This is a genomic window from Spiroplasma chrysopicola DF-1, assembly GCF_000400935.1.
In the GTDB taxonomy this organism is placed as follows: Bacteria; Bacillota_I; Bacilli_A; order Mycoplasmatales; family Mycoplasmataceae; genus Spiroplasma; species Spiroplasma chrysopicola.
This window is the reverse complement of record NC_021280.1, coordinates 1038086-1095756: the sequence shown is the minus strand read 5'-3', so window position 1 is coordinate 1095756 and position 57671 is coordinate 1038086. Positions and strand designations below refer to the sequence as shown.

Genomic DNA, 57671 nt, shown 5'->3' with positions numbered 1-57671 from the left:
AATGATGCACCAAGTTTAAGTAAAGCTGATATTGGTGTGGCGATGGGAATTACTGGGACAGATGTTTCAAAACAAGCTGCTAATATTATTTTACAAGATGATAATTTTTCAACAATTTTAAAAGGAGTTGAAGAAGGTCGGAATGTTTATCAAAAAATTAAACGCGCAATAGCTTTTGTTATTTCAGCGAACATTGCTAATGTTCTAGCTTTTTTAATTATTTCATTAACAGCTGGAATAAAACCGTTTGATTCAGTTAATATTTTATGATTTAACTTAATTATTGAAACACTTTTAGCAGTTCCAATTGGTTTTGATAGTAATGACAATCGTTTGATGCTTGATAAACCACGTAATAAGAAAGAATCATTTTTTACAAATAGTTGAATAACAATTTTATTTGTAGCTCTAACAACAACTTTAACAGTTGTTGGAACATTCTTTATTGGTCGGGAAGTCTTCCAAGATTTAGATAGTGCTAAAATGGCAACAATCTTAGTGATGACTTGTACACCAGCCATTTATGTTTTTGCTTTACAATTACCAAACTATCGAATTAAAGCTCATCATAAATGAGGGAAAGTTAACTACTATTTATTAGGAGCATCGCTAATTGCCTTAGCATTAAACTTTATGATTATTTACACTCCAGGAGTTAATCAAATTTTCTTATTATCGCCATCAGGAGAACAATATATTACTGTTCCAACAGTCTCATGACAAATGACTTTAGTGGCAATGGCAATGATGACAGGACCACTATTAATGCTTTTAGCTTATGATCAAATTCGTAAGGCAATTGGGCGATAAAAAAAACAATTATTTTTTTAATTATTTATCAACTAAATTATAATTTTAGGGTAAGATAAAACAAGTAGGTTTTGGAAATGAAAAATTTAGTTAAAGAAGCAACACGAGGTTTTACAAAAAAAATTACCCAATTAATCGGGTTAATTCTTTTTATTATCACAGCAGTAATGACATTTACGGCATTATTTTCTGCTGTTTTTCAAGTTCAAAACGGAATTAATAACTTAGCAAAACAAAGTGGAAGTTATGACTATGAAATAAACTTAACAAGTTTATATGTTGATAATAATGTTATTAAAAAAGGTGATAATGAGATTAATCTTGCCAACCGAACTTTTTTGGAATTTTTTTATGACTCAACAGCAATTGATAATTTAGAATTAAATTTTAATACCATTAAAAGTGATCTTGGAAAATTAGAATGTAGTAAAGATGATGGGCTTTGTCAATGAACAAAAGCACCAAGTTATTTAAATCCAAGCACTGGAACAGCAGCTTTTACAACTTTAGCGAAAAATTTTAATCAAAATTTAGAAAGCCTTTTATTAAGTTATCTTTTTAACAATCAAGGGAAAAGTTTTTTAGAAAGTAATAATCTTAGTGCTCAAATCGCTTTTAGTTTAAATTATCAATTTGTAATCAAAGATTTATCAGCTCAAAATCAATATTTTAATGCAACACCAATCGCTAAAAATTTTGATGAGATGTATTATGGTGATGATTGAATGAATTTAAATATGTTTACAAGTTCATTTAATCGTGTCTATGATTCATATCATCAAAAAGTTGTTAATAATACTCCGACCCGAACAGTTTATTTAACCCAACAATATGGTCAGTATAAAAATTTAGCGGTCGGAGATAGCTTTAATCTTTTAGATAGTGTAGGGTTGCAATATCAAATTAAAGGTTGGGCAAGTCGTTATAGCACAATCTATCCAAATTTGGCTAGTCTAGCAGTAATTGCTAATCAAAAAGAGAGTGTTAGTTTAAAGAATGGTTCGTTGTTATTTTTAAATGATGATGATTATAATCAAATTAAGTATAACTTTGGAACAGGGACCGAAATTATGACAGCTTTTATCAAAATGGAAGGTAGTCCTAATTTTGCCCAAAAAACAGAAGTTTTAAGTAACTTATTAAGTAAGAATTTTATTTCCCCCGATAATGCAATTTTTGATTTTAATTCAACTTATGCTGGGGATACTGTGATGTTAGCAAATACAACTTTTATTATTGATGGTTCAATTGCCTTTGCGTGTTCAATTATAATTATCTTTATTATTGCTTTTTTTATTAAAAAAGATATTCATATGCAGAAAAAACAAATTGGGGTCTTAAAAGCATTAGGATATGGTCGCCATCAATTATCGATTGTTTTTATTATTAATATTGCTTTGGCCACTTTAATTGGATGTTTAATTGGTTGAGTCCTTTCAATGCCATTTCAAATGTATTTTACAGCTTCTAATCTTTATAGTATCGGAATTTCATTAACATTATTTTACTTTAATCCGTTAATTTTTATCATCACAATTTTAGTTATTCCGCTTTGCTTTGCGATTTTAGCTTTTATTATTTCATATTCGCTTTTAAAAAATTCAGCATTAGATTTAATTTATGATTTAAAAGCCACAAATCTACATGTGCGCTATAAAAAGGTTAAAAAAGCAAAACGCTATTACCATTTAGGGTTATCTTTTAATGCTCATTTATCATTTACATTTGCCTTGAAATCCCTTGGAAAATGAATTATGGTAATGGTTGTTTTAGCTTTTGCCTCGTTCTTATTAATTTTTCAACTTGATGCTGATGTTATGGCCCAAAAATTTGTTAAAGATTCTTTCCGTTATTTTAAAGACGACATTAAATCTTATTTAATTGCTTCATATGATCAGCAAGAAATAGCAGTTCAATCTCAAAACAAAGAAAGTTATCAGTGAATAAATCAAGATCAAGTCGAACAATATTATCATCAAGCTGATATTTTAGAAGATTCAACCAAATTTAATTTCCCTAATCCCTTAACTTGTTTAATGACTTTGACAAGTACTGGTAAGGGGTGTGGAGATTTTTTAAATATTATCGGAAATATTAATAAAACAGATTATCATAGTAAAATTCGTGTTGTTGATGGAAAATACCCTTATTTATCTTCCCAAACGGTTGAAGCTCTTGTTGATTATCAAATGCTAGGCAATAATGGCCAACTAGTTAATGGTTGAAATAGGATTAAAGAAATGTTAGAAAATCCCCTTTATCAAGAAATTTTAATTAACCAGGGGAATTTAACGAAGGGAGATATTCAAGCAGCAATTGGGGTGGTTAATTTAATTCGTAATATTAAAACCTTGACTGATGGAAATTATCCGGATGTCTATTTTGGCCCTTATATGGTTTATAATCCTAAGTATGATTTTCCCTACATTTCAAGTCCAGCGCGCTGACAGGCAAGCGATGTTGCTAATGCTAAAAATCCAATTACAAGGTTAGGATTAGTTGGCCTTTCCAATAACCGTTCAGAACGTGAACAATTATTTAATTTTAAATCAAAAAAATTATCATTAGATGATTTGCAAGAACAAGTCTTTGGTTATGATATTAATCCAAACCCATTGCAAATTAGTGATTTAAATAAGGCAATAAATGAACCAATTCCAGTCATTTTATCAACAAGGTTATATCAAGCTATGCAAGCGCAGCCGGGTCAAATATTTACCTTAAAAGCCCAAATTACTAATACAATTGGTTATGTTCCGATTGCATTTAAAATTGTTGGGGATAACTTAGGTGATATTAATTCAGCTAATATTTATATGAACAAAAACTCTTTAGTTCGAGTAATGAATCAATGAGTAAAAATTACTGGCAAAGGGGAAATCTTTGATGATAACAATTACAATAATGCAATTGCTTCAAAAAAAAGTAAGAATGGGAGTGTCTTACAACCATATCGAATTATTTCTTCTTATTCATTAACAAATAATTATGATTTTACAATGTACAATGAACAGAAAAAATTAGATCCAACCCGAGTTGCTGATTTAAGGGCTAATTTAAAAGTTTTAAATAATTTTAATCGTATTTTTCCCTTTGATATGCTCCGAGAAAGTTATCAAGAGGGAATGAAGACGGTTAGTGAAATCCTAACGGTCTTAGAAGGTTTAACTATTTTAATTGTTGCCCTGATTTTGGCTGTTTTAATTGGGATGGTGTTAGATGAAAATCGCCGAACGATTCTAACAATGAAAGTATTAGGATATCCAACGCATAAAATTATTTTAATTGTTTTAGGATTTTACTTTTTTGCGATTTTAATAGGTTATGCTGCCAGCTTTGGTCTAGCTCAAATTGCCTGGTGAATTATTTTAAAAGTTTTATTTATGCAGAATGGTTTATTAATTATTCCAGAATTTTCCTTATCAGTTGTTCTATATGCTAGTTTAGCGATTGGAATTATTTTGTGTACAATTGTCAGTTTAGGAATTTGGCAAATTAAACGCAATGCTTTAACTAATATTACTATGTATTAAATCAATAATTAGGAAAAAAGTAGGCTAGATTTAAAATCTAGCCTACTTTTTTCCTCTGTAGCTCTCAATATTTTTTACCAAAATGGAATGTTAAATTACCAATTAAATAAAGAAAAATTATTGAGGTTAAAATGATTTCACAAATTGATCAATATTGAAAAATATAAATAATAGTATCAGCATATTTGGGGCTACTAATTGCCCCCAGGCTTTGACCGTAGGTAATTTTACCAATTGCTGAAATTGCTAACGGGAAAGCATAACTGGTTAATTTGGGATTAAATTGTTTAGTTAAAAAATCTTTAACAATTAGAAGGTAAAAAGCAAAACTAGCGGCAATTGCAAAAACGCCAATTATTAAGATCATTCAATAGTTTTCATTATAACCACTTTTAATAAAAGTATAGTCATAAGTAATATACATTAAAACATCTAACCCAATTAATAAAATAAAAAGTGATCTTAACATCTCATGGTCTTTTGTTTTAAAATAACTAATTAACATTAAGATTGTTAACCCAAGGAATATTACAAAATTAAGGTATCACAAAACTTGTAAAAATACTAAATATCCTGGACCAAGGTATTTTAACTCAAAAGTGCTACAAATTATAATTCCAATTGTTGGAATGTATCAACTACCGGTTGCGTTAACTAGTTTAAAATTTTTAAAATGTAAGAATAATCAAACAATAAAAAAACTAAAAGCTAAGATTAATCCAATTCATCAAATCGTAATACCAAAATAATATATTCAACCGGTATTTAGATTATTTAAATCTTGTTTTGTTAAAATAAATTTACTGATTGCTAAAACTGTGATTGGTAAAAAACCAATTATTGCAGCATCATTTAAATTATTTTGAAATTCTTGTTGAACTGATTTAAAATTAACAATTCATTTTGTTGTTATTAGTAAGAAAATAAAAAGAGACAAAGCAAAAGTTAAATAGGTAATTCATTTTGTTGAAAGACTAAAAAAATTACCAAAAGCATTTCAACCGTTTCCTAGAGTTAATAAGCCTAATGAAATTGATAATAATGAAAAAGGGATGTAGTTTAAAAATGCTTTATGTTTTTCCATGGTGCTAGCTCCTAGCTTATAAAAATTATATTAATAAATTATAACATAATTATTGAATTTAAAGTTAAGAATAATTAATGCAAATAGGATTTATAAAATGGTAAAAAAGAATTTACCAAATTTTACCGTTTTTTTTTTTTTTTTTAAATAGTTTTTAGTTTTTAGTTTTTAATTATCTATCAAAAGATATAATTATATTACTTATATTTTAATATTTGGAGGTAAACATGAAAAATAGAATGCAGATTTTTTACAATAGCATGTGTCATATTTGCCAAAATAAGTTTAAAAAAGTTGTTAACTATTTAAAAGAAAATAAGGTAAATGATTTAAAAAATTTAGATTTATTAATTTGTGAAATTGATAAAAATCGAACACTAGAGGAAGACAATGGGATAGTTCCTTTTGCCCTAATTTTTTGTAAAAATTCATCGTATGTTTTTGTATGAAAAAAAGACTTATATCATGAAGAAGGAACAACTAAAATTAAAATAGTAAATGATAAAATAATCTTATCCCAAGCAACAATTGATTTAATTAAGCAAAAAAAAATAAAAAATGATTACTTACCAATTACAAATAAGATAAATGAGGATGCCTATAAATTGGCAAAACACCATTTTAATCAACAAATAATAATTTTAAACCGTCATCATTTAATTCAAATGTCTAAACTACGACAAATTATTTTAATTTTTGGTTTAGTTTTTTTGTTGCTTTTTGCTGTGGTTGGCGGGACATTGGGGTGATATTTTAGTACAAACCATAACCCGAATTATTTTAAGGAGCCAAATAATAATAGAATAAGTTTAAGTGCTGACTTGGTTAATGTTGATCTAGGAACAATTAAAGATAATTCTCTAGCGACAATTTTAGATACTTTGCAAGCAAAAAATACAACTTTAAAAATTGCTGAAATTGAAGTTGTTAAAGATTCAAACATTGAAGATAAAGCAAATATTAAAGTTAAAGAAACAAGTGAATATTATATAGTTAATAATACTTCAATTGAAGTGCGCTATTATGTTTTTAATCCTAATATTGGAACTGTTAATAGAAAAGTAAATGAAAAATTTGCTAAACCAATTACCGCTTTTCTTGAGTTAGATAATGGATTAATTTTAGCTGGATCTGATAATCAAATCTATCAATTAAAAAATGATGGTATAGTTAAAAGTCCAGTTGCACAAGACAAATTTAAAAATTTTACTAAAGTTTCGTCGATTATTCAATTAAAAAATAAAACTATTTTAGCAACTATTGATTCAACAATTTATCGATTAAATGAATTAGGGGTAATTACTGAAGAAGTTACCCAACCTGTGGGAAGAATGTTTGAAAATACAATTGAAAAAATAGTAGAGTTATCAAATGGTGAGTTCCTTGCGATTACCAAAAATGGCGTTTATTCGTTAGATAGTAATGCTATGATAAAAAATAAAGTTCAACAACCTAATGGTAAACATTTTGATTCTTTATTATATACTTTATTATTAACAAGTAAGGGTGATATTTTTACGATAAGTTTCAGAGGAACGATTTATTATTTAAACTCTGATGGAATAATTCAGGATGAAAAGGGTCAACCTAATGGTGAAAAATTTGATGGTGGGGTTCAATCAATTGTTCAATTAGCTGATAATACAATTCTTGTTGGGACTAGTAATAAATTTGTTTATCAATTAAATAGTGATGGAACAATCAAAGCAAAAGTTAAACAGAGCAATGAAAAACCGCTTAGTGGTAATATTAGTGCATTTATCCAATTAAATTTTAATAAAAATATCTTAGCTGGAACTAGTGATAATGTAATTTATGAATTAAATTCTAAATAAACTAATGATTTATCATAATTAACCATCATACAATCTATTTTTTAATAATGCCATTTAAATATTTTTAATTTAGTAAATATTTAAAATATAATTTACCTAAGAGTTTAAGAGAATTCCTTGAATTTATCCGGAAAATTTTATAAGGATAAAAATTTAAACCGCTTAGCAGTTTAAGAAATTTTGCATAATTAAAATTTTAAAAATTAATATATTTTTTATCTTGAATATTTAGATTTTAAAGCGGTTTGCTGCATACAAGTTAAGTTCTTAACTCTTGCCGATTTTATCTAGGGAATATTAAGTTATTGAAGATATAAAGATCTTTATAATTGAAGAAAGGAATTTATCATGAAAAATTTATTAATAATTATAAGCACAATTAGTTTAACAGGTTCAGGAATTTTAACGACTAACCTATTAAACGAAAATAATCAAAATAATAATTTTGCCGTAGCTAACTTTAATACAAAAACAAGAACATTAAATAATATTTGAGACAAAGTAGGAATAAATCATTCAGTTGTAACAGCTTCTAGTGGCACCGATGAGAAACCTGATACAAAAACAGTAACTAAAGCAATGGCTAAAATTAGTTGATATGATATAATTAATAAATCAAAATATGCGAATGCTCATGGCTATTTTGCTTTTCATCCATATAAAAACCCATGATTTAAAGATACTTTACAATTAACATTTAAAAGTGAAAAGAGCACAATTAATTCTAGAATTTGGGAATTTAGTGATACTAATGACCAATGAAGTGGTTGGGGACATCAGACAAGTAAAATTTCTTTAACTTTAAAAGCTGTTTATAATGATGAAGAAGGAATTACAGCTCTTGAATTAATTTCCTATATATATGCTCGAACTGCGGGTTCAGTACATGAATGTTCTACAGCATCAAAAGTTGATTCAATTCAATTTCTTTTAGGATAATATGAATATAATAAATAAAAAGATGCATACTACTGCATCTTTTTAATCATATTTTATTATAGTTATAGATTTAAATTTTTATTTTTAAATAGTAGAATATTTATTCAAACCAAACCTACTGTCATAATTGGTGTCATAACTGTACAAACTGATATTGCAATATTATTAAAGCTCAAGTGTTTATTAATTACTAATGTTAATGTATTTCCATCTGGTAATTGTTTTACAATTTTTTCTGCAATATCATTTTGTGAAAACTTAATAGGAATAACAATTAGCGATTGTAATGAGACATATTGAAAATATTTTAATGTTTTAAATGTTTCTGGATTCATATCATAAATTAATGAAATTATTCATGTTACTAAAATTCAAAATATTATTAGAGAATTAATGATATTAGATACCATTGTTTTATCAGATAAACAATTAGAGATTAAAAAGTAGAGTGTTATTAATAGAAAAATAAATATAATGAACTGAAGTCCATAAAGGGCAACATAACCAAATCAACTATTAGCATCATAACTAATTCCTGCAAAAATTAGAACTATTAAATAAGAAGGAATAAAAATAATTAAGTTAGATATCAAGATATAAGATATTTTTCCATGTAAAACTTGTTTTTTTGATAGTGGCAGTGTTAATCAAAAACTAATTTGACTATTATTAAGCTCTTTTAAAAAACTTTTATTAATTAATACAAGACTAAAAATAGCAAAAAAAGATATTCCTGGGCCACCAAATAAACCTCAATTTAACATATTTGAAATTGAAGTTAGGTTATCGCCAGATGAGGAACTTTGGGTTCTAATTTCTGCTGAAATATTAGCAATAACAGGAACTTTTACACCATTAACGTGTGATATTAAAGTCATAGAAAGTAATATTATTGTTATAAGCAATCAAAATAATCCAAAAAATAAGATTAGTTTTCAATTAAGTCGTAAATGATTACGAATAATGTTTAAATTTTCACCAAAAACTTTTTTCTTCATTTTATAAAACACGCTCTCTTTCGTATAGTTTTTTAAAATGTTTTTGAATTTCATACATATTTTTATTATCAATCTTCATTTCTTCAATTAATTTTCCGTGTTTAATAAAGCCAACACGATCACATAATTTTGCAATTTCATCAAAGATATGTGAACAAATGATAATAGTTGTTTTATCTTTTTCGCGCATTTTTAAAATTAATTCATTAAATTGATCTTGCATGACAGGATCAAGGCCACTTGTTGGTTCATCAAGAATTAAAAATTTTGGTTTATGCATAACAGCAGCAATAATAGCTAATTTTTGCTTCATTCCTTTTGACATTTTTTTAATTTTTGTATTAACATTTAATTCAAAATGTAAAATAAGTTTTTCGACATATTTTCAATTCACTTTCGGACGAAAGTTTTTAATTAATTTTAAATATTCTGTCCCTTTTAAATTCTCATATAAACTAATTTCCCCTGATAAATAACCGGTGTCTTTCATGATTTCTTTTGAATTTAATCAGGGATTTAAATTATTAAAAGAAATTATACCAGCATCAGATTTGATAAAACCCATGATTTGGCGGATTAAAGTTGATTTCCCTGCCCCATTTGGCCCTAAAATCCCATAGATTTCACCGTCATTAATATTTATACTAATATTAAAATTACCAATGTCTTTACCATATATTTTTGTTACTTTTTTAATTTGGATCATACTAGTAACTCCTTATTTATAGATTTCTTATGTAATAATTATAAGGCAAAAAAACAAAGTAAAGTCTAAAATATTTTTTTATTTATTATGGAAACTAATAATGCAATTAATTATAGTAAAATTTTATTTTCCCCTTGGATTATTAATTTTTATCAAATATACATTTAAACCAGTGGAGGTAAATTTATGGTAAAAATGAATTGAGATAAAGTTAGACAGTAAAATAAAATAGTCTATGGTAATTATGACCATGTTGGTAATGAGATGTCTGAAACAGCTTGCTATACAGAAAAATAATACATAGAATAATTGTTAAATTATAGAACTCATATATCCCTGTGCCATATTTTTCTCGGTATGTTTTCATCATCTTAGCAATTTTGCTTTTATATATTTTACTATAACGATAATGAATAGTTTTTGGCCGTGTTGAAGTCTTTTTAAATCATTCAAAATCATAAGAATTTACTAAAAATTTTTTAATTTTATTTGATCATGTATAAAATGTTTGTTTGCCTTTATAAAATAATTTAATTGACTTGTTTATTGACTGGCTTTTTAAATAGTATTTATGGCATAAATTAAAATAATTTGACAAATGAGGATAGATATAATTTGTTTCTTTAATTGATTCAACACGCCCATATCACTTTTTAAAACCACGATGTAATTTATATAATTCATTTCCAGTAATAATATTTGTTACCATTTTAATTCCTCCTAAATTTATCTTAAAGAATTTAGTGGTCTTAAATGTGTATGTTTTTTACAAATACAAATATTTTAAACATTGTGTTTTATCAATAAAGATGATTTAATTAAACTAAGCAAATAATTTAATTTACATTCTGAATATTTATAAATTGAAAGGATTTTAATATATGAAAAAAATATTAAACTTATTAGCTATTGCTAGCCTTGTATCGACGAGTCCTACAGTAGTAATGAACTTATCAAATAATATTAATCAAGAAATTAATCAAGAAATTAGTAATGAAAATTATGAAGCGTTATTAGCTCCAAAAGCAGCAAGTTATATATGAGAAAATGTTAAAATTGAACACTCAGTATCTGTCTCACCAAGTGGAACGCATCAAGATGATTCTTATAGAGAAGATTTTAAAGCAACGGCAAAACTTTCTTTTGAAGAGTTTAGAACAATTGACTATGTAGTTGCCGAAGGATCTTTTGTATGACATACACATAAAGAACCACGGGAAGGTGATTCAATATTATTGCGAAAAACTATTGATAATGAAGGAACAATTAAATGAGAATCAACTCTTGATGAAAATACCCACGATAAGTGAAGTGGCTGAGGGCATCAAACTTGTAAAATTCATTTAACAATCACTGCAATTGAAAATGATGAAGGAATTATTGAATTAACAGCATCATCATGAATTTTTGTTAGAACTGCTGGTTCAATTAATTCTCCATATACAAATTCAGTAATTACGAAATTTAAATTTGAGTAAATTAAAAATAGATATTAATTTATCTATTTTTATAAAAAGGAGAAAAAATGAAGCTAAAAGTTGATAATATTTCAAAAACAATTGGGAATAAACAAATTTTAAAAAATGTTACATTTATAGCCCAAGAAAAAGATATTATTGGTTTAATCGGGGATAATGGTTCAGGGAAAACAACAACAATAAAATGTATTTTTCAAGAGTACCTGGTTCAAAATGGTAATATTTTAATTGATGATAAAGAAATAACAGCCCAAGATTTAATTCAGATGGCTTTTTTTCCAGATCAAAATAATTTCCCCAAAAATTATAGTGTTTATGATTATTGTAAATATAATTATGATTTATCAGGATTAAAAGGAAATTTTAATGAACAATTAGAATTAATTTTAGATGCTCTTGATTTGAAAGACTACAAAAAGGCAAAATTTAAATTACTATCATCTGGAATGCAAAAACGAGCTTTATTAGCAGCAATTCTTATTACAAGACCTAAAATTTTATTTTTAGATGAACCAACTGCTAATTTGGATGTTCAGTCTCGTAAAGAGTTTATTGAATTATTAAAAATGTTAGCAGTTAAAAAAGATATTATTATAGTAATTACAAGTCATGAAATTGAAGAATTAGATCGTCTTATTAATAAAATAGTAATTCTTAACCATGGGCAAGTAATTTATGAAAATAACTTTGATAATTCAAAAGATAATTTACAGCAAATATATGATAATGCTGTTAAAAATAGAAAAACTAAAATAGATAAAAATAAAATTGAAAGGATTTTTTAATTAATGAAAAGTAATCTTTTTTTTGACAAAGTAATTGCTAAAACAGCATTTTTAAAATCAGTTACAAGTAAATTTAATATAGTTTGATTTACAATTATGTTTACAACAACAGTTCTTTTAATGATTGTTTTAACTATTTTAGGAGTAGGGTCTATAGATAAATTAGGGAACCAAATTATTATGATAACGGTAATGGTTTTAACTACCGTTTGTATTTTTAATATTTTAAATTTAAATCTTCTTTTTTCTTCAAATAAAGAATTAGGAATAATGAATTTAGAATTACGAAAAGGAAGAAAACCAAGTGCAATTTTCTTAACAAGATTATTAATTAATAAGAGTCTAACTTTTAGTTATATTATTTTAATGATGGTTGTCTTTTTAATTATTACTACTATTTTTGATGAAAGAAATATTAAGTTATTCTGACTATTTTTAACTTTCATTCCTTTAGATTTAATTTTGACGGGTATTTTTCTATTTTGTTTTGCTTTCTGAAAATACAAATTAGCAATTTCAATAGCAAGTATTATTTTTATTTTTATTGTTGGAACACCAGTATTACAGATAATTGGTTCATTAGCTGCCCAAAATATTTCAAAAGGCGACTTTTCAGAAATAGAAGCACTTAAACGCTACTCAGCTGATCAGGTTTTTGAAATATATCAAAAAGATGAAACAAATTTTGCTTATAAAATGTTAAAAGATGGTAAAAATTTAAATAATTTAATTGATGAAGTAAATTTTGATTCAGAACAAAAATATGCAGTAAAATCCTATTATGGTTATGCTATTGATGCGGGAATATTAACTGATTTAGATTTGATTTTAGATAAATGTTGGGAAGAATTAGCATCATATCCTGGCGCATCAGAGAAACCAAATGAAATTAAGCTTGATACAAATGCGTCAAATACTTTAATTTTTAAAATTAATCAGCAATATTCTCAGCAAGTAGGCTCTTTTTTTAATGATTATAATGATTCGTTATATTTAGATAATAAAATAACTAATATTAAGTTCAATAATATTATTATGGATTTAGAACAATTGATTCAGACAATGAATCAAGATTATAATAACTTAGTTGGGATTACTGAATTTAACAAGATAGTATTAAATTATGCAAATAGTATGTTATTTAATAAATATAGTAATTATGTTGATGGAAGAGGTTATAAATATATTAGTTATTTAGAAAAAATTTGAGAGATAGTATCAACAAATAAAATTGATAAAATTAACAAAAGTGAAATTTTTAATTTATTATCAATATCACCAGCAATGCGATTATGAAATCAAATTACTTTACAGTTAGTTGGTAATGCATTAAATCTTTCTAAAGATAATTATAGTACAGTTAAAAGTAATGATTTAATGGGAACTTTAGCAATTCCATGAGTTCCACAGTATCAAACTTGATTATTTGCTGATCCAACTTTAACAATGTTTGAATATTATCGTCTAAATAAAGCAAATTTACAACAATTTTCAATTTATTGAATTTATAATTATGCTAGTTATTATAATGATGTTGAAAAAACATTCGGGCAATTATTTAAGCCCTTAGGAGATGTTAAAAAAAATAATTTAAATGTAAAGAAAGAATTTAAGTCATTTTCAATTGTTGGATATAATCTAGTATTAACAAGTTTAGCAATTATTTTCATTGGTGGGGCTTTTTTCTTCTTCGTGAAGAGAATTAAAAGTTAAAAATAAGAATTATTTGTAAGGGTCTAGTATAGATGTATAATGAAACTAAAGGAGGTTTTAAAATGAAAAAAGATTGCACTCTAGATTGCGCAGCTTGTACTTGTGCTTGTACAGGTAAATCAGGGCATAAATGTGAAACATGTAATAACTGTTCATCAACAGATAAACATAGTAAACAAGGGATGTAATAATATATCAATTATTTAAAAACCTTAAAAACAAAATTAATATTAAAACATTAAAAAAAATGCCAGATAGTATAATGGTATTTTTTTAACTGATGTAATTAGAGAATTTAATTCACAAGCAATTATAGATTTTCATATGTCAAATGAAATGACATATGAAAATCTAGTATTACCAAGTCTAAAAATGCCAGTAAATTTGTATAAAAAATTAGGTATATCTTTAGAAAAGATAATTATCTATACTGATAATGGTAAACAATATTATGCTAAAGCTTTTTTAGATTATTTAAAACAATATAATATGATACTAAGTAAGAAACAACCAAATAAGTTTGACGGGAAGGCTTTATCAAAAAATTGGTTTTATCATATTGTAATGAATAGATTAGAGAAAGAGTATATAAAATATTTGAAAAAGTTGAACAAGATATTAAATAATATATTCAATTTTATAATTATAAACGAATTCATAGTAAATGAAATGATGTACCTATGAATTTTTTGGTATAATATTAATGTACAAAATTGGGCGAAGTAATTTACAAATTTAGACCTAATAAATTATTGACATTTCCTAGTTTTTATATTAATATTTTACTTGGTATTGTACCATAGTCATCAAAATACCATAGACAGCAACGGATGAAAGTCTTAATTATGTTGCCGAGGCATTATTGATATATTGAACAATTTAAACTGTTTTTTATATTTTTTAATAATGTTCAAAGGCAATTAATCATTCGGTTAATTGCTTTTCTTTTCAAAAGATTTTATAGGAGGCAAGAAATGAAGCCAGCATTACAAACAAAAGTAACTGTTGTAAAAGAAATTACTGATAATTTTAAAAATGCTAATTCAGCAGTTGTTGTTGAATATCAAAAATTAACAGTAGCAGAATTTACACAATTAAGAAGAATGCTTGCAGAGCAAGACGTAAGCATTAAAGTTTATAAAAACAATTTAGTGGATTTAGCGGTTAAAGAAGCAGGATTTGCTGATTTATCAGCATTCTTAACAGGCCCTAATGCTTTTGCTTTTGGTACAGGTGAACAGATGGCAGCAGCAAAAACATTGGCAAAGTTTGCAAAAACCCACCCCGCTTTAAAATTAAAAGCTGGGATCTATGAAGGTAAAGTGTTGGATACAAAAGGGATTGTTGAAATTGCATCTTTACCAACCAAAAATGAATTGATTGCAATGTTTGCATCAAGTTTATTATACCCATTACGTATGTTCGCAATTGGGGTAAAAGAAATTGCAAAAACAAGAAGTGAGTAGTAAAAAATAATTTTTACACCAGAGGAGGATTTATATTATGGCATTATCAAAAAATGATATTATTAAAGCATTAGAAGAAATGAAATTATCAGAATTAAACGATTTAGTTAAAGCAATCGAAGATCACTTTGGAGTTGTTGCCGCAGCCGCTGTTGCTGCTGCACCAGCTGCCGATGGGGGAGCAACTGCTGGACCATCGGAAGTAGATATTATCTTAACTGAAGCTGGAGCAAGTAAAGTTGCAGTTATTAAATTAGTTAAAGAAATTACTGGACAAGAATTAATGGCTGCAAAAGCATTAGTTGATAAATTACCAGCAACAATTAAAAGTAAAGTAAAACCTGAAGAAGCTGAAGAAATTAAAGGGCAATTAGTTGCTGCTGGAGCTTCAGTTGAATTAAAATAAGGTTTAACGCTAATTTTTAAAGCATTTTAGATTTTAAAAAGTCTAAAATGTTTTTTTATTTTGGAAAATTATTTAAAGCTGGTTTTTTTGTGGTTTTTTTGTTAAGACCACCCCTTGTTTTTTTCTTAATTATTTGTTAAATTAATTAAGACAGTTATTATTTTTTAAATAAAATAACTTATGAAAAGCTAAAAGGAAGGAGTTAAGATGATGGCTAGAATTAAAGGCGCAAATTTTATTAACATCACAGACCTACTTTATGGTGTTAACAAAATCTTTTACTCACCAGTACCCTGAATTTTCTTATTTTCAGCTTTTTTCTTATTGCTTTATTCATTTGTAAAATCATTTCGAATTAAATCTTTTATTGAAACGCCAATGCGGCCAAAAGAAATTGTTAAATCTGTTTTTACCTTTATTATTATTTTTATCATTTTATTAAACTTTGATTATTTTTTATATTCCTTATCAAATAATCAAGATGATACATGAAGTATTTCACATTTTTTTAATATTTTTATTATTTGATTTATTAGTCTTTTATTTTTTGCCCATAAAAAATTTTTCCGGTTAATTGATGTTTTAAACAAAGTAATGGGAGTCTTTTTAGGTTTTATTTTTTGTTTACCTTTTTTCATTGCTTTAATTCGAATTACTAATTCTTCTTTGAAATGAAGACCACAATTAATCGTTGGAATTACGATCTATTTCCTATTATGGATTATGAATTTTATTAATTTTGATTACAAAATTATTCGTAGCATTAGTAAACATCTGTTAGTAGGGTTCTTCTTAATCTTATTTTTACGCATCTTTAATTTATCATTTATTAGTAATGCAAAAGATTTAAGTTTATATGAAATTTTCCATAGTGTTACCGAAACAATTACCTGTTGGTTACTTTCTTTTTTAATTTTCTTTATTCGTGATAAAAAATGTATTGATTATTGTGAAACAGAAGAACACTTTGACCTAGACTCATTGTCCTTCGTTTTTCTTAAAAAAAGTAATCATGTCTTAGCAACAAGCAGGACGAAGAATATTGATACCGAGAATAATGGTTATATGCAGGTTCTAACGATTTAATCCTTAACAAATTTAATAATATATTTATGTAATAACGATGTATTAACAAATTAAAATTATTAAGGAGTGAAAAAAAGTGAAAAAATTATTAGCAATTTTGAGTGTAACAACTCTGACAACAACTAGTACAACAACATTAGTAGCTTGTCATGCAAAAGTAGGAACGCCTACTGCAAAGTATTTTGATAGTGAAGTTGAAAAAATTGATCCTGTTCTTCGTAACCAAGTTAAATATACTAGTACGTTGGCAAAAATTTTAATTGCCTCACGTCATGAGAATATGAATACTTATGCGTTACCAACAATTAATTATTTTTTAAACAATGTTGGAAATAATTTAAAAGGAACTTATCTAACAAAATCAGGACAAGAAGTTAAAATTGATGATTATGTAAAAGAATATAAAAAATTAAATAACTTTACTTGAAATCCATGATTAGCAACAGATCCTAATTACAAAGGTGGAGCCAATACCTATGATCTTATGTCATCAATGGTCGCAATGACTGAATGAGACCCGGCCCTTAATAACAGTCATCCATCAACACAAAAGGATGGAACAGGGCGCTATACAGATTTTAGTGTTAAGGAAAATGTTGCTTGAGCACAATATGATACTGGGGCATTAAGTAATACTCTAGTTAGAGACTCAGCTGCAATTCAAAAATATATTGCTTCAACTGGTGCAGGGTCATGAAACTTCCCTTATTTTAACGATAATGGGCATGCAGGTGTTTCAAATCTGCTTTATCATAACTCAGCCCAATTTGCCCCAACAACAACTGAAATGTCATATCAAAATAGTGATAAAGATAAAATTGTTTTTGGGAAAGCAATTGCTAACCAATCAAGTAATTTAAACAATTTGTATGGTTTAAAATATTTTAATATGGCAATTAATTTATTAACTGCTTTCCGACCTGGCATTGAATTGCAAATGTTGCAAGAGTTTACTCAAATTTTGCCATTTGCAAAAACTAGCTATTCTTCTGGACCAAGAAATGCTGCTTTATTATTAGCAATGCCATTATTATTAGCATCTTTAGTTATGGAAAAATGATTTGATACTGAAAAAAATGTTATTGACGGTGCAAGTATTTTACAAGTTTTTGACAAATCAGTTGTTGAAGACACAACAATTAAAGTTTCAGATAATGACTTAAGACTATCAGATTTAATTGTTAATTTAAAAAAAGATATGCTACCATTTATGACAGATTCAAGCAAAGAACAGTTTTTAGATCTTGAGAATCCAGAGTACCCAGAGCATAAAGATGAATTGTTAGAAACTTATGCTAAATTAGCTAACTGATTTAAAGCCGCAATTGCTAAAGCGGGAAATAATTTTGATGCGCAAAAATTAAACGCAGTTTTAAAAACTGACTTGCAAAAAGTAATTTCAGATTTTGAAGGCATTATTAGTAGTATGCCAATGATAGACGAAGCAATTTCATTAATTCGGACAGTAATGTCATTGGTTAAATCAAATAATTTTGATTTTTATAGTTTATTACGTGGAATGGGAGGATTTGCAAACTGATTCTTCAAAATTGATACAAGTGGGAACTATACTATTAATTCACATAATGTTGATAATGTAATTGAGGTTTATAATGCTGAAAAAAAAGGCATTGAAGGTTATAATGCTGATTTATCATCAGTTGATCCCAATAGTGCTTACGGACAGTTAGTATTAAAATCATATGGTTTTAATAGTGAAACACAATCTTATACAAAAGGTTCGTTATTTGATATGTTTAATATTTGAGCCCATGGGGATGCAGAAAATTTAGATTCTGACAATAATATGATGTACAACTTTATTCAACAAGTATTAAATCCAGAATCAGGTTATGTTGGAAAAATGTTAAAAGAAATTAATGAAGCAATGCGTCAAGATTGATTTGACAACATTTTTCTTGATAATAAATGATTTATTACTGCATCAGGAAAAGGAGTTGACAATACAGATTTAGGAGTTGTTAAAATGGATGGTAATAATGTTGCAAGCATTCGTTACCAATTAGATTATTATGGGCCAAAAGATGCTTCAACTAAATTAGATAAACATGTTAAATCTTTAGGATATACTGATCCAGCAAGTGGGAATTCACCAAGTTGAATTGACCAAGCAGGAATTGATGACCGCTATAATATTGAACCAAAAGAAGATTCAGCGTGAAAGTTAAAAGATTGAGCTGAATATGATGGGAATGGTAATGCATATATTAATCATAGTGATCAAATTAAATATAGTTATGTTGTTCAATTTGATAATTTAGTTCCAATGCTAGGTTCTGATAATAATATTTCAAAAGATAAATACCGAAGTTTTTTACTTACTGATTTTGTTTGATATTATAACGAAGATAGATATTATTAAAAAGAATAGTTAAAGATTATTAGATATGCTATTATTTTGACAAAGTCTTAAAAATATTGTTAAACAAAAGACACAAGTTATAATATTTATTATTTTGGCCGTTCTTTTGTCAGTCTTATCTTCAGCATCTTGGATAGTTAACGAACGTTTAGTAAGTGGCTATCATTTTATGGGAGCTGGAACTTTTGACTATGATTATTTAGCTAATTTTAACAGTAAAAAAAATAAAACACTTGATATACCAACAATTACACCATGGTATGCTTTCGGAGCGGACTATCATTTAATTACTGAACAAAGTAATCAGTTTAGTATCGACCAAGACAAATCAGCGCAAACTTTACCATTTTTGGAAATTGGGCGTAATGGGGCTTTGCAAGCCTTAGATGATAATGTTGATATTAAAATTACTTTTAATACAAGTCGTACGGAAGTTCAAAATATTACTTTTACCAATAAACAATCAAAAGCAATAACTTTTTTAAACGATGGTTTATATCGATTTAATTTTCAATCAGCAGTTTTTAAAAACTCATTAATTGGTCAGTTTTATGACCAAAATCATAACATAAATTCTAATGAACAACGGCAACAAATTCAAGATTTTATGGCAAATTTCGTTTGTAGTGATATTGCAAAAAACACAATTTATTTATTAATTGATTATTTAAATTATTTAATTCAAAATCCAATTCCAAATTCAACAGTTTTAAGAGAACCACCAAATGAAGAGGAATTAAAAGCTAAACTAATTGCTTTTGTTAATCCAAATCCAGCTAACTCAACAACGCAGTGGCAACAGCATGTTGATTTTAGCCAACCAGAAGAACATTTACAAAATATTCCGGATGTAAAGGGAATTAAAAAAGAAGTTTTTACAAAAGGATTAGATGGTAGTTTAAGTATCTTAGTTAAAAATCCCCAGGTAAGTTCTATTTTGACTAAACAATTAGAATTATTTTATAGTTCGAAACCAGTCGAAAAACTTAATCCTGTTGGGTACAATTTAAATATCAAAAATGCAGTGTTTAGCATTAATGATTTCTATAATGAAAATAATAATAACAATGACTTTAATGAGCTAGTGCAAGGAACTAAATATGGACCGTTTCAGTTCATGTCAACTTATTACAAGTTAGTTAGTGCGAGAAGCAACTTTAAGTTGCAATTTCGCCAACAATTTGAATATTCAGATTTATCGAGTAGTAGTAATTACAAAGTAATTAATTGAGAGCATTTACTTGCATATGATCAATTAAAACTTATTGAGAAATATCCGGGTTTTGACCCAAGTAATCCAAGCCATGCTGTTTATGCAGTTATTTCGCCTCAATTTGCGAAAGCAAATAATTTAAACTTAGGTGATTCATTTACAATTGGTGAAAATAATCAATTATTTGTCGGAGCAATTGGGGGAGATACTTTGAATATTTATCCAACAATTTATGATACTGATACTTTTCCTGACCCCAAACAAGATGCAATCGTTTATGTTGCACCATCAGTCTGAATTCGTAATACAATTGCTACTCCAACCAATATTGAAGAAAATAGTACAATGTTTTTTAAATACAATGGCTCAGATCAGAATAAAGATACGCTTAGACTAACTAGTTTAATTGCTTCAGATTATCATAGTTTACATCAACCAAATAATAAAGATTTAAAACTGTCAACAAAGGAAGATTCTTCAATTGTTTATAATCGTTATGCCTTAATGGGTCGAGCAATTTTAATCTATCAAATCTTTACTTTCGCTTTATTCTTAATTTTCTTGATTATCTTAGTTTTTACCTTATCCATTTTAATTAAAAAAATTATTAAACAAGAAACAATTACGAATGGAATTTTAAAGGCCAATGGTTATAGTAGCACAAAAATTACTAGTAGCTACTTATCATATGCATTAATTACAACGATAATTGGGGTTCCCTTTGGATGAGCGATTGGTTTAGTTATTCAAATACCATTGATTGCAATTTTTACCAATTACTTTATTATTCCAAATTATTTTATGGTATCAGGCTACCCACTCTTATTTGCTTTTTTAGTAATTGGGTTAGTTAGCATTGCTGCGATTTGATTTACCGCATGGCGACAATTAAATAAAAACCCCTTGGATTTAATTAATCCAAACAAAAATATTGAGACTCCAAAATGAACAGAAAGAATTTTTAATCGTGTTAGTTTTAAAAGATTCACAACAAAATTCCGCTTCAATATGATGATTACATCTAGCAAAAAAATTGGATGATTCTTTTTAACTTTCTTTATTGCTAGTTTAAGTCTAACTTTTTCTGTTCTTATTCCAACTTCAATTAATAAGTTTAGTGACGAATACTATCGTAATTTAAATTATAAAAATGATTATAATTATAATTATGTTGTTGGAAATATTCCTTTTTCGCGCTATCAGAGTTATAAATGAAATGGGCCAAACAGTAGTTTATCACCAACATATCCAATAACAAATAACTCGCTTTTTGCGGAGTATTTAAATAATGGTAGTGGGTGAGTTAAATTATCAGATATTACCAGCCCAGCGGATATTCAAAAGTATTCACAAAACATTAGTGATATGATTGCTTTTAACTTTATGGCTGGGAAAGGAGCCAGTTTATCAATTGGGGCTTTTGTTGAGACAGCTAGAAAATTTCCGGGAACAGTAAACCAAATTAATAATTTAATGTGTCAAGTTTTCCCAAAAATATTTGGTAAACCAACAGTTACCCCTGATCCAGGACAATCTCTAGCAGATCAATGAGCTTACTGTTTGAGCTATTCTGTTAATGATATTATTCCAAATAATATTCGTAATATGTGATTAAAAGATGATTTAACAATCCAACAATTTAATTTTACTTTTGGAACTTCAACTTATAATCAAAAAAATGAAGACCTGTATACTGCTTTTAACTTAAAAAGTAGTGATGGTGGGAATAATGAGTATAATATTAAAACATATGGAATTAATGAAAATAATAAAACAATTATTCTGCCAGCACGGGGGGCATTAGCAGATAGTAAAAAAATTGACCCGACAAAACAGTCAGTTCCAATTGTTATTAATCAAAAAGCCGCTTTAATTAGTAATTTAAAAGTAGGTTCAAATTTTACAGGGACAACAAATAAAAAGTTATTAGAATTTGGTAATGAAGTTGAAAGTACAACTAATAGTCAAAGCAATGAGGTTTATCAAAAACCTGTTTCTTCATCGCTATGAAGTTACGGGGATGATGATTGAAATATTCAAGCAAATATTGATCCCTTTACAATTGATTTAACAAAATTAACGATTGGGGAACAAAAAAGCAAGTATGGATTTACTGATGAAAATGGTAATTTTCAAGAATATTATAATTTAAAAAATTTCATGTTAAAAATTCCTAAAAATATATTTAAACCTGGTGAATTTTTAACTCAATCACAAAGTCAAACAACGGGACATTTTTTACCAGGGTTACTAGATGCAAAAGCATCAAAAGTTGTTAAAGAATACTCAGATTATTATTTAGTTCGTCCTTTTGATACAGGTATTGATGAGGTAATTACGGGAATTGGGGTTTTGAACAATGGTTTCCCAACAACTTGATATAGTGAGGCGATGCGCCAAGGGTTATTAAAAATTACCGACAATGATGTTAAAACAACCTATCATGTTGTTGGAATTCAAAATTCTTATGATGTGCCAAGAGCTTATATTAATCAAAATGTCGCTAATAATATTTTAGGATATCCAGTTACTGAAGATAACTTATATGGCCAGGGTAATTCTGCTAATCCATTACAATGATTTAATGGAAAATTTAGTAAGTATCAAGACCAAGTTGACTTAACAACGCGTTTTAATTTATCTTCACAAGATGGATCATATTCAGTTAATAACTTTATTAATGGTCAAATCTTTCCTGCCAGTACGGAAAATGAATTTATTGGTGTTAAAAGTGATGTTATTAAAAAAATATCAATTGTATCAAATAATTTATCCATTATTTATGTCTTATTAACTATTATTACCGCAATTATTATTATTTATATTATGACAGATTTCTTTGTTAATAGTTATTTGAAATTTATTGCGGTAATGAAAGCATTAGGTTATTCAAACTGAGAAGTAAATAGTCTAACATTAGGAATTTTCACACCATTTGTGATTCTTGCTTGAGCAGTCGGAGTAACAGTAATGTGATTAATTGCTAAATTAGGAGTTTTCACCTTTTCAACAATAACCCAAAATGTTATTCCATTTAGTTTCCCATGATTAGTTTTACCAATTACGGGAGGAGTTATCTTATTAATTTATGCAATAACTTATTGAATTTCAATTCAAAAAATTAAGAATATGAGTATTCAAGAACAAGTCAATGCTAGTGAGATTTAATTATTTAACAACAATTATGATTAAAAAAGTTAATGTATGAATATGTCAAGAAAAATAGACAATTAAAAAGTTACTTGAAGGGATGATTTTCTGTATTGAACAGGACTCATTCCTTTTAATTTGGCTTGTGGTCTAAAATTATTGTAAAAATAGATATATTTAGGTAGATTTTCAATAATTCATTTGGCTGTTCGTTTTTTTCTTTTTATATGATATAAAAATTCAGTTTTCATAGTACCAAATCATGATTCTGTATGGGCATTATCATAAGAGTTTCCACGTCTGGACATTGAAATCGTAATTCCAAGATAATTGCATAATTTTTCATAATCAGAATTTGTATAATGAAAACCTTGATCTGATTGTAGAACTCAAGTTGATGGCTTTCCAGCTTTTACTCAAGAATTAATTATGTTTTTAAAGACAAATTCTTTTTCTAAATTATTACTGATTTGGTAGTCCAAAATTTCATTAGTATGAAAGTCTTTTACTATTGATAAAAAATAGGTTTTGTCGCTTGTTAATAAATATGTTATGTCTGTTCCTATTTTTTGATTAATATCTGTGGTTGAAAAATCTTGATTCATGATATTTTCATGTCTTTTGTTACCAGAAGATAATTTATAATTAAATTTTTTTATTCTAATAATTGATTTTAAATTCATATTTTTCATATATCTATAGACAATATGAGGTTTTAAATTTCAATTATATAGTTTATTAATAATTAGTGTTAACATATTATATCCATAAATTTTCTTAAAAGTTAGAAATAACGTTTTAACTATTTTTGCAATTGTATTATTCCATTTATTAAAAAGTTTCATTCCAGCATTAAATCATTTATAATAACCAGCTCTAGAAACATTTAAAATTTTGCATAAATATTTAATCTTGTATTTTTTCTTTAAGGACCAAATCGTTTGAAATTTCTTCTTTTTCGATTTGGGCAAGGACTTTTTTACATCTTGAATCATTTCAATATACTCAATTAATTCTTTTTTTGTCATTAATTCAAAATTAAGATTTTTTGGACGCCCTGGTCGACGAATTCCTTTAGATTGTAGACCATTTCCTGGTTCTAACGCTTTTTCTCCACTAATTTTAACTGCCTTTTTTCAACGAGATAAAGTTGGTGTTGAAATTTCAAATTTTTTAATTGTTTTTGCTCAACCATTTTCTTTGTAATATTTTAAAATATTAAGTTTTTCGTTTTTTGTAAATCATTTTGTTCCCATAATAAAAGAATACCTTTCAATAAAATTATGACACATAAGTAACTTTTTATGTGTCTATTTTATTTTAGGTATTCAGTAAATTAACTTTTTTTTGTTTTTTAACTAGCATTTCCAAAAAATAAAAGTTATAATTATTTTAAGCTAAATTCAACTGGATAACTAAAGATAAAAAATAAATGATTTAATAGATTTAAAATTTAATAAAGGAGATAAAACAATGTTTAATAATCTTTCCAAAAAGATGAAAGTAATTTGACTATCATCTTTAGCAGGAGTAATGACTCTATTTTTTGTTTTGGGAATTGGATTTTCCATTCCGGGGATGGGATTAGAATCATTGAAATTTATTAATTCTGTCGAAAAACAAATTGACGAGAAAATTCCAAAAAATAAATTTGTTTTGGATGGGCAGAACAATTCATTTCAAATAATTATGGAAAATGGAATTCTTAATACTTATATTGCTGATGCAGTTTCAACAATTAATTTTTATGAGCAAAATAATGACCGTCAAGATTTAATTGAAGAATATAGTGCTTATGCAAAACAATGATTTGATAAAACATGGGGAACAGCAATTGAGAAAAAACAAGATGTAGATTTAAATACGATTTCACATGATTTAATTGAATTTGATAAAAGTGTGGCAGAAAAATACCATAATTATGGATATGTTCATACTGGTTTAGCATGGTTGTTTAAACCAGGGGGAATCAAAAGTATTTTTGCAAAAGCAACACATGATGATGCTTTACATCAACAAACAACAATTGACCAAACAACTTATGATTATTTAATGCAGTATACAAGTCAAAAACCGGATGGAATTAAGATTAATAGTTCCGCTGGAACTTATATTGTTAATAACAAGGTTTGATTTTTTAATGTTCAAAATAATGTTATTGTTGAGATGATTGAGGCTAATATTTTTAAAAACCATAATTTAACCAAAAGTGATCGACCAACTGATATAACAGTAAACGATTTATATCATCCCAATTTTACATTAGGAATTAATTTAGCTAAAACGGGATTTGTTTTTTTACTTGTTTTAACACCAATTGTATTTGGGGTAGCAATTCCAATGATTGTCTTAATTACTATTAAAAGAAAATAACTTATTTAAATTATAAAAGGAGTGAGTAACCAAGATGAAAAAATTATTAAGTGTCTTAGGGGCGATGGTTGTGACAACATCAACAGCTACTAGTATTATTAGTTGTAGTATTCCCCAAGGAGAAGGAATTGATTTAAATAAAGATTTGCAATTAATTGGAACAAATCTTGATAAAACAAAAGCAATTGATGATCGTATTGCTGGTAATTTCTTCTCAAACTATTATATTTTAGGCGATAGTCTAAGTGATTCACATGGAATTGAAAATGTAATTTATGAAAAAACGAATTTACCAGTTAAAATGACTGGTAATTATGAGAATGGTAGTTTTACCAACGGTGAAACAGCTGGTGTATTACTAGGTGATAAACTTGGTTTTGGGTCAGCAATTCGTAACAGTGATGTTCAGTATTTTAATAATTATAGTAATCCTCGTCGTAATTATGCCGTTGGAGGCGCAACAGCTGCTAAAATGCAGGGAGCAATGGGAATGATTATTAACAATGTCTCAATTGAAGAACAAGCGAAATATCTTGTTCAACAACATCAATTATTTTCTGATGAACTAATCTTTATTGAAATTGGTGGTAATGATATGATGGCAATGTTAAATGATAATGTTTCAAATGTTGAACAAAATAAACTATTAGATGAAATGTTAGTCAATTTAAGAAATACTTTTTTCACTTTAACTAATAATGGGGCGCGTCATATTCTATTTATGAATACCCCAGATGTGCAATATATTCCTCGTTATAATGCTATTTATAAACCAGAACTTCCGACTAATGAGCGTGAAAAAGAACTGGAATTAGTACATGATAAAGCTAACTTATTAGGAGAAAAAATTAATTACGAAACTAAAAAACTTATTGACACAGTTAATCAATATTATCCAAATAGTATTAAGATGTATGATTTATTTAGTAATACAAAAAGTTTGTTAGATACTTTTGCGAATGATTTAACAACAAAATATAACATAACAGATCCAGTAACAATATTAGATGAAAGTGATTTAATTGAAAAAATTTTTTCAGGAGGAGAGCTTGAATCGCAACTTGCACCAAGTATGACAACTGAGGACTTTAATAATCATTTCTTTTTTGATGATGTTCACCCAACAGCAAATGTTCATCGTTACATGAGTGAGGAATTAGCAAAACTTGTAAAGGAGTGAGAATAAAATGAAAAAATTACTAAGTTTGTTAGGAGCAACAGTATTAACCTTTTCTGGGGTTGCTTCAGTGACAGCATGTACTAAAACTTCTGAAGCGGTGCAAGCAGCGTTAGGTAATTCAAAAATTAACTTAGCTTTAGCATCAAATTCTTTTGCTCGAGCAATGATTGTTGGTAATGAAAAGGGATATGATGCTAACTATATTATTAATAACTTCACAAAAGGAGACATTGTTAATGCGCCTGTGGATGAAAGTGAAGGGGTTAATAAATACTCATATTTAGGAGATATCAGTAGTTTATACTTTAATGAAAATTTATATAGTAAAGATTTTACAACTGATTTACAGTTAGAAGGTAAAAAACCAGAATTTGCTAGTGATAATATTTTAGGCCAATTAGGAAGTATTATTCCAATATTAATTAAACTAATTGAAGAAAAAGGATTATTTGGGGCCTTACAAATCTTTTTAAATATGCCGTTACTATGAGAATTTATATCACCAAATTTAATAAAAATGTTGGGGAATATTGTAGATCAAGATACTTTACTAACTTTTAAAGATGCTTTTGATGATTCAATTTATGAGGGTTTTACTTACCAAGAAGTTTTAAATTCTGGAATTATTAGTTTAAGTAATTCGATAGACGCTTTTTTAAATCCATCTGAAAATCGAACAACAATTAACTATAGATTATCTTCATCTGACGAATTAGATAACCATTATCAAGAAGCATTAAAAATAATCGAAAAAAATGTTACCAATTTAATTGAAAACAAGGCAACATTTAACTTAGATTTAATTGATAGTTTACCATTTATTGCTGAATTATTACGCTTTGTCAGAACATTATTTGTTTATATTGAACAATTTGATCAATATCGCCAATATAAACCAAATATTCTTGAATATAATGAATATCTTTTTAGTCCAACAAAAGATAATTCAACAATTATTAACGAAGTACGTCAGAAAAATTACAATACAGAAACTAATATTAATTTTCAAAAACTAATTGTAAATATTCAATATTATTTTACAACTAGTGATGATGATCCGAATGGTTTTCATTTAATGAAACTTTTCCAAATTTTGTTTTTATCGGAAGATAAATCAGATTATAATGGCTATTGAAATTTGGTAACTACTTTAATACAAAGTCTTGTAAATACTTTGGATTTAAATTTTTTTGAAGAAGCATTTTTTAAAGCTGGTCTAACGAAGTTAGTAAAATCTTTTGTTATAAATGATGATGGAGCATCTCAATTATTTACATTAGTAATGAGTCAAGTAAATGATCCAGACCAAAAAAAACAATTAAAAGAAATGGCAGATCGAAGTACAAAAGGATTTGATGCATTATATAAGGGTCAATTAATTAAAGACTTATTAGATGTTTTCGAAATTTTCTCACCTAATTCTGTGGAGAAAAAATCAAAAAATGAGTTTCCAATTAATAACTTAAGAGAATTATTGACAATACCGTTAAAGGAAATTTTAAGTGATAACTTAATTACTAATATTTTAGGTGATAATTCAATTACAGACTTTTTAAATAAATTAGCAAAAGATGCTGGAATTATTGATAAATATGCGCAAATTGATAGTACTAATGATTTTTCAACAGTTTATTTAGCAAAAACTTTTGATAAGTTATCGCAACCAACAGTTTGAACAGATGAAAATGGTAAGGAACATAAAGGAACTTTATTGCAACAAGCTGTTAGCAATCCAGAAAAATTATTGGAAGTTTTAGGTTATAAGTCAGATGGCACTTTTGCAGTAGATTCCGTAGCATGATATCTTAATGAAATTTTTGAAAAATCTAGTTTCTTACTGCCTATCTTAGCCGATGTTTTAAAAAATTTACAGGCAAGTGCTAATAAACAAAATGAAGTTGCTCAAAAACTATTTAATGACATTAAAAATAGTTGACTAACAGCTTTAAAAACCGAAATTACGGTTATGAAACAAGATTTTACCTATAATGGTAACGAAATTGTTCAGTTAACAGAAACTATTAAATATAATGATATTGAATATAATGTCGTTGTTAAAAAAGTTAACGGATATTTTGTTTTTAACACCATTTCAAAATTATAAATTTCATTCTAAAACTCATTTAATCAAAAACGATTAAATGAGTTTTTATTGTGCTTTTTTACAGAAGGTTTATAATTATAGTATGGGGGTGTCTAGGTTTCGACAGGAGTGGTTGAATTTTATAGGCAGTAGTTTGGCAGACTATAATGCTACTAGGTTTGAAGAAACGCAAACAAAAACAACAAAGAAGATAAAATTGAAATGCCAGCATTCATGATGAATAATCAATTTGCTGGTTCAATGCTAGCTGCTTAATTAACTCGCTGTTAGAGTTTTAGTTAGCCGTAATAGAAACTAGTTGTAGGTTAATAGTTTTTATCGTAAGAAAAAAAATAATCTAACCGGAATAATAAGAGGTAATGGTATTATTTTTGGTTCCAAATTACCTAGTAATTTAATTAGTTGTTCTGTCCTACCATTAAATTATGAATAAAGCTGATAGAACTAAACTGTAGATTATAAGAGGAAAGCATTTGTGGACGCGGGTTCAATTCCCGCCACCTCCACCATTTTTTATTTTAATTGAAGTGATTAGAAATAATAATACCTTGAATTAAAACAAAAAATCTTTAAAGCCTTAATTATATTGATATAATAATTAAGAAAGTATTGATGAGGTGAGTTAATGAATAATATTTTAAATGTAATATTTGTATATTTACTATTTATTGCTATTTTTGTGTTTATTTATGCTTTTACTTGGGGCCTTGTTCGAAACTACTTTGTTCGCTTTACAATTTATTACCAAGCAATTATTGGTGGGGTTTATGCGATTTTAGCAATTGTCGCGGAAAGTTTAATCCCAATTTTTGTCAAAGATATTAATATTAATATTTTAGTAATTTATTTACCATTAATTGTTTGTTGGTTAATTGGTGTTTTTATTTCCTGAATTTCAATTATTATGTATACGACATTTATTTTTATCTTCACTTTTGTGATTGCTAATTTTTTCCAGACCTCTTATTTTTATACGGTTAATTACCCAATTGATATTATTACAATGATGTTATTATATCTTATTACTTTTGTAATTATCATTATTGTTAAATTATTTAAATGAACACAATGAACAAATTGATCATTGTTAACGTTAGTTGCTTTTATCTTTAACTCAATTATGATTTTAATCCAAGTCAAAGATAAGACATGAGCAAACTATTTATTAGAAGAATTAGTTGTTTTAATTTGAATTGGGATGAGTTATTTGGCTTATTTATTGGGAGCCGGGATTGAACTAATTTATAACCATGCCTTAAAATTACAAAATATTATTGAGTATGATCGCAGTAAGTATTTACGCGAGGCTTTAGCCCATGAAGCAATTTATGACTATATTCATCGTAATAAAATTCGCCGAGGGCTATATTTAACTTTTGCGATTAATAACATCAATGCTTTAGATCGTTTTTTAACTAGTAATTTAAAAAATAAAATTATTGATTTAATTTCTCAACAAGTCTTTAAAGCTTGAGAAGGCGAAGATGTGATTTTTTTTAAAGCTAGTTTAAATAATTTTGGAATTTTTGTGCCAATCCCATATTATCAAAAAATAAATATTGCTAAACTACTACAAGATAATCAGTTAAAAACTCGTCATGCTGATGATTTATTAAAGAAATTTGAAAAAATTATTCAGGGAGTTGAAACAACTTATAAATATCAAAATTATAATATTATTGTTAAGTTACAAGGTTATGCTTCTTTTTATGGCCTACAGTCAAATAACTTAGATAAACTAAAAGATTATAATTTATTTGCGGCTGAAAATCGTTTAAATTTAAAATATAATAACCAAGTAATTGTGGTTAACCCTGCTAGTATTATGGCCCTAAATCGCCAAAAACGTAGTATTCTAACTTTAAATGAAAATGTCTCATTGCAAAAAATTTTAAGTTTATTTTCATCAGTTATTGATGTTAATAATCAGTTTAGTGTTCTTGGCCACTATGCAACAAATTTAATTAATGGTAATGAAGTTGATTCGTTTTTAGATCAAAATATTGAAAATGTTACTGATACAATTCATGAAGAAGTTTTATTACGTTATAATGCTGCTTTAAACATTAAAAATTTTCGAAAATTTAAAGAGTACTTAAATTATCAGCTTTTCTTAACTTATTCAGCAAGTTTTTTAGCAAGCAAAAGTTTTAATTTAAAAAAATTTGTGGCAAAATTAATTGAGTTAAAAATTAATACTGCTAATTTAATTTTAACGTTTGATTTAAAAGAAATTGGTTTTGATACCCAGCGTTTCCAAAAAAATTTAGCTAGTTTAAAAGAGTTAGGAATTAAAATTGCGGTTAAAAACTTAGGAGCTTTAGAAACAGATATTAGTAGTTTAGGATATTATCAACCAAATTATGCTATTTTAGCACCAATTTTAGTTACAAAAATGTTTTTACAACAAAATTATCAAACTTTAATTGCTGAATTAGCTAAATTAACAGAGAAATTACAAATAACTTTAATTGCTCCTCATGTTAATAGTTATTTGACCTATAAGCGAATTAAGGAGTTAGGAATTAATTATATGTTTGGAACATTATTTGGGGTTTATGAAGAACCACAAGGGGAGATTTTAACAGAAATTAAATTCGCCTTATTTAAAAATGAAATGAAAGGATTAAAAAATGAGATTAAGAAATAAACCATGAGCCAATGATTATTTTCTCCGAGAAAAAGATTATACTGTTCATAATCCGGCAAAATATCGTGGAAAATGGGCAAAAAAGATTTTTAAAAATAATCACCCCCTTAATATTGAAATTGGTTGTGGGAAAGGGGGATTTATTTTAACTTTAGCAAAGAATAACCCAGATCAAAATTATATTGCGATTGAAAAATTCCCGTCAGTTGCTGTTAATGCCCTTAAAAAACTTGTGAATGAAAAACTTTCAAATTTAAAAATCATTACCGATGATGCACAAACATTAACTGAAATTTTCGCTCCTGAAGAAATTAGTAAAATCTATTTGAATTTTTCTGATCCATGACCAAAAAAACGACATGCTAAGCGTCGTTTAACATCAAAAAAATTTTTACCATTATATGATGAAATTTTAAAGAATAATGGTCGGATTTATTTTAAAACTGATAATGATGATTTATTTACTTTTTCAATTACCGAATTTGGGGATAATAATTGAACAATAGTAAAACAAACAACTGATCTTTATGCTAATCCAATGTTGCTAAAAAATAATATTGCGACTGAATATGAACAACGGTTTGTTGAAATGGGTAAAAATATTAATTATGCCGAAATTAAAAAATAGTATAACTGATTTTATTGACTTCACAGTAGTTAATAAAATCAGTTTTATTTTCCCGACGTAAATTAAAAGTAAAAGTAACAAGAGAATCATTAAAAGTTGTTTGATAACTTGTGATATTAAAATAATGGAATAGGCCATCTTTAATAGTTTTGTTTTTACTAATATCACAAGTTACTTCTAATGTTATTTCTTCAAAATAAGGTTCAAGGGGAGTTAATTTTAAACAGTCCCGAACACTATTTGCATAGGCACGAATTAGCCCTCCAGCCCCTAATTTAATTCCTCCATAGTAGCGAATTACTAGACAAACAATATTCGTTAAATTATTGGCTTTTAAAACCTCTCAGATTGGTTTTCCAGCGGTATTAGTTGGTTCACCATCATCATATTTGCGAATAATATCAGTATTTTTACCAATAATATAGGCATAGCAATTGTGGGTAGCATCATTAGCTTGGTAAGTGGCGATAAAATCTTTTGCCGCTTGCTCACTAGTAACTTTTTGAATAAAGCAAATAAACTTTGATTTTTTAATTATTAAAGTATTGCTTATAACATCGCTTGTGGTAAGTTGGTTCATCTAAATCTCCTCATTTTATCATTTTGTTTTAATTTTACCGTAAATTCTTTAAAACTTAGTGCTAGTTTTATTTCTTTTTGGTTATAATAATAAAAAGGTTGGTGATAAAGTGCTAACAAATCTTGCCATTGGCTGAAAAGATTTTTTTGAAGCAGAGCAACAAAAGCCATATTTTAAAAAACTTTTGGCTAGTATAAAAACCGAATATGAGCATTATAAATGCTATCCCCCGGCCCAAGATATTTTTAACCTCTTTCGGATTTTAAACCCTAGTGATATAAAAGTTGTTATTATTGGCCAAGATCCTTACCATGGGTCAGGACAAGCTAATGGGATTGCCTTTAGTGTTAATGATAATATTAAAAATCCTCCTAGTTTAAATAATATTTTTAAAGAATTACAAAATGATTTAAATATTGATCATTTTAAAAGTGGTAATTTAGTCGGATGAGTTAAACAAGGTGTTTTTCTATATAATACAATCGGGACCGTTCGTGCGGCAAGCCCCTTAAGCCATAAAAATTTAGGGTGATTAGAGTTTAGCGTTAATTTAATTAATTATTTAAATCAAGTTAACCCTGATATTATTTATGTTCTCTGGGGCAATTATGCCAAAGAATATGGGGCTTATATTTTAAGGAAAGACCATATTATTTCAGGAGCTCATCCCTCACCTTTTAGTTATCATTTATTTCGCGACCAAAAAATGTTTTTAAAAATAAATGATTTATTATTAAAAAATAAAAAAAAGATTATTGATTGAGGAATGTAAGGTATAATGATATTAACTTTTATTAAGTTTATTTTTTTGGTTAAATTTAACACTGATAGAATGCGAGGCGCACATGAATTTATTAACTAATTTTAGTGATATAACTAAAATATTCTATAGTACAACAATGGCATACATTGCAAGTGGTCTAATTGGTGTTTTATTTCTTGGATATTGTCTTTATAATGGGGTTTATTATTTAATTAATCCAAAAAAATACCATGGCATTCGTTTTACAACCAAAAACATTGCTTATATCACGATGTTGTCAGCGGTTTCTGCCGCTGTTACAATTGTAATCTCAGTTACTGTTCCAATTACAGTTTTCCCCCCTGTCCGAATTGCCTTTGAAGGTTTAATGGTTAAAATTGCTGGTTTTATTTTTGGGCCAATAGTTGGTTTATTATCAGGGGTAATCACTGATTTAATTGTTATGCTATTTGTTCCATCATATGTTCATATTGCCTATATTATTGTTATTGCCTCATATGGGTTTTTATCTGGCTGTGTTTCATCGTTAAACCGGGCAGTTGGCAAACAAAAATGAGTTTTATTCTTATTTACTAACATCTTTGTTGTTTTATTTGGGGCAATGGCTTCCGTAATGACATGATTTTCACCAGTAGATACGATTAAATTATTTGCTGGCTTAAATGCAAGTAAAACAGTTCTATTGTATATTATTATTATTGGATCTTTATCAACAATATGTATTATTTGAGTTATTATGTTTATTTATCGTCATTTTGATAAAACCAAAAAACGTTATTGAGATCTTGTTGCCATTATTATGTTAGCGGTTATTAATGAATATTGAGTAACAACCTTAATTTCAGCGTGAGGAGATATTGCGTTTTTAACAGTCTCCCAAAATAAAACCGATACTGATGGCTATGGCGTGACAATGATTTCTCGCCTTGCCATGGCGCCGTTAAAGATTCTCTTTAACTCAGCAATTATTTATCTAACTTATCGAGCTATTGGGCCTTTAATTCATAAGGATACTAATTCAGCTTTACAATATTAAATTAAAATAGTTTCAAAAGAATTATTTTAATTTTTTATTTAATAGTACAATTATTTTAGAAAGAAATAAGAACGGAGGAAAATTATGAAAATAAATCAACAATTACAAGAATTAATGAACTTGGAATTAAAACGCCAACAAGATCATGTTGAATTAATTGCTTCAGAAAATTATGTTAGTGAAGCAGTTTTAGCGATTGCTGGTTCAATTTTAACGAACAAATATAGTGAAGGATATCCCTTTCACCGATATTATGGGGGCTGTGAATATATTGATAAAATTGAGCAGTTAGCGATTGATAAGGTAAAAGAAATGTTTCAAGCTGAACATGCTAATGTGCAACCTCATTCTGGTAGTCAAGCCAATACAGCAGCTTATTATGCTATGTTAAACCCTGGGGATAAAGTTTTGGCAATGGATTTATCAGCAGGAGGACATTTAACACATGGTCATAAAGTAAACTTTTCAGGTCGTTTATATGAATTTCATAGTTATGGTGTTAATCCAACAACACAAGAATTAGATTATATAGAAATTGCTAAAATAGCCCAAGCAGTAAAACCAAAATTAATTGTTGCTGGCGCTAGTGCATATTCGCGCGAAATTGATTTTAAAAAATTCCGTGAAATAGCTGATAGTATTGGGGCCTTATTAATGGTTGATATGGCCCATATTGCTGGGTTAGTGGCTGCTGGATTACATATGTCCCCAATTCCTTATGCAGATGTAGTGACATCAACAACGCATAAAACGTTACGTGGTCCACGTGGGGGATTGATTTTATCAACAGCAAAATGAGCGAAAAAAATTGATAGTGCTGTATTTCCTGGAAACCAAGGTGGACCATTAGAACATATAATTGGGGCCAAAGCGCAAGCTTTTATTGAAGCTTTAGAACCAGGGTTTAAAACATACCAAGAAAATGTTATTAGTAATGCCAAAGTTTTATCGAAAACATTACAAGACAATAATTTTACTTTAATTTCAAATGGAACTGATAATCATTTATTAATGGTTAATGTTAAAAAAAGTGTTGGTCTTTCGGGTGCAGAAGCTGAAGCAATCCTACAAAAAATTGGTATTATCTGTAATAAAAATATGATTCCATTTGATACTGAAACTCCCGTTGTGACAAGTGGTATTCGCTTAGGAACACCAGCAATGACAACAAGAGGATTTCGTGCAAAGCAATTTCAACAATTAGGAGAAATTATTGTTGGGGTATTAAAAGATCATAGTGATGATAATTTAGTAAAATATGGTCAAGCAGTAAAAACTTTATTAGAAAAATTCCCAATTTATAATGATATTAAGTATTAAAAAACTAGTTTAATTAAACTAGTTTTTTAATTAGTCATAAGTCATTTTAGAATAACAGTTCTAATATCATAGAAGTTACTAAAATTATGTTCTAAAATAGTATTTAAATCGTGGTTAGCTAAAAGCCAGGCAAAGTGTGAACTAATTTGATTATTATTATGATTAAAGCCATCTAAATTACGGCCATGATCAGTTGTACTCATAATTAGTCAATCTTCTTTTGGCAAACTCTTTAAGACATTAGTTCAAATTTTGTCATATTGACTAAGTAATGTTTTAATAACAGGATGATCGTCTGGAACGTTACTATGCTTTAACGAATCAAAAATTCCATTATAGGCAAAAATAAAGTTATTACCTTCAGCTGTTAAAGTATTAATATCTGTTAGTAATTTTTCTGTTCAATAATTAATGGCATCAATAGTTGTATAATCAAAATTTTCATCATCAATAACTGTATCAATGTTATTTCGTAATGGAGCATTAAAAATGTGTTTAACATATCATGGTCCTAATTCTTGTAAAGCAATTGCGGTTTTAATTGTTGAATCATTTTTCTTAATTAATTCGAAAACATTTGTTCCGGTTTCTAAAATATTACCTCAAAAAATTGATTTTCATCCTTTTATTGTTTCATAACTTTGAATATAAAAATTACTTTTAAAAACAACTTCTGGGGCTGTCGGCAGAATTTCCTTGATATTTTGATAAGGGACACCATCAACACCAAATAATAAGACGTGTTTCTTAGGATTTAATGTTAGTTGATTATTTGATAAGTATTTATCGTCTTCTTTTTGCAAAAAACTACGATCATCACGATAATCAGTGTTATTGGCACATCCTATTAAAGTCGTTGGATAACTGGCAAATAACGTGGACAGGGATAGTACTTTTAAGAATATACGCATATAGATTCTCTCTTTCATTAAAATTCTTATTGCTAAGTGCTATTTAATAAAATGGTAAAGTGTTATTAAGGGTATATTATCATAAATTTGCATAAAAAATAAGGGATAATAATAGCACAAAAAAAGCCTAAGGCGATGATATTTCCAATAATTCCAAGTTATTTTTATTGATTCTCGATTTACTTTTGGTTATAATATATATGCTTTATACATTAAACCCTGGTACGGAATAGTGTTAGGAGGCAAAATGCATGAGACAAACAACCGTTTTAAATTCAGCTAATGTTGATAAAAAATGATATGTTATTGATGCGCAAGGTCTTATTTTAGGACGTTTAGCAACGCAAGTTGCAATGATATTAAAAGGTAAAAACAAACCTGCTTATACACCACACGTTGACTGTGGTGATAATGTAATTATTATTAATGCTGATAAAGTTGCCTTTACCGGTAATAAATTACAAGGGAAAATCTACTATAAACACTCACAACACCCAGGTGGATTGAGTCGTACAACTGCCCAAGATATGTTAAAGAAAAAACCAATTTATCCAGTTGAACATGCAATTAAAGGAATGTTACCAAAAAATAAATTAGGAAGTCAATTATTCCGTAATTTATTTGTTTATGCCGGATCAGAACATCCGCATGAAGCACAAAAACCAGAAAAGTTAGAGCTTGCTGGGAAATAAAAGGAGTATAAGATGGCAAAAAAACAAGAAGTTATTTATCGTGGAACTGGAAGAAGAAAAACTTCAGTTGCACAAGTTGTGTTAACTCCTGGAAAAGGAAATATTATTGTTAATGGGAAACCAGCTTTAGAGTTTTTCCCATATGCAACATTGGTACAAGATTTGGAACAGCCTTTAAAAATCACTGGGGTAAGAGAAGAGTTTGACATTACAGTTAAGGTAGCAGGTGGTGGATTTACTGGCCAAGCAGGGGCAACAAGATTAGGAATCGCTAGAGCCCTAGTTGAGGCGTCACAAGATTACAAAGTCCTATTAAGACATGCGGGAATGTTAACGCGTGATTCACGCATTAAAGAACGTAAAAAATATGGATTACGTGGAGCGCGTCGTGCGCCACAATATTCAAAACGTTAAATATTGTTAAAAAAGTACAGTTTAATTGTACTTTTTTTATTTATAGTCTTTTATTGGTTATTAGAGGTAAGTTTAGTATAATAATAAAGATGAGAGTAGTAAAGAAGGTGAATTATTTTGGTCAATGATTTTATCATTAATGGTAATAATTACAATGGTAAAGCACTGTTGCTAAATTTTTATTTGTTAACAAATGGCAAAAATAAGTTCACAGATAAAGATGTTCAAAATTTAAAATTAGAAAATATTAAAACCATTAAGGATTTATATGGTTTTTTTAAAAAGTATATTTGTTTAGCTGATTTTTTTGTTTGTTTAATTAATGATCAAGCTAAAATTAAAAAAGATAAAAGTGGGAAGGAAAAAACCTTATACGATATTTTAATTCGCTTTAAATCAATCACATTTTTAAATGAATTAATTGACCCTAATTTATCATTAACAGTATTAGGCGACATCGATCCAGGGTTAGGAATTGTTAATGTTAAAAATATTTTTTTAACGGGAATGGAAAAAACAGCCCAGGATTTTGAAACTCCAGCCCAAGATATTGTTTTAGAAGTTAGTGATAACTTTAATCATAATGAAGCAAAAATCCGCACAATTTTTGGTTCAGATATTATGAGTAAAATGAAGTTCTTAGTTTCTAATTTTCAAGATGAAAAAGAAGAGTGGATTAAATATTTAAATTTTCAGCAACAAGATTTAGATTATAAACGAAAAAAAGCAGCCATTTTCTTGGGACGCCAATTACTTGAATATGTTAAAATCCCTCGTAGTAATGAGCATTATCAGCAATTTCATGACCCACATTTTGCCCTAAATAATTTTTGGTATGTTAAAAAAAGTCTTTTTCATCAACAAAGTTTGACAATTTATCCTAATTTTGAAGAAGTAACAGTGGCTTTTTTAGACTTACTAGTTGAACAACCAGAACAAATTGCTGATTTACAAAAATTAGTAAATTTAAGTTTAACGAACTGACAATTAAATCGTGAATATAGTAGCGACAATCCTTTATCAATTTTTAATTTTACTTTTAACGAAGCTTTTGCCCAAGATAATAGTGATAGTTTTGAATTAGGGTTTACTGTTCCATTAGCAAAAGATACAATAGTTCAAAATAGTCAGCAATTTTATCAGAATTTAATAGCCATTTTCCAAAGTCACCAGCCATTGCAAGGACAAGTTGATGAATTAAAAGCGGTCGGCAAAATTTTAGCTGAACAATTAAAGAATTATTATTCAGTTATTGTTTGCTATGAGTTTAAAAGCGAAAATGATTATGAATATGATTTTTTACTAAAGAATGTTCCCGAATATGGTTATCTTGGCTATCTAGGAAAAGGAGAATCAACGTTAATTCGTCGTAGTAATATGATAATTGACAAGATTGTTCGTAATGATGTTGCTAATCCCTATTTAATAAATTATCTTTTTAATATTAAAGATTTAAAATTGAAATTTAGTAATAAAGTATTACAAGAAGAAGATTTAACTTTTGCGGCAAAAAACTTGAATAACAGTCAAAAAGCGGCGATTGTTAAAGCGCTAAATTCTCAAGATATCTTTTTACTACAAGGGCCACCAGGAACTGGAAAAACAGAGTTTATTGCAGAATTGGTTTATCAATATGCAAAATTAAATAAAAAAGTTTTAATTTCTTCGCAAAATCATACGGCAATTGATAATGTTTTAACCCGCCTTTTTAAATCACCTTTGATTGTCCCATTACGCTTAACAGGTGAAGAAGTGCGGAAAAAGAATCGTTTCAATGATTTTAATCCTGATCGGGTTGTTTTTAATAACTATCGTTTTATGTATTCCTATTTAACCCTCGAATATTTAACAAAATGAGAAGGGATTGATGACCAATATCTATTGCAAAAAGAAGCTTTACAAAATTTAAAGGCTAATGCAAAAATGCTGGCAAAAGAAATTAAGGAGTATCAAGAATTAGAAAGTAAAATCTTAAGGTTAAAAACAACCCAAGAAGAAAATTTGACAAATTTATTAAAACTAAAAAATCATAATAAAAAATTATTAGTTGAAATTAATAACATTGATAATTTTCAGGAATTATTAAATGATTCTGAGTGAAATGGTCATGTTCAAAATACCAATGATTTAACAACTTTATTTAATCAGCATTTTGGAACTTTAATTCATGAAAAACTAAATTTAGATTTTGATGTTTCCTATTCAATTCCGGAAGTTTATCGTCAATTATTAGCCGATAGTTTAGATCCAGAAACAATCAACGCAATTGCTGATAAAAAAGCACAATTGATGGTGTTAAAACAAGTTGAACCAGCTTATCGCGATGATAATTGAGCGACACAATTATTAACATTAAATGAAGCAATTATTAATTTACAAAAACAAACTAGTTTAAAACAAGGCAATGTTGTGCATCTCCAACAAGTTAGGGAGTTACAAGTAGGGTTAGAGGCCTTAAAATATAAATATCAAAATCAAATTAAGGATAATGAAAAATTAATAGCAACAGCAGAAGAAAATCAAACAGACCAAGAGTTATTTTATTTAGAAACCGAATTTAATGGTTTAGAACAAAAAATTAACCAGTTAAAAGTTGATGTTGAAAATATTGTTTACAACATTAATCAAATTTTTAATCTGACATTAAATATTAAAGATATTACGACAACAATTAATGAGTTAGACGAAATTATTGTTAACCTTGACCAGGAAATTAAAACAATTCAAAAAGAAAAAATTGCGAAAGGAAAGTTTGTTAATAATATGATTAACTTTTTAGACCGGAATTATCAAATGGCGCAATTTTTAACCGGGGAAAACTTTAACAATAATATTTTTAACTCAGCATTAGAAAAAGATACGAAGACTTATGCTAATCAGTTTTTACAAAATAATGTTAATGTTGTGGCAATGACGGCAACTTCAAATCAAATTTATTTACAAAGTAAAAATAAAATTTTAGCCGATTATAATATTAGTGATATTGATATTAAGAGTTTTAGTTTTGATGTGGTTATTATTGATGAAGTAAGTAAATTAACGCCAATGGAAATTTTAATGCCATTAGTATATGGAAAAGCTGTTGTTTTAGTGGGCGATTACCGTCAATTACCGCCACTGATGCAATTCCAAGAAAGCGATGTTAGCAAAATTAATGAATTATACCATGAAAATTATAGCTATTTTGATTTTACACAATTAGTAACACAATCAATGTTCAAAAAGCTAATTTCACAATGTGATGATTCGGTTAAAGGAATTTTAGTTGAACAATATCGCAGTCATGGAGATATTATGAAAGTTGTTAATGTTTTTTATGAAAATCAGTTACAATTAGGAGATCCGACACATCAAAACTTGCAAAAACAACATTATCTAAATGTTGGTAATAATCAACAACCAATAATTTTTAGTTCAAATAAAGCAATTTACTGATTAGATTCCTCTCGTGATATAAATCAAGAATTAGTTTATGAACAAGGCGAAGCAGGAAGTACAAGTTTGTTTAACTGGTTAGAAATTGAATTGACAATAGCAACATTAAAATTAATCGATCAAGGTTATGGTGCTTTACCAGCTAAGTTAACACATAAACCAAATGTTGCTGTGATTAGTTTTTATGGTTTGCATGTTAAGAAATTACGTAAGGCTTTACAAACGGTGAAATTAAAAAATATTAGTTTAGAAATTTCAACTGTTGATGATTATCAAGGGCGTGAAAGTGATATTGTTATTGTTAATACTGTTCGTCATCCAAAAAATCAAGCTCGGGCTAACAAGGAATTTGTTCAGAAATATGAAAGATTAAATGTTGCTTTTTCCCGGGCCAAAAATATGCTAGTAATTATTGGAGCAATTAATTTTTTTGCAAATATTGAAGTAGAAATTCCGACAATAATGAACCCAGTTTTAACAAAATTAACAAGAGTTTATGATGAGATTATTAAGATTATTCGGACATTTGGGAATGTCTGAACAGCTGAAGATATTTGTGAGAATGTAAAGGAGTAAGAAAATGAAAATAGGGGTCGTTAAAATATTTAAAAAATGAAGAAAACTATCAGTCATGGTGGGTTATCAAACACCAAAACGACCATCTTTTTTTCAGTATCTAATTTTAAATGCGATTGCAAATTATCCAGATAAAAATGCCTCGCTAAAAGATATTTTACAACAAGAATTACAACTCCAAAATTTGCGAATTTATCAGGAGTGTTTAAAAGATTTAATTGAAAAAGAAGAAATTATTGAAATTGATACCCAAACCTCATTTAATTATCTTTCAGCAAGTTATAATAAAACAGATTGAATTGATAGTGCAATTGGAATTTTTTACATTTCCCCAGCAGGGCTAAATACATTAGAAAAAGGTTTTTTAATTGGAAAAAATCAACAAAAAGAAATAGCAATTGAATTTTTAATTGATGATTTTAGTGGTGAAATAATAATTAATCCCTCCCGTTTAGAGTTAATAGCAACGGTAACAAATGAACAGTTAAAAATTACAGCACCAACAATAACAAAAATTAATATTAATGATTTATTAAATGTTTTAGAAACTGTCAAAAAAAGTGGTCAAAGTGTTTTCAACTTTAATAAAGATACAATTTTTAATAGTTTACGAATTGGAAAAGAACATTTGACTAATTCACAGACAGATTTTGATTTAGGACATTACACTGTTGAGGAATATGAAATTGTTGAAGTTAATTTAACCTTAACAACTTTTAAAGATCTTAAGATGTATGTTAATAATCCTCAAATTCAAAATTTAATAGATAGTAGCCAACCGCTGCGCGAAAAAATTACATCATTTTTTATCGATACAATTAATTATGATTTAAAACAAGATTTTGTATTATCTAATCGTCAAATTCCAGCTAGTGCTTTTGAAGCAGATTATTATCAAGATCCGCGGATGATTAATCCAATATTACTAAATGCGAAGATTGCAATTGTTAATAGTGATCTTTTGAAAGAAGAAAAACTTTTGACGCAAAAATATTATCACTTAAATAATTTTAGTTGTTTAATTTTGGTTAATAATGATAAGAAAACAACTTTAACTGATTTATCAGGTTCTTTGCCAATCTTTCATTTTGCCACAAATGAATTTAATTTAACAAAAGAATTTTTAATTATTTTTGCTAATTATAAACAACAATCAGAAGTTTATAATTTTCAAAAATTAGATTTAATTACATATAATAAAAATTTAACATTAGTGAACAAATATCAAGATGATTATGGGGCAGGAATTTATAAAGCAATTGCCAAACAATTAATTGAGCAAAGTAAATATTTAATTAGCAAATGGACAGAATTAGCTGACCAAAACCAAGATGAACTTATTTTAATGTTTATTTATTTATTAGATTTATTAAATGATAATGAAGATGCAATGCTCGGGTTCATTAAAATTGTTGTGACAAGCGATTATCCAAATAAAGTTAGTTTTTTACAAAGTTGACAGGAAAAAACAAAAGCGTTCCAACAAAAACCAAATTATCAAAATTTAATTCATTCTTCATTATTAAAGTTATTAGAACAGATAACAACAACAAGTACCAACATTATTGAGGCCTATCGAATTTTAAGCCAACAAAATATTCTTCCAGCAAAAGAAGTTCTGACAATTTTGCAAAAATATTATAATAAAAATAACGTTTCCTTAGAAGAATTACTAGAACTATCAGTCCAGTGTGACCCCGTTGTGTTAGAAAAAATTTGGAATCAAAATCTTTTTCATATTTTAAACAAAGTTTTATTTGCTCTTAGTGTTGATAACATTGAACAATATTTTAATAAATATCGTCAACCAACCGGGGATGTCCAATTATTAAATTATTTATATAGTTTTACCGCCGATTATTTGAAATATCTTGGAGAAATGAACCGCCGTGATATTAATAATATCCAACGTTATTGACCAACAATTTGGTCTTTTGTCAGTGTTATTATTGAACGGTTTAGTCATTTTGAAACAAGTTTTGACTTATCGTTGCAATTATTACATGTCCTTTCAAAATTAGAGTACAAGTTCCGTATGATTAAATATGAAAATATGTTTAATTCCGAGGCCAAATTTCAAGAGTATTTAGAGGCTGGAACCTGAGGAAGAGCAGCCTTATATTTGGCTAATTTATTAGAAGAAAAGCTTGATCACTTGCTAAAAGATAAAATGCAAGGTGTTAAGTATTTAAATGAAAAATTATTTATTTTAAAAAAAGAGGGGTCAAAAGACCAAGCAAAAAGAATTATTGATTTGTATGAAGAATTAAAACTTTATCTATATTGTGACCAAGGGCGTAATGAAGTTGTCCCAGCCAAGAACCGGGATCTAATTAATAAATGATATCAAGAAATCAAAGAGGTGTTTAAATAATGAGTATGAGTGTTGAGCAGGTAATGTATAATTATCAGAAAAAGATCGAACGATTAGGAATTAATATTAATTTTATTAAAGAAAATTTAGCGCAACTATTAACCCAACTGCAAAGTATTGATGTTAGTGGTTTAAATTGCCAAGAAATTGAAGGATATTTAGTAGAATTAGATTTAATTCACCGTGATTTATTAGAAAATGAATTAGTGAAAGAATTTTCAAAAGTTAGTCATGTTGACTTAGAATTAGCTAAGCGCGTTAACTTTTTTTTAGAACAAAAAACCTTGCGATTAGCAGAAATTCAACAAAATATTGAAAATCTAAAAATTCGAGTCGTTGAAGATGAGACAAAAGCACGGTTAACAAATTTACAACAGCGAACTAATCTTAATTTAGAACAATTAGAACAAGAGTTAGTTGCTTCTATTAGTGATAGTAATTCAAAAGCAATTGTGTTAACTTTTTTTAAAAACAATCGAACAAAACTTATTAATTTTACCCCAGCTGAAATTGCCGAAGTTGTTAAAACAGAAATTAGTAACTTCCAAATGTCGCAAGAATTTGTTAAATTGCAATATTTAGGCAATTTTAATCAACAAATTGCTGAAGATAAATTTGTTAAAGCTGAGTTAATAGCTGATTTAGAACAATTTAATCAGCAAGACTTTAGTAGTCAAGATGAATTAGCAGCAGCAGCTTTAAAATTACAACAGAAAATTATTAATAAACAATTAGATGAATCAGCGCGAAAGCATGCAATTAGTTCAATTTTACAAGCGATTAAAAATCGTGGTTTTATTGTTGATGTAAATGATATTCGTCTTGTTAAAGAAAATGAAGATAATGTTGTTATTTTATATGCTAAAAAAGTAACTGGGGAAGAGGCGATTTTTAAAGTTTATCTTGACGGTCGTTTTACCTATAAATTTGAAGGCTATGAAGGTCATGCCCATGATGTTGATGAACAACCATTTGTTAATGATCTTTCAATGTATGATGTATCATTATCAAAAGAACAAAATAAGGTCTATTTAAATCCAGATAAAATTATGAATCAAGCTAAAATGACCGTTAAGACAAAAACCGATAAAAAATAGATGAAAGGTTTTAAATACTGCAAAAAAAAATTATAATATATAAAAGAAAATTAAAGTGAGGAATAGCAAATGAGTGTTAAAAGTAATTTAGATAAATTAAAAAATCAAGTTGGAATTAAGCGTTGTGTAATTGTTGAAGGTAATGTTAATGATATTTATGAAAATAAAAATACTTATCTAGGCATCAAAGATAAAGTTAAATTATTATTGCAAGAACGTGGTTTTAATCAAGTTTTTACTTGGGATCGTATTGATGGTTTAACGGGAGGAAATATTAGTCAATTAACGCTAGTTGATAAAAATGCCCCTAAAAAAGACCAAGCTGGTGAAGCCTATGACTTTGGTCAAGAATTGATTAATAGTAATAATGAGAATAAAAACCAACAACAAGGTCAATTTACGTCCCTTACCGAATTTTTTGCAATAGTTCGTCGTAATATGCTTGATACAAGTCCTCAAAAAGTTGCTTTTATTGCTGATTGTTCGGATTATTTATTTTCTAATGAACAAAGTTTAAGTGAAGAAGAACGTGTTAACTTAATCTCAATTAGTAAAGCTTTTCGTGATAAAAAGTTTGACCAATCAGAAATTATTGATTTTGATACAGCGTTAATTTTTATTACTAATAATGTCGGAAAATTACCAACATCATTTTATTTAAATAATCCCGATGTTACAACAATTACATTAAGTAAACCAAACCGTGAAGAACGCGAAAAATTTATTTTAACAAATAAAAACTTCTTTAAAATTACAGAAGATTTAAACCAAGATCTTTTAAAATTACAAGACATCTATGACACAATGGAAGGATGAACTTTAAAAGAAGTTTATCAATTAATTAAGTACTCAAATAATATTCCTGAACGCTTACCATTTGAAAAGCTGTTAAATTCATATCAGTACGGGGAAAAAGTATCACCATGAGAAGAAATGAATTACCAAAAATTAGCAACAATTAATGAAGAATTAAAAAAACGAGTAATTGGTCAAGACCATGCGATTGATAAGGTTAAAAAAGTTGTCTATAAAGCCTTTACAGGGCTATCTGGGGTCCAATATTCAGCTCGCCGAACAAAACCAAAAGGAACATTATTTTTTGTTGGTCCAACTGGAGTTGGGAAAACAGAATTAGCAAAAGCGTTAGCAAAGTTTTTATTTGGAGATGAAAAAAATTGTATTCGTTTTGATATGTCTGAATATAATCAAGAAGCTAGTGACCAAAAATTAATTGGAGCGCCTCCAGGTTATGTTGGTTATGAAGAAGGGGGACAACTAACAAATGCCATTAAGGAAAAACCATTTAGTGTTTTATTATTTGATGAAATTGAAAAAGCCCACCCCCGTATTTTAGATAAGTTTTTACAAATTTTAGAAGATGGGCGCTTAACAGATAATAAGGGTCAAACAGTTAGTTTTTCTGACTCCTTTATTATTTTTACTTCAAATATTGGGGCTAGTGAAGTTGATGATAAATTACCATTTTCCGAAATTCAAAAACAATTTATTGAAAAAGTTTCTAATCATTTCAGGACAGAATTAAAACGACCAGAATTATTAGGGCGAATTGGAAATAATATTGTTCCCTTTAACTTTATTAAAGATGAACATTTTAAAGCAACCTTGATTTTACATAAATTAAAACCAATTCAATTCGCTGTTAAAGAAAAATATAAAGTAAATTTAGAATTTATGAATGTTAATGAACTGTTACCAATCATTATGCAAGATGCTGATGACAAAAAAGGTGGACGGGACTTATTAAATAGTATTGAACAACATGTTGTTGATAGTTTAAGTGAGTTTATTTTCAATAACCAAGCCCAGTTTCGCCCTGGGCAAACAATTCAATTAATTGTTCGTAACAGTCAGATTGAATATGCGTTGAGATAAACATTAATGACAAATAGTAATTTAATAAATTTTAATCGCTTTGTTTCTTTAACAACAATTGAAGGGCCCGGGAAACGCTTTGCATTGTGAATGCAAGGGTGTATTTTAAATTGTCGCGGATGTAGTAACCAAGATATGATTCCATTACTAAATAAAAATGTTATGCCAGTTGAAGAGTTATTTAAGGCTGTTCTAGATGCAAAAACCCGTTTTGACATTGAAGGAGTTACTATCTTGGGGGGTGAGCCCTTTATCCAACCCAAAGCGTTACTAGAATTTTTGGCGTTATGTCATGCACACGACTTAACAACACTAGTTTTTTCCGGTTATTTATATGAATTATTACTAGAAAAACACCCCAATATTTTAGCTAAAATTGATATTTTAATCGATGGACCCTTTGTTATTGAAAAATTAGATAAAACGCGCCGTTTAATTGGCTCAACAAATCAAAGGGTTTTAAAACTATCGCCAGCTTATGCTGATAGTGATTATTTTGAACAAAATATTGTTGAAGCCGAATTTACTGTTGCGGCTAATAGCCTAGTTATTAATGGTGATGGGGCCCATTTATTTGAAAAAAATGACCAAGAGCTTGATATAAATAAAAACTCCAAATAATTTATTCGGAGTTTTTATTTACTAACCTATTTAATTTCTAATAAACTTTTAATTGTTGTTAAATCCTGCATGTTATTTTGATCAGGGACCAGGTTAAAGTTATAGCCTTTGTCTTTTTCATATTTTGGGACAATATGTAAATGATAGTGGAAAACTTGTTGAAAAGCCAACTCTTTTTCATTACTAATAAAATTAATTCCCCCTGGTTTTAAGGTTTGATAAATTTGTTGGGCAATTTTTTTTGCGGCAATTGCTACTTCACTTAAATATTGATCAGCTGTATCAGTATAATATTGCGAATGAACTTTTGGAATGACAAGGGTATGGCCATTACTGTTGGGAAAAATGTCTAAAAAGGCATAAATAAATTCATTTTCATAAATTTTATGGCTAGGAATTTGTTGGGTAATAATTTGACAAAACAGACAATCATTTTTCATTTTTTAACACTCCTTATTTTAATGTAATTATACAATAAAAAAATAAAAATGTTGATAAATCAACATTTTTAGTCTTTTTGAATATATGAACCAATTTCATCATATAATGATTGTGAATATATATTATCAGGATTATTCGCAAAAGCATTTGAATATAACTTAGTTTTTGCTGCTGTTTGGAGATCATCGCGAGTAGCAAAAGTATACTCTAATCATTTTAATAATTTTGCTTTTTGGATTTCTACTGAATCTTCAATAAGACTGCCATCTTCATTATAGATTGCTATTCCGTTTTCTGTGTGGGTTCCTAAGTATCCAATTTGGTCGTATAATCAAACAATTGATTTTTGTTGTTGTAATCATTCTTGGTCTAAATCTTCAATTGGTGAATTACCAGCGTATCAGTTTAAATCAACATTATGTGATGTTTCTGCTTTTTCACTGTAATTTAAACTAGTATTTTTCATTAAATCAATTGCATAAATTGGTAAAACAATTACAACTGAACCATAGCGTTTATTACTATCAATAAATTGATAACTTGATGTACTTTGACCTTCCCCTGATTTTAATAATCCAACGGCTGTGGGGTCAACTAGTTTATCTTTATAAGCATCGATTCCAGTATGGGTTGTAAAGATGTCCCCGGCTGTGGGAGCTCCTGATGTTTTTTTCATTCCAATAAAGCCTTTAAAGTTATTTATTCCAAAAATAGGGTCAATTCCTTCACGGATTTCACTGTCAGCAGTACTAAATGCGTTTTTGACTTTTGTTTGTAGTAGTGTACTATCAGTTCTAAAAGTAGCATTAAACTGACTAGGATTTTCAAATGGCCCTCCCGATGCAAATAAAGCATTTAATTTATCAATCGGAAGTTTTAATTCTCATGCCATTTTAGCATAGGTATTTCAAGTTGAACCTGTTCATGATTGAATAGCATTAAAAAGTGTTCCATTTTTGTTTAAATAAATTGATGTTTGTCCATTTGTACGTAATTGGTTTTGATGTAAATATGTTGCCGTTAAGATATTATCAAGGACTTTTGGTACTAGAACGTGGTTGAAATAGTCTTTAAAACGAACCCTTAACATTTGTTTTTGTACATTAACATCTTTGTCTTCAAAATCTTTGTAAGTTGTCCCTAGAGTTTTTGAATCCAAGATAAAGTTTTCTTCACCAAGATCAATTCGACTTTTTGTATAATCTAAGCCTGTTGCACCATCTTTTCAGAAGTATGATTTAACACCAGCAACATATCAACCACTTGTTTGATAATCAACTGAATAACCATCACGCGCAATTTGAATTTCTAAGGGATCAGCTTTTTCAATACTATTTAAATAGCTAGTATATAAATTATCTGTCGCTACTTGTTCAACAAAGTTAACTAATTGTTGCGCACTTTGTGAATTAGGGCTATCATTTGGTAATGATACAGAAGTAAAACGCGCACGACTTGATTCTTCAGCTCCATAGAAGAATTTTGAAATTACAGTATTAATTAAACGAACTGCAGCAGTTTTTAATTCTGCTTTTGTAAAGATGTCATTAAATGAATATTTAACTTTATTTGACTCATTATCTGAATCAATTTGGGCTAAAATTCAACGTTTAATTTCATCATTAATGGCTGGCTTTGTAAAACGGTCGTTTTTATTACTATTACAAGCAATAACATTAGTTGCTGTTGCCGAGATAAGAGTAATTGAACCTAATAAACTTAATAATTTTTTCATTGTTATTGCCCCTTTCTAGTAGTGTAAAAACGATTTCCACTAACATTATTAGGTAAAGTTACCTGATAATTTTGAATGACATATTGTTCATCTTGTAAATTTATCGTACTTAGGCTAGTTTTTGTCGCCTTTTGATCGTCAATATTACCATCTGGATTAGTATTTCAGAATTTATCGTCATTAATCTTTTCTAAAATTTCATTAGTTTTAATTGTTAAGGCTGGCCCATTTTCTTTATAGTTTTTAATTTTAGTATTTTCTTCTTCTAATTTAGTTCTTAAAGTTGATAAGGCTCCCCCTGAAATATTAGTATCAGCAGCATTAATTTGGTTAATGAACCATGTTGGCTCAACAGTTTTCCCAGTTGAATCTTTAAAAGTTAAGAAATTAGTATATCATTTATCATTAGTTGACTCTAAGATTTTTGCATTATAGTTATTAAAGAAATCAAAGATTCATGTTCACCACATTGCGCTATCACCAGCTGTATATGTTTTAACTTCATTTAAAAGATTAAATTTTAATGGACTTGTTGCTGGTGAACTAGCATTAACTAAACTACGGTTTGCTAAATATCATAAGTATTGAGTGTCACTGAAGTGGGTATTCATTTCTTGTGTTTGAGCTTTTGGAACAATTATTTGTGACTTATCAGTCATTTCCCCATAAACATTTCTTGAGTAATTTAACTCTCTAAATTGTCAGTTGCTATCAAAAGAGCTTAATGGTTTTTCGTTAGTGCTATCAAGCAAAAATTCATTTCCATCAATGTGGGCAATATGTAAGCCATCTGTTACATCAAAGTAAGCAATAATATAGTCATTATTTGAAGTACCAATTTTTCAAGTTTTGCTTAGTTGTGTTCCTTCTGAACGATTAATAGCACTCATAATTTCATCTAACTTACTTGGCAAATTAGTAGCCGTCGTAGATGCTTGATTAATTCCATCATAAAGACTAGCTTTTACAATACCTGATTTATCTGATGTTAATGTTAACAGATTTTCTGAAGGGCTAACAGTTTCATCAGTTTGCTTAATAAATTCACTTCAGTCGTTATTTTCTAATCTTCCCAAATCAGCTTCTATTTTGTCTTTAACTGCTTGTTCAAATGAATCACTTTTAATTCCATTTTCTTCTACTTTTGCATCAGTTTTAAAAGAATAAACAACTTCTGAATAAGCTAATGGTTTTTGATTTTGGAATCATTTGTCAACCATATATTTTTGGAACATTGAATATTGACCAGCATCATATGGTAAATTCAAAGTTGGTGTGCCAATTTCATCTTCATCCCCGCCACTAAAGACTGGTGTTAAGACTGATTTATTATTTTTGATAAATTCTTTATAATCATAGCCGTTATTTTTTAGTTTTACTGCAATTTTACCTAAGTATTCATTAATTTTTGTTAAATTTAATGCACTTAATTCAACATCATAATTGCCATTTTCATAATTGTATGCTAAAGCTAATTGAATCTTATCATTTTTATTTACTGGTCAATCTTTTACAACAGCATTAGGTGTTTGTAAATAACTATTAAAGTTTTCAAGAATTTTTTGTGTTGATTGATTATCATTAGTACGGTAAGTACGCATATTGTTATTTAACAAAATTTCTGTTAATAATGCTGAAGCACTTTTGGTATTTTCAACCCCCTGTGTCATCATCGCTGCTTTAAAATTTTGTTCTTCAATTTTATACTTTTGTCCACCACTAGCTCCTGAAATATCAGGGTAGTTGTCATCTAAGAATTTATGATATTCTTTTTCTCATTTTTTCCCAGCTGAATTTTTAAAATCTTGGATTTTATTTTCAAGGCTGTTATTTGTTGCTTGGACTAATAATTTTCATTGCGCTTTTAAAATATCGCTTAAGTCTTTATAATCAGCAAGGGCAATATCTTTTTTAGTATTGTCACTTAAAAATTTCTCTGGGTTAGCTAAAACAGCAACACTTAAAATTTGCATTAATTGTTTTGACATTTTTAATTGTGTACTACCATCCCATTGGTTAGGATCATTTGATCAACTTTGCCCCGTTCTAATGTTGGGTGTTGTTAAACTATTTCAAATATCAGGGGATGTAACATCTTGACCCCCATAGATTCCTGGCAATCATGCTCAAATACTATCCCCATTTGAGTTTTTATGTTGATTTTCATCTTTACTACATGCAATAACCCCAGAAGCGGCAGTTCCAGTTAGCACCAAACTACTTAAAATTGATAAAAGTTTTTTCATTTAGGTTCATCCTTCTTTCTTATTTTATTAACCATAATTCTTAAATAGCAACTATATTGTATTAAAAAAATAAAATAAAGTCTACTTTTATTGTACAATAAAAGTAGACTTTATTTATAAACAAAATAAAAATTTCTTGTTGTAAGAAGGTTATTTATGAAAAATGGAGGCAAAAATGAAAAAAATTGAGATTAAAAATTTAGTTGTAAGTGTTGATGGAGAAAAAATCCTAAATGGAATTAACTTGACAGTTAATAATAATGAAATTCATGCCCTAATGGGGCCCAATGGAAATGGTAAATCAACCTTATTAGCAACAATTATGGGTCATCCTAGTTATACTGTTGAAGACGGAGATATTTTAGTTGATGATGTAAGTGTTTTAGAAATGTCAGTTGATGAACGTAGTCGATTAGGAATTTTTTATGCCATGCAATCACCAGTTGAAATTCCTGGTGTTTTAAACTTAGATTTTTTAAAAAGCATCATTAATGCCCATCGTGATGAACCAATTAGATTACCAGAATTATATAGTCAAATTAATGTTAATGTTAAAAATTTAAAAATTGATGATACTATGATTCGCCGTTATTTAAACAATGGTTTTTCGGGCGGAGAAAAGAAAAAAAATGAAATTTTACAGTTAAATTTATTAAAACCAAATTTAGCTTTAATTGATGAAATTGATTCGGGTCTTGATGTTGATGCTCTAAGCGTTGTTAGTGAAGAAATTAATAAACGAATCAATGATAATTTTGCCTCAATTATTGTTTCTCATTATGATCGTTTTTTCAATTTGGTTCAGCCAACACATGCCCATGTTATTATTAAGGGAAAAATTGTTAAATCAGGTGATTATCACCTAGTTGAACGAATTAATAAAGAAGGTTATGAATGGTTATTAGCGGAACTAAATTTAACAACACCAGTTGCAAAAAAACAACAATCAATTATTGGTGGAATTGGCTGTGCTGCTAACAAAGGAAATAATGGCAATAACAAGTAATAAAAAAATTCATTCAGACCATAATATCTTAATAACCATAGCTGAAAACCAAAATTTAGTTCTAAGAGCAACAAGTGATAATGATCATATCGAAATTACAATCGCGAAAAACTTACAAGATTTTACAATCTTACTATTTTGTTATTTTGATAAAAAGGTAACCGTTAAATTTCGTTTTGAAGAAAATGTTATTGTTAATATTATTAATATTTATAAAACTAACCAACAAGACCAGAATTGTGATATTACATATTATCATAGTACTAATAGTAAAGCGAAAATCTATGATTTAAATATTGCTAATACTAATATGTTGGCAAATGTTAATTTTGAATTGGAAGGGAAAAGGAGTGCTGTTAGTTATTATTTAGCTAGTTTAGCGGTTAATAGTAATCAAAAAACAGCTAATCTTTATGCTCATCATTTAGCCCCTCAAACATTAAGTGATATTAAAACTTATTCGATTGCCAAAGATCAAGCACTCCAACAAGTGAAATGTACGAGTCATATTGAAAAAACAATGGCAAAATCAGAAGCACATCAAGAATTACGATTATTAGTATTTGATAAAACAGCAAAAGCAATTTCGGACCCAATTTTATTAATTGATGAAAATGATATTAAAGCTAGCCATGCTAATGCTGTTGGGATGTTAGATCCAGACCAGATTTTTTATTTACAAACAAGAGGATTATCGGTGTCTCAAGCCCGAAAATTAATTTGTATGGGTTATTTTAAAAATGTGATTGATGCGATTGTTGATCCAGACTTGCAATTGGAAATTATCAATGAAATTGATGCAGAAATTGGTGAATAACAATGAAAGATTTTCGTGAAGCTAAAACTTGATTTCCATTTTTTACCAATCATCCCAATGAAGTTTATTTTGATAATTCGGCAACAACATTAAAACCACAAAGTGTGATTAACGCAATTGTCGATTATTATGCTAAATATGGAACTAATCCTCATAATACTGATAGTGATTTAGCATATCAAACGGCTGCTAAATTTCAGGAAGTTCGAGTTAAAGTCCAACAATTTATTAATGCCCCGAAAGTTGAAGAAATTGTTTTTACCGCTGGAACAACAGCTGGAATTAACCAAATTGCTTATGGTTTAAAATCAATTATGCAACCAGGTGATGAAATTTTTTTAACTCAGCAAGAACATGGGGCTAATATTTTACCATGATATCGGTTAGCAAAAGAATGCCAGGGCAAAATTAAGTATTTACCAGAGCAAAACTATCAGATTGATATTACAGCTTTGGAAAAGGTCATTGGTCCACAAACAAAAATTGTTACCTTTGCTAATATCCCCAATATTCTTGGCTATGAAAATGATGTCCAAGGGATTGTTAAACGAATTAAAACAATAAATCCAAATATTATTGTTGTAGTTGATTGTGCGCAAGGGGTATTACATACCAAAACCGATGTCCAAGAATGAGGAGCTGACTTTATTGTTTTTTCTGCTCATAAAATGTTTGGTCCAACTGGAGTTGGGATTTTATGAGGAAAAACTAACTTGTTAGAACAATTAGAACCTTTACTTTTGGGTGGGGGAATGAATAGTGCCATTAATCCAACAGATTTAACTTATCATAAAAAATCCATTCCTGCTCGTTTTGAAGGAGGAACCCCTAATGCTAGTGGAATCTTTGGTTTTGGGGCCGCTCTTGATTTTATCCAAAAAATTGGTTTAGATAACATTATTAGTTATGCGGAAAGTTTAAAAGCCTATGCTGTTAGGCAATTTGACCAGCATTTAAGTGATAAAGTTATTATTTATAATAAAACAACCCCAACCCCAATCTTAGTCTTTAATATTAAGGAAGTCTTTGCTCAAGATGTTGCAACCCACTTAGGGACAATTGATCATATTACTGTGCGCAGTGGTGATCATTGTGCGCGATTAATTGGGGGCGTAATTAATGAAAAAAATACTGTCCGGATTAGTTTTACAATATATAATGATAAAAATGATATTGATAAATTAGTTCAAGCAATCAAAAATGAAACAACATTTTTAGGAAGGTTATAGTATGAATATTGATAATAAAGATCCGTTATATCTTCGTCAAATCATTATGGATCACTATAGTAATCCTCGTCATAAAGGATTAACAAAACAAGAGGATACATTGTATATTCATCAAGCCTCTGATTCGTGTATTGATGATTTACAGTTAGAGCTATTGATCAAGGATGATGTCATTAGTAACGCTAGTTTTGAGGGTGTTGGATGTGCGATTTCAACTTCAACAACCGATATTATTGCTGATTTAATAATTAATAAATCAGTATCAATGGCAATTACAATTATTGAAAATTACTTGGCAATGATTTATGCGAAACCATACCAAGAAGATTTACTAGATGAATTAGTTGCCTTTACCAATGTCCCTAAACAACCAAATCGCATTAAATGTGCGACAATTGGGGTTAATGGTTATTTAAAATTATTAACAAATGATAATCAATAAGCAAGGAGTGATAAAATGCCAAAATTAAAACAAGAACAAGAAATTAAAGATCTTTCAAGTTATAAGTATGGGTTTAATGATGGAGAAATTTCATATTATAATACGGGGGAAGGAATTAATGAAGAGGTAATTCGGACAATCTCACATTATAAAAGTGAACCAGAATGAATGTTACAGTTTCGTCTTGATTCATATCACCAGTTTTTAAAAATTAATAATCCAAAATGAGGACCCGATTTATCATTTATGAATTTTGATGATTATGTTTATTACATTAAACCAACTGATCATGTCGCAACTACATGAGATGATGTGCCAGAAAAAATTAAAAACACTTTTGATCGCTTAGGTTTACCAGCAGCGGAACGGGATTATTTAGCAGGAATTAAAGCACAGTATGATAGTGAATTAGTTTATGGGAGCATGTTAGCAGAAGTCGAAGCAAAAGGGGTGATATTTTTAGATTGTGATAGTGCTTTACGTGAACATCCAGAATTATTTAAAAAATATTTTGCGACATTAGTGCCAAATACTGATAATAAATATGCTGCTTTGAATAGTGCTGTTTGGTCAGGGGGATCATTTATTTATGTTCCTAAGGGTGTTAAATTAGATAAACCGTTACAAGCATATTTCCGAATTAATTATGAAAATGGTGGGCAATTTGAGCGAACATTAATTATTGTTGATGATGACGCTGAATTACATTACATTGAAGGGTGTACTGCTCCTGTTTATTCACGAGATTCATTGCATGCGGCGGTTGTTGAAATCTTTGTTGGTAAAAATGCCAAAATGCGTTATACAACCGTTCAGAATTGAAGTGATAATGTTCTTAACTTAGTAACAAAACGTAGTATTGTTGACACAAATGGTCAAATGGAATGAATTGATGGGAATATTGGTTCACGAATTAATATGAAATATCCAAGCATTATTTTAAAAGGTGATCATAGTAAGGGCCAATGTATTTCAATTGCGGTGGCAAAGGAAAATGTTATTCAAGATGCTGGGGCAAAAATGATTCATTTAGGAAAATATACCTCATCAAAAATTATTTCAAAATCAATGACCTTTAATGGTGGAACAGCAAACTATCGTGGGCTTGTTCATATTGGTCCTGCTGCTCAATATTCTAAAGCGCGGGTGGAATGTGATACCTTAATTTTAGATGGTAAATCACATTCTGATACAATTCCCCAAAATAAGGTTTTTAATAATGAATCACAAATTGAACATGAAGCAACAGTAAGTAAAGTTTCAGAAGAGCAGCTATTTTATTTAAAAAGTCGTGGTTTAAATGAACAACAAGCCTTAGAAATGATTGTGATGGGATTTTTAGAACCATTTACGCGGGAATTACCAATGGAATATGCTGTTGAATTAAACCAATTAATTCGAATGGATATGGAAGGTAGTGTTGGTTAGTGCCAAAAAATAAAAAAACGTTACGGAAAAATAGTTTACAAACACGGCAAGGAATTAAACCAGGTTTGCATGAGAGAAAAACAGCGGAAATTGCT

General features: G+C 28.2%; 43 protein-coding genes, 1 other RNA gene and 1 other annotated feature (2 of these 45 running past the window's edge). Of the genes, 34 read left to right on the top strand and 10 right to left on the bottom strand.

All coding sequences use genetic code 4. From position 1 onward, the window contains the following. A protein-coding gene (locus tag SCHRY_RS05095; protein ID WP_016339391.1) for a cation-translocating P-type ATPase crosses the window boundary here: on the top strand, positions 1 to 810 show its 3' portion. Its footprint begins 1854 nt before the window's first position; the window shows 810 of its 2664 coding nt (coding positions 1855-2664); the start codon falls outside the window, past its left edge; its stop codon occupies positions 808 to 810. A gap of 77 nt (positions 811 to 887) precedes the next feature. Next, positions 888 to 4343, top strand: coding sequence for an ABC transporter permease (locus SCHRY_RS05090; protein WP_016339390.1), 3456 nt, complete (start codon positions 888 to 890; stop codon positions 4341 to 4343). 37 nt (positions 4344 to 4380) lie between these two features. On the opposite strand, the gene SCHRY_RS05085 is transcribed toward SCHRY_RS05090, so the two are convergent. Then, on the bottom strand, positions 4381 to 5427 hold the full coding sequence (locus SCHRY_RS05085; RefSeq protein WP_016339389.1) for an SLAC1 family transporter: 1047 nt from the start codon (positions 5425 to 5427) through the stop codon (positions 4381 to 4383). A gap of 227 nt (positions 5428 to 5654) precedes the next feature. On the opposite strand from SCHRY_RS05085, the gene SCHRY_RS05080 reads away from it, so the two are divergent. Together SCHRY_RS05080 and SCHRY_RS05075 are read left to right on the top strand one after the other, a co-directional pair. Beyond that, a complete protein-coding gene (locus tag SCHRY_RS05080; protein WP_016339388.1) occupies positions 5655 to 7262 on the top strand; it encodes a hypothetical protein in 1608 nt (535 codons plus the stop codon). 348 nt (positions 7263 to 7610) lie between these two features. Next, on the top strand, positions 7611 to 8201 hold the full coding sequence (locus tag SCHRY_RS05075) for a hypothetical protein (RefSeq protein ID WP_016339387.1): 591 nt from the start codon (positions 7611 to 7613) through the stop codon (positions 8199 to 8201). 62 nt (positions 8202 to 8263) lie between these two features. Here the strand turns inward: SCHRY_RS05075 and SCHRY_RS05070 are convergent, their stop codons facing one another. The 3 genes from SCHRY_RS05070 to SCHRY_RS05060 all read right to left on the bottom strand — a co-directional run bounded on the left by SCHRY_RS05070 (position 8264) and on the right by SCHRY_RS05060 (position 10614). Then, a complete protein-coding gene (locus SCHRY_RS05070; protein WP_016339386.1) occupies positions 8264 to 9199 on the bottom strand; it encodes an ABC transporter permease subunit in 936 nt (311 codons plus the stop codon). Position 9200: 1 nt separating this feature from the next. Then, entirely contained in the window at positions 9201 to 9905 is a 705-nt protein-coding gene (locus SCHRY_RS05065) for an ABC transporter ATP-binding protein (RefSeq protein ID WP_016339385.1), read from the bottom strand. A gap of 211 nt (positions 9906 to 10116) precedes the next feature. Further along, a complete protein-coding gene (locus SCHRY_RS05060; RefSeq protein WP_016339384.1) occupies positions 10117 to 10614 on the bottom strand; it encodes a hypothetical protein in 498 nt (165 codons plus the stop codon). 172 nt (positions 10615 to 10786) lie between these two features. On the opposite strand from SCHRY_RS05060, the gene SCHRY_RS05055 reads away from it, so the two are divergent. The 8 genes from SCHRY_RS05055 (at position 10787) to SCHRY_RS05015 (ending at position 23603) form a co-directional block, all read left to right on the top strand. Beyond that, positions 10787 to 11383 (top strand): hypothetical protein, encoded by a 597-nt coding sequence (locus SCHRY_RS05055; RefSeq protein WP_016339383.1) that lies wholly within the window; start codon positions 10787 to 10789, stop codon positions 11381 to 11383. Positions 11384 to 11430: 47 nt separating this feature from the next. Then, positions 11431 to 12168: an ABC transporter ATP-binding protein gene (locus tag SCHRY_RS05050; RefSeq protein WP_016339382.1), complete on the top strand. Its 738-nt coding sequence runs from the start codon at positions 11431 to 11433 to the stop codon at positions 12166 to 12168. A 3-nt stretch (positions 12169 to 12171) separates the two neighbouring features. Beyond that, a complete protein-coding gene (locus SCHRY_RS05045; RefSeq protein WP_016339381.1) occupies positions 12172 to 13881 on the top strand; it encodes a hypothetical protein in 1710 nt (569 codons plus the stop codon). 796 nt (positions 13882 to 14677) lie between these two features. Continuing rightward, positions 14678 to 14836: a sequence feature (ribosomal protein L10 leader region), on the top strand. A 19-nt stretch (positions 14837 to 14855) separates the two neighbouring features. Then, positions 14856 to 15347, top strand: a complete 492-nt coding sequence (rplJ, locus tag SCHRY_RS05035; protein ID WP_016339379.1) for a 50S ribosomal protein L10 — start codon at positions 14856 to 14858, stop codon at positions 15345 to 15347. 37 nt (positions 15348 to 15384) lie between these two features. Continuing rightward, positions 15385 to 15753 (top strand): 50S ribosomal protein L7/L12, encoded by a 369-nt coding sequence (gene rplL, locus SCHRY_RS05030; protein WP_016339378.1) that lies wholly within the window; start codon positions 15385 to 15387, stop codon positions 15751 to 15753. Between the two features lie 210 nt (positions 15754 to 15963). Next, on the top strand, positions 15964 to 16839 hold the full coding sequence (locus tag SCHRY_RS05025; RefSeq protein WP_016339377.1) for a hypothetical protein: 876 nt from the start codon (positions 15964 to 15966) through the stop codon (positions 16837 to 16839). A gap of 76 nt (positions 16840 to 16915) precedes the next feature. Continuing rightward, positions 16916 to 19222, top strand: a complete 2307-nt coding sequence (locus tag SCHRY_RS05020) for a lipoprotein (RefSeq protein WP_016339376.1) — start codon at positions 16916 to 16918, stop codon at positions 19220 to 19222. A gap of 25 nt (positions 19223 to 19247) precedes the next feature. Further along, on the top strand, positions 19248 to 23603 hold the full coding sequence (locus SCHRY_RS05015; protein ID WP_016339375.1) for an ABC transporter permease: 4356 nt from the start codon (positions 19248 to 19250) through the stop codon (positions 23601 to 23603). Positions 23604 to 23665: 62 nt separating this feature from the next. Here SCHRY_RS05015 and SCHRY_RS05010 read toward each other — a convergent pair whose 3' ends face one another. Next, the gene (locus SCHRY_RS05010; RefSeq protein ID WP_016338826.1) at positions 23666 to 24841 is read right to left on the bottom strand and encodes an IS3 family transposase; all 1176 of its coding nucleotides are present in this window, start codon (positions 24839 to 24841) and stop codon (positions 23666 to 23668) included. A gap of 217 nt (positions 24842 to 25058) precedes the next feature. Here SCHRY_RS05010 and SCHRY_RS05005 point away from each other — a divergent pair, with 217 nt between their 5' ends. The 6 genes from SCHRY_RS05005 to trmB all read left to right on the top strand — a co-directional run bounded on the left by SCHRY_RS05005 (position 25059) and on the right by trmB (position 32520). Further along, complete coding sequence (locus SCHRY_RS05005; protein WP_016339374.1) at positions 25059 to 25958, top strand: hypothetical protein; 900 nt, start codon at positions 25059 to 25061, stop codon at positions 25956 to 25958. Positions 25959 to 25992: 34 nt separating this feature from the next. After that, a complete protein-coding gene (locus SCHRY_RS05000) occupies positions 25993 to 27144 on the top strand; it encodes an SGNH/GDSL hydrolase family protein (protein WP_016339373.1) in 1152 nt (383 codons plus the stop codon). Between the two features lies 1 nt (position 27145). Next, the gene (locus tag SCHRY_RS04995; protein WP_016339372.1) at positions 27146 to 29242 is read left to right on the top strand and encodes an MOLPALP family lipoprotein; all 2097 of its coding nucleotides are present in this window, start codon (positions 27146 to 27148) and stop codon (positions 29240 to 29242) included. 84 nt (positions 29243 to 29326) lie between these two features. Then, positions 29327 to 29751: a transfer-messenger RNA gene (gene ssrA, locus SCHRY_RS05355) on the top strand. Positions 29752 to 29867: 116 nt separating this feature from the next. Next, a complete protein-coding gene (locus SCHRY_RS04990; protein WP_016339371.1) occupies positions 29868 to 31892 on the top strand; it encodes an EAL domain-containing protein in 2025 nt (674 codons plus the stop codon). Further along, entirely contained in the window at positions 31876 to 32520 is a 645-nt protein-coding gene (trmB, locus tag SCHRY_RS04985; protein ID WP_016339370.1) for a tRNA (guanosine(46)-N7)-methyltransferase TrmB, read from the top strand. Before SCHRY_RS04990 ends, trmB begins: the two co-directional genes overlap by 17 nt. On the opposite strand, the gene SCHRY_RS04980 is transcribed toward trmB, so the two are convergent. Then, entirely contained in the window at positions 32510 to 33100 is a 591-nt protein-coding gene (locus tag SCHRY_RS04980) for an IMPACT family protein (protein ID WP_016339369.1), read from the bottom strand. The genes trmB and SCHRY_RS04980 overlap by 11 nt on opposite strands. A 109-nt stretch (positions 33101 to 33209) precedes the next feature. Here SCHRY_RS04980 and SCHRY_RS04975 point away from each other — a divergent pair, with 109 nt between their 5' ends. The 3 genes from SCHRY_RS04975 to SCHRY_RS04965 all read left to right on the top strand — a co-directional run bounded on the left by SCHRY_RS04975 (position 33210) and on the right by SCHRY_RS04965 (position 36219). Beyond that, the gene (locus tag SCHRY_RS04975; protein ID WP_016339368.1) at positions 33210 to 33872 is read left to right on the top strand and encodes a uracil-DNA glycosylase; all 663 of its coding nucleotides are present in this window, start codon (positions 33210 to 33212) and stop codon (positions 33870 to 33872) included. Between the two features lie 73 nt (positions 33873 to 33945). Further along, on the top strand, positions 33946 to 34899 hold the full coding sequence (locus tag SCHRY_RS04970) for an ECF transporter S component (protein WP_016339367.1): 954 nt from the start codon (positions 33946 to 33948) through the stop codon (positions 34897 to 34899). 84 nt (positions 34900 to 34983) lie between these two features. Beyond that, positions 34984 to 36219 carry a serine hydroxymethyltransferase gene (locus tag SCHRY_RS04965; RefSeq protein WP_016339366.1) on the top strand — a complete coding sequence of 412 codons (1236 nt, stop codon included), beginning with the start codon at positions 34984 to 34986 and terminating at the stop codon, positions 36217 to 36219. Positions 36220 to 36245: 26 nt separating this feature from the next. On the opposite strand, the gene SCHRY_RS04960 is transcribed toward SCHRY_RS04965, so the two are convergent. Continuing rightward, positions 36246 to 37130, bottom strand: a complete 885-nt coding sequence (locus SCHRY_RS04960) for a hypothetical protein (protein WP_016339365.1) — start codon at positions 37128 to 37130, stop codon at positions 36246 to 36248. 251 nt (positions 37131 to 37381) lie between these two features. Between SCHRY_RS04960 and rplM the strand changes: the two genes are divergently transcribed. The 7 genes from rplM to SCHRY_RS04925 all read left to right on the top strand — a co-directional run bounded on the left by rplM (position 37382) and on the right by SCHRY_RS04925 (position 48232). Further along, complete coding sequence (gene rplM, locus SCHRY_RS04955; RefSeq protein ID WP_016339364.1) at positions 37382 to 37822, top strand: 50S ribosomal protein L13; 441 nt, start codon at positions 37382 to 37384, stop codon at positions 37820 to 37822. Positions 37823 to 37834: 12 nt separating this feature from the next. Beyond that, a complete protein-coding gene (gene rpsI, locus SCHRY_RS04950) occupies positions 37835 to 38236 on the top strand; it encodes a 30S ribosomal protein S9 (RefSeq protein WP_016339363.1) in 402 nt (133 codons plus the stop codon). A 117-nt stretch (positions 38237 to 38353) separates the two neighbouring features. Continuing rightward, positions 38354 to 42247 carry an AAA domain-containing protein gene (locus SCHRY_RS04945; protein ID WP_016339362.1) on the top strand — a complete coding sequence of 1298 codons (3894 nt, stop codon included), beginning with the start codon at positions 38354 to 38356 and terminating at the stop codon, positions 42245 to 42247. A 4-nt stretch (positions 42248 to 42251) separates the two neighbouring features. Next, on the top strand, positions 42252 to 44621 hold the full coding sequence (locus SCHRY_RS04940; RefSeq protein WP_016339361.1) for a hypothetical protein: 2370 nt from the start codon (positions 42252 to 42254) through the stop codon (positions 44619 to 44621). Beyond that, on the top strand, positions 44621 to 45718 hold the full coding sequence (locus SCHRY_RS04935) for a hypothetical protein (protein WP_016339360.1): 1098 nt from the start codon (positions 44621 to 44623) through the stop codon (positions 45716 to 45718). The genes SCHRY_RS04940 and SCHRY_RS04935 overlap by 1 nt, the downstream gene beginning before the upstream one ends. Before the next feature lie 69 nt (positions 45719 to 45787). Beyond that, positions 45788 to 47611, top strand: a complete 1824-nt coding sequence (locus SCHRY_RS04930; RefSeq protein ID WP_016339359.1) for an AAA family ATPase — start codon at positions 45788 to 45790, stop codon at positions 47609 to 47611. 6 nt (positions 47612 to 47617) lie between these two features. Beyond that, complete coding sequence (locus SCHRY_RS04925) at positions 47618 to 48232, top strand: 4Fe-4S single cluster domain-containing protein (RefSeq protein ID WP_016339358.1); 615 nt, start codon at positions 47618 to 47620, stop codon at positions 48230 to 48232. A 26-nt stretch (positions 48233 to 48258) separates the two neighbouring features. Here SCHRY_RS04925 and SCHRY_RS04920 read toward each other — a convergent pair whose 3' ends face one another. The 3 genes from SCHRY_RS04920 to SCHRY_RS04910 all read right to left on the bottom strand — a co-directional run bounded on the left by SCHRY_RS04920 (position 48259) and on the right by SCHRY_RS04910 (position 52654). Next, entirely contained in the window at positions 48259 to 48672 is a 414-nt protein-coding gene (locus tag SCHRY_RS04920; RefSeq protein ID WP_016339357.1) for an HIT family protein, read from the bottom strand. A 68-nt stretch (positions 48673 to 48740) separates the two neighbouring features. Next, the gene (locus SCHRY_RS04915; RefSeq protein ID WP_016339356.1) at positions 48741 to 50408 is read right to left on the bottom strand and encodes a lipoprotein; all 1668 of its coding nucleotides are present in this window, start codon (positions 50406 to 50408) and stop codon (positions 48741 to 48743) included. 2 nt (positions 50409 to 50410) lie between these two features. Continuing rightward, a complete protein-coding gene (locus SCHRY_RS04910; RefSeq protein WP_016339355.1) occupies positions 50411 to 52654 on the bottom strand; it encodes a lipoprotein in 2244 nt (747 codons plus the stop codon). Positions 52655 to 52829: 175 nt separating this feature from the next. Here SCHRY_RS04910 and sufC point away from each other — a divergent pair, with 175 nt between their 5' ends. The 6 genes in view from sufC to SCHRY_RS04880 are tightly spaced (at most 15 nt apart) and all read left to right on the top strand, a layout consistent with a single transcriptional unit that may run on beyond the window. Further along, on the top strand, positions 52830 to 53660 hold the full coding sequence (gene sufC / locus SCHRY_RS04905; protein WP_016339354.1) for a Fe-S cluster assembly ATPase SufC: 831 nt from the start codon (positions 52830 to 52832) through the stop codon (positions 53658 to 53660). Beyond that, a complete protein-coding gene (locus SCHRY_RS04900; RefSeq protein WP_016339353.1) occupies positions 53644 to 54477 on the top strand; it encodes a SufB/SufD family protein in 834 nt (277 codons plus the stop codon). Before sufC ends, SCHRY_RS04900 begins: the two co-directional genes overlap by 17 nt. A gap of 2 nt (positions 54478 to 54479) precedes the next feature. Beyond that, positions 54480 to 55706 carry an aminotransferase class V-fold PLP-dependent enzyme gene (locus SCHRY_RS04895; RefSeq protein ID WP_016339352.1) on the top strand — a complete coding sequence of 409 codons (1227 nt, stop codon included), beginning with the start codon at positions 54480 to 54482 and terminating at the stop codon, positions 55704 to 55706. A gap of 1 nt (position 55707) precedes the next feature. After that, positions 55708 to 56148: a Fe-S cluster assembly sulfur transfer protein SufU gene (sufU, locus tag SCHRY_RS04890; protein ID WP_016339351.1), complete on the top strand. Its 441-nt coding sequence runs from the start codon at positions 55708 to 55710 to the stop codon at positions 56146 to 56148. A 15-nt stretch (positions 56149 to 56163) separates the two neighbouring features. Continuing rightward, positions 56164 to 57576, top strand: coding sequence for a Fe-S cluster assembly protein SufB (gene sufB / locus SCHRY_RS04885; protein ID WP_016339350.1), 1413 nt, complete (start codon positions 56164 to 56166; stop codon positions 57574 to 57576). Further along, positions 57576 to 57671, top strand: the 5' portion of a protein-coding gene (locus SCHRY_RS04880) for a 5-formyltetrahydrofolate cyclo-ligase (protein ID WP_016339349.1). It continues 459 nt past the right edge of the window; the window shows 96 of its 555 coding nt (coding positions 1-96); the start codon lies at positions 57576 to 57578; its stop codon lies off the right edge, out of view. The genes sufB and SCHRY_RS04880 overlap by 1 nt, the downstream gene beginning before the upstream one ends.